Consider the following 57,671-nt stretch of genomic DNA (forward strand, 5'->3'; position numbering starts at 1 on the left):
TTGTGAGAGGGGCGAAAATAAGTTAACTTATTTTCCCTCTACTCGATTGAAGTAATGAATTATCGGAGTAGGGTTCTTGAAGAAAAGGGGGAGTTTCTGATAGCAGCTACAACCAATAAAAATTATATTTGGCTATATTTCATAGCATTTTTCTTCTTTTGGAGTATCAGGGAATTATGGTTGGTTCAGTTTTTAGATTTGATGGAACCCGTTCCAAGAGCTATTATATCAGCCGTTATTAAAATAGGTATTTGGGTAATTCCTGTGGTTTTATTAGTTAAATTTGTAGATAAAGTTGAACCGTTTTCTTATTTAGGTTTGCGTCATAACTTTAGAAACGGCTTGAAATGGACGGGTTGGGTATCGTTAGTTTTGCTATTCTATGTGGTGCTAAAAATTACTGTATTAGGGGATACGATTGATTTTCAATTAGAGGTTAACGAATGGCTAAATGTTGTTCTATTAGTTGGAATCACTGAGGAGATTGTCTTTAGAGGTTTTCTATTAAGAAAACTTATGGAATCTTTTAAATTTGGGATTGCAAATACTATCACTTCTTTGCTCTTTGTATCAATCCACTTTCCAATTTGGATTTATAAAGGTGAGTTTGAGTTTTCTAATCTTCTAGTTACTATGACTACGATACTCTCAATTTTGGTTTTAAGTATATTATTTGGAATTATATATAAAAAGAGTAATTCTCTTTGGACAGTGATTATCATTCATTCTCTATATAATTTGATTGTGTTGATCTTCAACTGACAGAGGCGGTTTCGTGACAACTCGAAGTAATTTCGTCCGACTACTGTCACGAAAAGCGTTCTTTCGTGACAACTCGGAGTGATTTCATGCCTCTACTGTCACGAAAACAGATCTTTCGTGACAACTCGGAGTGATTTCATGCCTCTACTGTCACGAAAAGCGTTCTTTCGTGACAACACAAAGCGATTTCGCACCTCTACTGTCACGAAACCCAATCTTTCGTGACAACTCCTTGTGGTTTCGTCCCTCAACTGTCCTCCAAGCAGTTTACTCCCAAAATAAAATAACTTTAGAGTATTTGAAACAAAATGAATTGCAGCACGACTTGTTAGTGAGGGGGGATGTTAGTGAGTAGCGGGTTAGATATAGAACGTTTATATACAGAATTTCATTTAGATATTTATCATTTTTCTTTATATTTTTCCAGTAACAAACAAGATGCAGAAGATATTACACAAGAAACCTTTTTAAAAGCAATACGAAATATTCATATGCTGAAAGATCGTAATCGTGCAAAGTATTGGTTACTATCGATAGCAAGGAATACAGCAATCGATCATTTCCGAAAGAGGAAGCAAAAGTCATCATTACCTGAAATAATTGAAAAAACTACAAACGAAGATATGAAGAATTCCTTGGATGACTTTCTTTTAATAAAGGAACAGTGGGAGGAAATTCAACATGCTTTACTTAGAATTAAGCCTCATTATCGGAGTTTACTCATATTAAGGGGAATCCAAGAAATGACAATTAAAGAAACAGCCGAAATATTGGGTTGTTCTGAATTGAAGATACGAGTGGACTTTTATCGTGCAGTAAAGGTTTTGAAAAAGGAACTACATGTATTGGAGGGAGTGAATAAAAATGGAAAATTCCAAAAATCTAACTCAAGAAGCTAAACAGCTACTTCGTCCAATTAAAGATAGGCCAGACTTACAACCATCGCCAGACTTTGTAAAAGAGTTATATCGTCAAATTATGCTAGAAAATACAAAAAAGAAACAAAAGGTGAAGAAATTATTTCCTTTGATTGTTGCAGTAGCGATTATTTTTATATTGCCAATAATAATTTTTTCCTATCAAATTGACGTAGAAACAACAAAAGGATTTTTAATTGAAGAATCCTCACGTATCCAATTGGTGGACACTATCAATTATGGAAGTGAAGAAGGAGAAATTGGTTTAAGTGCTCATGGTATTAATCCAGTGAGTAGTTTTGATATTGAGCACGGAACATTATATCTTTTAGATGAGGTTAATTCTCAGGTAGTTATTAGGAGTGTTGATGGTAATACAAGGTCATTTCCAATTCATAAAGACCAAACTATTATTGGTGGACTTGAAGATATATTGGTTACAGAAGATGAAAATATATTTATTTTAAACTCTGTGGAGAAAATCGTTTATCAATATCATCCGGACGGAAAACTAGCAAAGACATACGATTTAACGAAATTGGATTTATTTTTTCCAGACGCATTATATGAAGTAGCAAAAAATGAAATTATCGTTGGTCAAAATCAAAACAAGTTTGCTAACCTCCAAACTATGAGTTTCATAGATGATAAAAATCTTCCTTTTCAAATTAGGAATATTAACCGTAAGGAAAGCTTATTAGTAATTAATGATAAAGAGAAACAGATTGAAATTCCTATGATATCAGACTTAGGAATTGGGAATTTAGCGATCCTAGAGGAAATGGATGAACAAATAATTTATATGCAGACCGTTACACCTCCCGTAAATACTCCCATTTCAGAGACGCATATATATGGACTTAACAAACAAGGTTCTAAGCTGGGAGGTGTGCGTATTCCAGAGGAGAATTTTATAGAAAAACCTCAGCGGCTAGAAAATTATATTAAAATAGATCAAAATAAAATCTATCTCGTAATTCCTGAAAACGAACATGTAGCCTTATATGAAATAACGTTAGGAAAACAGTATGAAAGCTTTATTGAGGAACAAGTGGAAAGAGTTAATGTTGGTTTTGATTATAAAACATTTGGAGAACCTTTTCCGGAATTGGAGATTGAAATTAGAAATCTTCTAAAAGATGATAAAATCCAATATGGGAATGAAAACTCATTGAATGGAGCATCAATCAATAAAGATGGGACGGTAATTATTGATTTTAAGGATTTCTTAGCTGGAAGTCCAGCAAGCGCTGAAGCCCAATACTTTTTTAATGAACTTTATTCAGCAACCTTCGAGAAATTTCCAGAAATACAACAAATCTATTTCCAGTTCGACGGTAGCTTCAGTGCGTGGGTTCATTGGTTAGAAAGTATTGAAGAACCTTGGAAAAGGCTAGACTCACAATAATATTAAGTGAGAATTGAAACAGTGGGGGTTCATTCCCTACTAATTGTTAGTCTACAAAGTTCAAATTGAAAGTGGGTTGCTGCGGCAATCCATTTTTCTTTTAAGCTAAAGAATGAGATTGATACAAATAAAGGAAATGAATTTGAAAGAAAGAATATGTAGGGGGAGGGGGATTAGAGATGAGTAAACAGTCTTTTATTGAATTTGAAAAGAAACTTAAAAGTATAAGAATTGAAGCATTCGTAATTTATAAGGGGGATACGCGGATCTTCGAATACTTAAAGAATAAGAAAGTCGTAGAAAAGCCTGCGAAGGTGTACTCCATAACAAAGAGCATTGTTTCATTGTTAATTGGAATTATTGTAGATAAAGGGTTAATCCAAACAATCCACGAACCCATCCAAAACTACTTTCCAGAAATTGTAGAGTCAAAAGATTCAAAGAAGAAGGAAATCACCATCTTTCATTTGCTGACCATGACTTCAGGATTACAAGTAGTGAATTTTCAAGGCTCAAAAAACTGGGTTAAATCCATACTCGAACAGCCTATGATCTATAAAGCCGGTTCAACCTTTCAGTACAATTCCGGAGACTATCATTTACTAAGTGCAATCATACATAAAATAACTGGTGTACCTACAGCTTCATTTGCTGATAAATATCTATTCCAACCATTAGGGATCAATAAATACACATGGCTAACGGACCCGCAAGGAATTCATGGGGGTGGTTTTAGTATTTCGCTAACTTTAGAGGATATGGTGAAGATTGGACAGCTCTATTTAAATGAAGGTCGATACAATTCCAGGCAGTTGATTTCATCCAACTGGATTCTTCAATCCAAAAAACAAAATAAAGAAGTTGATACAACAGAAGAAGGAACCTATGGATATGGTTATCAGCTATGGACTTATGAAAGTACGAACAAGAGCATGGAGTACTACTATGCAAATGGTCTATTTGGACAATATATATTTATAGTTCCTGAGTTAAATATAATGGCTGTGGCGAAAAGCCAACTACAAGAAGACCTGCAGTCTGCACCGAGAGTCTTTTTCGAAGAACTTTTAGGTAGTTGGCAGGGTGTGTGAGACATAAGTTGGTAAATAAGGCGAATTAGTTTAATAAAGTTTTTTTAAAGGAGCGAAGAAATGGTCCTTACAAAACTGTTACTATTTTTAGCAATGTTCTTTTGTTTAAAGTTTTTATTAAAAAGGGCTCTTATTAAGATATTCAAGGTAGAAAAGGAGTCTTATCATAAGGAGTTCGTTCACAAGAAACATAAAATCATTAATGTCATTTTAGGAACATTCTTAATTCCTATTTTTATTCTCCTGTTATACTTTTTGCAAATAGGAGTTATTTCACAAATGTCAGTATTAGGTATCTTTCTTTTATCAGCAGCTGTACCTTGGGTGATAGAATCGTTCTTTTGGTGGAAGCAAGATCCTGACTCAAGATATTACGTAGTATGTATTGGAGAAGCAATATTCTTTGTTATTTTTGCAGTAATTGTATGGCAGTTTGGGATCTTTGGACTTACAACAATTTAATTTGAAATGGCGTAAGTCCGCTTATTAAGACAGTAGAGCCACAAACGGAGCGGCTAATGTCCCAATAGACTGCTTATTAAGACAGTAGAGCCACAAACAGAGAGGCTATTGTCCCAATAGATTGCTTATTAAGACAGTAGAGCCATAAATAGAGCTTCTAGTGTCCAAAAACTCAGCTTATTAAGACAGTAGAGCGACAAACAAAGCGGCTAATGTCCCAATAGACTGCTTATTAAGACAGTAGAGCGACAAACAGAGCAGCTATTGTCCAAAAACTCAGCTTATTAAGACAGTAGAGCCTCAAACAGAGCGGCTAGTGTCCAAAAACTCGGCTTATTAAGACGGTAGAGTACAAACTAAACGCCTAGTGTTCTGCAGATTCACTTTTCATCATAACAGCTCCGATCAAATCCTATATTTGAGTAGAATCATTTTGTATAGTAGGTATGATTATAGAGATATATTTTCATAAAAATTGACGTATATAATTATGGGAAGGAGTAGTTGCATGCATTTTAAAATGAATGAAGCTATTGAGTTGCTAGAACGTACACCCCAAACGCTGGAGTATTTTTTATCTGGTTTATCGGAAGGATGGCTCCACTGTAATGAAGGCGAAGGAACTTGGAACGCCATTGAAGTAGTGGAACACCTTATTGAGGGAGAGAAAAATAATTGGATTCCAAGGTTAGAATTTATTCTTCAGGAAATTTCTAATAATCCATTCCCTCCCTTTGACCGGTTTTCACATTTGAAAAATATGTCTCAAACTTCAATTGATCAGAAGCTCCAGGAATTTAAAGCAATCCGAATGCAAAACATTAGTAAGCTTAAATCTTTGATTGAACCTGATCTACATCTCGAGTTAGAGGGTTCACACCCTGCATTTGGTACAGTTAAGGTAAGAGAGTTGCTTTCAACCTGGGTTGTCCATGATTTAACTCATATTTCTCAAATTGTACGAGTAATGGCTGAGCGATACAGGGCAGATGTGGGTCCTTGGGAAGAATATTTAGGTATTTTGAAAGAGACTAAGCATTAAGAAAGAATTTGATTTTGATAATCAGCAAGATGAAGATTTAGATAAAGAGAGATTCTAATAATACCTTCACTTTTTCTAATAACGCCCTCAGATTTTCTAATAAGTAGCCCATTTTTTCTAATAACAGCAACTTGAGGACTGGAATTAAGGTGAACTTCTAATAACTACATCATTTTTTCTAATAACGCCCTCAGATTTTCTAATAAGTAGCCCAATTTTTCTAATAACAGCAACTTGAGGACTGAAATTAAGGTGAACTTCTAATAACTACATCATTTTTTCTAATAACACCCTCAGATTTTCTAATAAGTAGCCCAATTTTTCTAATAACAGCAACTTGAGGACTGAAATTAAGGTGAACTTCTAATAACTACATCATTTTTTCTAATAACACCCTCAGATTTTCTAATAAGTAGCCCAATTTTTCTAATAACAGCAACTTGAGGACTGAAATTAAGGTGAACTTCTAATAACTACATCATTTTTTCTAATAACACCCTCAGATTTTCTAATAAGTAGCCCAATTTTTCTAATAACAGCAACTTGAGGACTAGAATTAACATGAACTTCTAATAAGAGAACCTGACGAAGTGTGAATTTCGTCAGGTTCTTTTTCATTTTCTCACAAATGAAATTAAAGTAATACGTACGAAAATAAAAACTTTTTTATATTTTGTATAAGTTTACTTTACTTTTGTAAAAACTAAATTTATAATTTGATTCAAGAGGTGAGGATCATGAAGAAAGATTTTGGTGATTCGATATCAAATAAGGTTTATGAATATCGTGTACTTGCCAGAATGTCTCAGCAAGAATTAGCAGAGAAAGTTGGGGTTTCTAAACAAACCATCTTTGTAATGGAAAAAGGAAACTATGTTCCGACTCTGTTGTTAGCTTTTCGTATTGCAGAATTTTTTAATGTTGATGTAAACGAAATTTTTACTTATGTAAAAGGAGATGATGAAAATGGTAAATAAATTTTTCACAGATATCCAAAACGCTATTTTTCTTCCTTTAAAGTCGTGGGCTGAACAATCGCCTGGAAATTGGAATATTCTCATCGTTGCTGGTTTTTTACTACTTATGGGGAGTGCGATTTTAGCCTATGTAATGCATAAAATGATGGGGCAAAAAGACGAACGTACAAATATAATCTCTTTGAAAAGCGCTTACTGTGTGCTGGCGGTAGTAATCCTATGTGACATCATTTTTCCTAAAGAATATATGTGGAACATCTTTTTCTTGTTCAAATATGGTATCGCATTTTTAGCTGGAGGAATTTACTTGGCCGTACAATATAAAAAGGATTTTTCATAAGTAATGCCGAGGGGCATGGCTGAGAGAAGGATGGTGGTTAGACGGCTAATCTCCAGTGGATAATCAATAACAAGTTTTGATTGAGGATTTGTTCAGGAAGTACTAACCAAATATAGTCATGCCAAATCCGCACTCTCCTCAACAATATTCTGGAAGCAGCCCTACGTCTTAAGGATTATTAAATTAAAAGGAGTAGCGTGATAGTGTGAATGAAAACTCCATAAACCTAATATTAAAGGCAATTTTTCACTTATTAATATCATTCCTTGGATTCTTCAGCATTGTATTACATATCATTTACTCTCCTGATCCCTGGGTCACTATAACAAAATTCACAATCCAGTCGAATCTAATTGTTTCTATAACCTTCTTATTTAGCTGTTTAGCAATTTTAACGAGAAAATATTCGACTCCTTTCTTGGATTATTTGAAAAATTGTTGCGTTATCTTCATGTTCATAGTTATTGTTACCTACCATTTCCTTCTCTCAAGTGGTGGAGAATACGTTGGAATTCGGAATATCACTAACTTTACACTACATTATTTAATACCCATATTTGTATTTATGAATTGGTTTGTTTTTGAAATCATGAAAAAATACAGCTATAAGTTCATCTTTTACTGGATGATATATCCTTTTCTATATACCTTTGTTTCAATGGTTAGAGGCTTATTTGATGGTTTTTATCCATATTTCTTTTTGAATCCTAATGGTGAAATTCCTGTAGGTGTTGGTAGTTATACAAATGTTGTATTGTTTATATTAGCTTATTTATCTGTCTATATAATTTTGGGCTTTTTATTGATTACATTTAATAGGGTATTTGTAAAATTAAAAACAACATTGCCACAAATTCAAACACGATATACTAGAAAAAATCTTTGACCGTGTGAGCTCTAAATTGCACTTATAGCTAAATAGGCATTTCTTCAAGAAGGAGATATGCCTCTTTTTATTGAATAAAGGAAGTGGTATTAATCAATAAAATAATAACTGTGTTACTCAACAACTGGGCGCAATTCATTAACGAGAATTGTGCCCTTGTTTATAAAGTGACTTTACAAAAGCGAGGAAACGAACTAAATGTCCAAAGAGATGTATGTACAAATAAATGTTTGTAAACTATACGCTAAATTGGTTGGAGAAAATAAAGGAAAACCGACTATTGTAATGGATGCTGGGTATGGAGATACTTCAAAGGTTTGGGATTCATTGATTAGTGATCTATCAAAGCTGTCTGATGTTCTCGTTTATGATCGAGCGGGACTTGGGAAAAGTGAAACAAGTTCTAAACCCAGAACTAGTAGTGAGATGGTAAGAGAATTGCATGAACTTCTGGATAAAGTAAATATAAAACCCCCATACATATTAGTTGGACATTCATTTGGTGGAGTTAATACACGTCTGTATGCAACTGAATATGAAAATGAGGTATTTGGGCTTGTCTTGGTCGATTCTACACCAGAAGAATATAGGGAGAGATTCCTTCCTACGATGCCACAAGAGTTTCAACAAGCATACAACAAGCAATTCATTTACGAAGGTAATTACGATGAGTTTATGAAAAGCTTAAAACAGTTGAAGAATACAAGAAGAATGTTAAATGTCCCGTTGATTGTTCTTTCAGCGGGAAAGAAAGCTCATTATTCAAAAGAATCACAAGCATTGTGGCATGAGATGCAAAGAGAGATTCTTGAAATATCCTCAAACGGGGAATTTATCATTGCTGAAAATAGTGCCCATTATATACAGAATGATGAACCAGAAGTAATCGTTAGCGCAATAAAGAGGCTTATTGAAAACTATTAATATATATTACTGCAAATGAACCGAGGCATTCCTTAAAGAAGGAGAAATGCCATTTCTTATTGAAGATTTCTACATATGGAGTTTAATTAATCTTAATAATAGTTTAGGAGCTTGCATGTGAAAAGGAAAAGAAAGGTCATTATTTTTCTTATTACAATAACTTTGTTCATATTAACTATTCTTTTATTTCCTACCTGGACACCTAAAATCGAAGGAGTAAACAGTGTTGCAGAATTAAAACAAATCGAAATAAATGGTACAAAACTTGAAGTGATGATTAGAGGTGTTGATAAGAGTAATCCGATTATCATCTTCGTGCATGGTGGTCCTGGCTGTTCAGAGATTCCTTATGTCAGAAAGTATCAAGATCTTCTGGAGGAACATTTTACAATTGTTCATTACGACCAGAGGGGGAGTGGAAAGTCATTTCACTTTTTTGAAGACTACTCAAATATATCGATAGATCAACATGTGGAAGATTTATTGGCTCTGACTGAGTATGTTAAAAATGAATTACACCAAGAAAAAGTAATATTAATAGGCCATTCTTTTGGAACAAACATAGGATTGCAGGCTGCAAGTCAAAACCCAAATAGCTACGCAGCTTATGTTGGTATTGGTCAAGTTTCCAACATTATAGATAGCGAGACAGATAGCTTAGAATATACAATAGACCAAGCGCACCAAGCGGGAAATCAAAAAGATTTAGAGCAATTAGAGCTGCTTAGAGATTCTATTAAAAGCGGCGAAGCACTTACACCAAGAAGCATGGTCCGTAAATACGGAGGAGCAGCAAGGTTAATCGATGATAATATGGACTATTTCACTGGGTTTCTAACGAGCCCAGAATATAACGTGCTTGATGTGATACGTTATTTTAGTGGAATTTCAGCAACACAAGCAATATTACTAAATGAACAAAACAAGAAGGATATCACAACAATAGTAGATAAAGTTGATATTCCTTTGTATTTCGTCATGGGAAAATATGATTATATGACATCAACAAAAGCAGCAAAAGAATATTTTGATCAATTGGAAGCCCCAGTGAAGGATTTCGTTGTATTTGAGAGTTCTGCACATTACCCGCAGTTTGAAGAAGAAGTACTTTTTGCTGAATGGTTGATCAAAACGTGGAGAAGTTTGGAGAAGTAGTTCACCTAAAATTTAAACATCTGATAGGGGGAAGGAATTTATGAAGAAAGTATTTAAGCAATTTGAAGATACACTGCATGAGATTCAAAAATTAAAAGAGGTAAAAGAATCCCAGCTAGTTGACCCGATTAGTGAAGGAAAGTGGTCTATTAGAGAAATTATAGGACACTTATATTATTGGGATAAGTATATTCTTGAAAATATGGTTCCTGCTATGTTTAATGGAGCAAACTTGCCACAGTTTCCAGACCATGACCAACATAATAAGGAAGCAATATCATATTTAATAGACTATTCAGTAGATGAAATTATAGATGCTTTCACTGAAACACGGAAGGAACTAATTGAAAGTACCTTAATAGTTGTTGAAGATGTTAGGTTTACTATTGGAAGTGGTAATCGACAGTTCTCAGTTGAAAGTTTTATAAAAATGTTTGTAGAACATGATATTCATCATTTGAAACAGATAAAAGAGAAGTTAAGTCATTAGAAGGGAGAAATCTATGATTATCCTAATTAGCGCTGTCAGCAGTACCGGGAAAACCTTGATGGCCCAAAAGTTGTTAGAAAAATATCATATTACTTATCTTTCAATCGATCATTTAAAAATGGGTTTGTACAGAGGAGATAAGAATTGTGGATTCACACCACTAGATAGTAACGAAGTGATTGGTGATAAGCTCTGGCCAATAGTAAAAGGAATCATAATGACAAATATAGAGAATGAACAACACCTTATTATTGAAGGATGCTATATATTGCCGCACTATCTGAAAGACTTTGACAATTTTTACTCAGAAAAAATCATTCCAGTATTCTTCGGGTTTTCAACGAATTATATTCAAGAAAACTTTGAAACAAAAATAGTAGAACATAGAAATGCAATCGAACACCGTGCTGGGTCAGAAGAAAGAACAGTAAACGAAGTAATAAACGAACATACAGAATTTAAAGAAGCCTGTATAAATGCAGATGTAAGGTATTTTGAAATTGAAAATGACTATGATACTGAAATAATGAAAATCTATGACTATATTGAGACTGAAAAACGGAGAATCAATTGTTTAAAATAGGGGGCTTGAGAAGTTCATTGTGGAGGATATTTCTTTTTGTAGAATTAACTATCCAACAAAAAAGCCCCCTTAATAAGCAATTAAGGGGAATCAAGATGCGCAACTAAAAAGGAAATCTCTTTTCATCTTCAATGGTCAGTTAATTAGTATATGTCCAATAATGATAAGAGCTTAGATTGATATGGTTTAACAAAACTGTAAATAGAATAACTATTCCCTACTCTAAAATCCATTCGGTTATTAAAGGTTTTTTATCATAAGAAATAGTGTATTGAAGTTTGGAGTACATCCATGTTTCAGGTTCGTATGTTTCTTCAATAATAATAGAATCTTTGTTGAAAATAATTAAGACTTTATTTTGTTCTTTGTTTGGAACAGTGAATATAAATCCACCATCTCCGTCTGGAATTTTCCAACCATTTTCTGATTTATCATAAAGCGAATCAACGATCTTAACACTTAACTCAGAACTAAAATACTTTTCATATAACATAACTATTGATTCTTTGTTGTTCGTTTCTTTGGGTATGTCAGAAATATAATTTTGAATCTCATTTAAATAATTATAAACTTTTTCGTCATTCCACTTTGAAAAATCATCCGACTTAGCTGCACTACATCCCACTAATAATGGTATACAAAGCATTACAAATAAAATAATTCGCATAGGCTAAAACCTCCTTCATATTTAGTTTCATAGACCTTATCTTACTAAATATATTTTATAGTTTTAGAAAGTTGACCATTTATTGATTTTCGGTGAGTAATATCCCGTGGCTTTAAAATATAAATCTATGTAGTATAGGATTTTTTCATTTATCATGTAGAATAAATAGAATGAACGAATCCGATTTTAGGTGGATTTGTACCGTTCTACAAAAAGATAAATTAGGTGAAGATTCAATGTTCGGAGAAATTTTAATTAAGGGACTTATTATTGGGTTCAGTATTGCGGCACCTGTTGGTCCCATTGGGGTTTTATGTATTCGCCGAACACTTGAGCATGGTAGGTTCGTTGGATTCGTTTCTGGTTTAGGAGCTGCAACAGCAGATGGAGTATATGGATTAATTGCTGGTCTTGGTTTGACACTAATCACAAATTTTTTAGTTGGACAGCAGTGGTGGCTTCAGCTTATTGGTGGAGCTTTCTTGTGTTACTTGGGTGTGAAAATATTCTTTTCAAGACCATCGAATACATCAGCCAAGGCAAAAGGAACCAACCCTTTTACAGCATACGCGTCAACCTTTTTCTTAACATTAACGAACCCAGTAACGATTTTATCATTCATTGCTATTTTTTCAGGTCTCGGAATAATGGATAAATACTCTACAACACTTGGCTTAGTTTTAGTGTTAGGAATATTTTTAGGTTCAGCAATATGGTGGCTTTTGCTAAGTAACATAGCTGGAATTGTTGCGAACCGGATAGAGAAGTCTTCTCTAAGTCTTGTTAACCGTATTTCAGGATTAATATTATTATTGTTTGGCTTATATGGTTTAATAATTGGGATTATTTAAAGAGGGCATTAATCTGAAAAGATTAATGCCTTTTTAACACGTTCATTTCCTCAAAAAATTATGTTTCTTCTATTATATATTCCAATCTTCCAGACGAAAAAACTCGATTTGCTAATTTCAACCCCCAAAAAAACATTCCTCGTAATCTACTTGTAACACGAAAGTAAAAGGTTTGTATTTTAATATAAAACTATAAAACTGTCAATAGGTTCTGAGTGGTAATATTCCTTTGCAGTGGTTATCACTGGAAAATCTATAGAATAAAATCCTCTGACATATTAGGATTTTAAAATTAACTGTCACTCCTACCAGTTTATGGACCCTTTATTACGAAAATCGTGCTGTAACATTGTTGTTGTAGACGAAAGGGAGGAATTCAAAAATGAAAAAATTATTAACAACATCTTTAGTGGCAGCAACATTATTCGGAGCATCTTTTACAGCAGCAGATGCAGCAAGCTTAGATAAAGAAGTTAAGAGTGAAGCAAATCCGCAAGTCTTCCAAATTCAAGGCGATAACTATAAAGGAATAGCTATTAAATTAATAGATAAAATCTCACTACAAAACGGAGATTTTGATTTTAATAAATTCAAATATTTAGTATTGAAAACGTTAAATGATTCAGAAGCTTATAAAGTAATTCAAGCTGGTAAAGTAGTAGAAAAACCTGCTTCAAATGAAGCTACTACTAATAAACCGGTAGAAAATGAGGTTAAAACACCTCAAGCACCAGCAACACCTGTAACAAACAACAATACAAAAGCTCCAACGAATTCAAATAACCAACAAGTTGAAGCACCTGTAAAACAAACACCTACTACAAATGCAAATCAATCAGTTTCTGAATTTGAGAAACAAGTAGTAGATTTAACAAATGCAGAACGTCAAAAAGCAGGACTTAAACCGCTTGCAATTCATTCACAATTAATGAATGTAGCTGAAGCAAAATCAGCTGATATGGCGAAAAACAATTACTTTAGCCATAATAGCCCAACTTACGGAAGCCCATTTGATCAAATTAAAGCAGCTGGAATTTCATACCGTGCAGCGGGTGAAAACATTGCGCAAGGTCAAAGAACGCCAGCTCAAGTAGTACAAGCTTGGATGGATTCACCAGGTCACCGTGCAAACATCTTAAATGCTAACTTCACTCATATTGGTGTAGGTTATGTAGCTGATGGTAACTACTGGACACAACAATTTATCCAACAATAATAGAATCATATTTTAGAGAAGATGGTCTTTAAGTCATAATGGCTTAAGGCCATCTTTTTTTGTTCATAATAAGGGGATGTAAATTTAGGATATAAATGGAAATGCGTGTTATCATAACATTAACAGAAGTGTTAATCTACTAGATTAATGCTTTTTATTTTGCGCTTCGTTACTAATAGATAATGAACGGAGGAATAGAAATGATATCAAAACGTACATTTACGATTACAGCTTTCTTAGTTCTAGCTTTTATCATTTTTATAAATATTTTTAAGAAGGACTTATGGGAAACAAACGAAGAATTATTAAAACAGGAAGTGTTAGCAATTGGAGATTCAGTATATGCAGTGAAACTAACAGATGTTACGCCATTTGAATGGGATGTCGTTTATACCTTTGACCCATACATACCAAAAGAAACAATCTACGAAACAGTTGGCTATAAGTGGGACAGTATTAGAGAAACAGTAAGTGAAGGTATGAACCAAATTGTGTTTTTAAAGGATGGAAAAGTGGTTTGCTATTTGTATGGGTACCCAGAAAATAACGGCTACGGAATAGACTTTCGAAGAGGAAAATATAATAAAGTAGAATTCGCTTCTGTACTTAGTGTTGACGATGACTTAACCTTCCAAGTAGTAAAAAGGGATGAAGTGATCTATTTAATGAGTCTTTAAGCAAATTAGTCTGGGGTGATTTGTCATAAAGTTGTTTGCTCTTTTTTCGATCGCATTAACTCTATTGCTAGTAGGTTGCCAGTCGGACAATATTCATACAATTCCACCTTCACATCCTCAATACTTCGATATGACCATTGATTTGCACGGTGAAAATAGTGAATATATCGTTGATACAAAAGTGACACTTCTAATGCAAACCTCACAAATTACAACACTCCATTTCACTTTTGAAGAAATAAACACTTCGAATGTCGCAACAGTAGAAAATCAAGGCTCGCAACTACAAAAATACGAGAAAGAACTTTACCGTGGAAAGTTGGAGGTTGGGGAAGAAATGCACTTTGAAATTCCAATTAATACGTTGGATAAAGGGGAGTATTACCTACGAGTACAGGCTTTGACGGAGGAAAATGAAAACGGTGAACGATGGGGAGGTCTAGCAACAATTCATCTAAAAACTGATGAGGATGGAAATGTTGTAGAAAAAGTAATCAATATCATTGCGGATAATTAGTGATCAATAACTAGGGTGATGAATTCTCAGGAGCAATGGTCCAAGAAGGATTGTTGCTCTTTTATGTAGAAATAATTGAAAGAACAAGCAGCTTGGGTAGGGGGAGGAAGTTTGAGAAAAAGAAAACATAGCATATTTTTGATAGGTGCTTTTATTATTTGTAGTGTATTTTATTTTGTATTCATCAGAGATAAATATCCTATCGTTGAAGAACTTCCAGAGGCCATGCAAAAACAATTTAATATTGTCTATCATGAAGATATGAACAGAGTTTCCCTAGAACGAAATGGTGCAAACGAAAGAATTGGTATTACGATTGATGAAGATAAGACACTATATATTGCAAATCCTGTAGGGAATAACATTACCGATTTCAATATTGATAAAAATAAAAAGGAAATTTACTTATTTAAGAGTGAGTTCAGCTACCATGAAGGGGACAATGATAAATTTCAACTTATCACAGTACCATATACTAAGTACGAGGAAGTAATAATTAACAATACATTAACTGTATATATAGATTATGGACCAGGGAATGAATTAAGAAAATATAATGTTACTAACGGAGAGTACGAATTATTGGAATATAATTATCCAGTAAAATAGTGTGGATTGGGAGTTAATGAAAAAAACTACATCCACTGGATGCAGTTTTATTTTTTCTTAAGTAGAATATCCCCAAGTGGGAGTCCAACTACAATAAATAGAACTGTTACAACTGTTAAGGCTTGGATAATAAATACACCAGCTTGATCGAACATCGTGTTTTTCCTCCTTTACGGTCTTTCAATCTATCATACCTTATATACTATTTTATTTCCATCTACCTACTAAAAAGTACAGAAAAATTACAAAAGATACTTTTTCAAGAGGTAAATGTGGTTTTCAAAGCAGTTACCTGTTAAGGATTCTGTTAATCCTTAGGTTGCGAAGATTTGTGAATTACTATACTTAATATAAAAAGTAAAAAAAATGAATTTTCGGAGGGATAAAAATGACAAAAATATTATTAGTGCCTCAAAATATCGATTTTGCAAAAGCGATGTCTTCACTTTCATCAGCACCAGAAGTGAAAAATGCATTAGGTATGACTGATGAACAAACCTCACTTGAAGGGACTGTTGAATTTATCGAGTACATTCTTGAACAAGAAAAGCTTGGAAAGCAATATTCACGGGTGATACTGAATGAAAACGGAGATTTAATAGGGGTCATAACAATAAAAGATATAAATGAAGCCAATAAAACAGCGCATATCGGTACTTGGATTGGTCATCAATATTGGGGTAAAGGTTATAACGAACTAGCTAAACTAGAAATCCTACATACTGCATTTACAGAATTGGATTTAGATTTTGTATTTGCCGGGGCAAAACTAAGCAATATCCGCTCTCAAAAAGCTCAAGAAAAGCTACCCTATATTAGAATTGACGTCCAATCTGAATTCCCAGATGAACACAAAAAATTAGAGTTCCAAGTAAAAGCACCGTGTATTTTGAATGTAATAGAGAAGGAAATGTTTTTGAAGTGGTATTCGGAAAATAAGAAATAGTCGTGGATTAAAAACAAAGGAGAATTAAATGTATAAAGTTTTATATTTATATCCAGTCTTGAAACAGAAAAAAGATAGATTTATAGAAATTAATAAAAAGGCATCTCTTATTTACAAGGAATATGGTGCTATTGAAGATGATACTTTCCAAAGCACTCTCATTGATGCCATGTATGGGTGTAAAGGAATGGAGGCATCGGTTGAGCTCCATGATGATGAAACTTTGATGTGCTCAGTTTCTACATTTAGTAATAAACAGCATCACGATATAGTTATGGAGAAGGTTGACTCTGATCTTCGAATTGAAGAATTATATAATGAAATGATTAAGTTAATTGATATGAGCCGAGTCGTTCGGGGTGAATTTGAAAAGGTTTAATTAGATAGACCAATTTACTGATGCCAAGTAGTTTTGAAGGAGGATGTATCATTGGAATACTATAAATATTTAAGACAGTATGTAGGACATAAACCAATTATTTTGCCGGGTTCTGTTGTAATTATTATCAATGAAAACAATGAAGTATTATTGCAAAAAAGACACGATGGATCTTGGGGACTCCCAGGTGGTTTAATGGATTTAGGAGAAAGTTTTGAAGAAGTCGCAAAGAGAGAGGTTTTTGAAGAAACAGGATTAATCGTTGAAAACTTAAAATTACTTAATGTCTTCTCAGGATCAAAGTATTATTTGAAGGTTTCAAATGGAGACGAATTATATTCAGTCACAGCGGTTTATTATACTAAAGATGTAAGTGGAGAAATGAAGATCGATTATAGTGAATCAGAAAAAATGCAATATTTCTCAACAAATGATCTACCTGAACAAATAACAGATGAGTATAGAGAATTTATTGAAGAATATATTAATGTTTAAATGAAAGACTAGAATAACAGTGGCGATGAAGGAAATGGGGGAGGGCCAGATGTTTGAAAAGTTCAACTTTGACATAATTTATCGCGAACGAGATGGCTTAAATCCTCTGATAGTAATGATGTGTGGTGTGGCTGGTTCAGGGAAAACTACATTCTCACAACAATTAGAAAAAGAAGGTTTTGTACGTCTTTCAATTGATGAAGAAATTTGGGCTACTCATGGCCGATTTGGGATAGATTTTCCAATGGAAAAGATTGAAGAATACAAGAAAGATGCAGAAATAAAATTGCGTAATCACTTAATCAAGTTAATACAAGATAAGCAACAGGTGGTAATAGACTTCAGTTTTTGGAATTGTGCAAGAAGAAAGCAGTATAAACAACTGATTGAAAAGTATGGCGGTAAATGGAAACTGATTTATTTAAAGGTTCAACCTGATGTTTTGCTGGAAAGGCTAAACATACGAAACAAACGTTTTGGTGCTAATTCATTTCCTATAACAGAAGAAATGTTAACCTCCTATCTTAATGGTTTCCAAGCACCAAAAAACGAAGGAGAAATTGTAATTGAAAATTAGCTATGAAATTTTAAAACCTCAATTTCACTGGTAATGATGGCTTGAAGGTCAAAGCTTTGTTACAAAAAATACATAGTAGTTAGAGGCGGATCCATTGTTTAAGAGAATTAAGGCTTGGGCAAAAAATTTAAAGAAACAAATAATTATTCTCTATTTGGCTTATAAAGATAAAAGAGTACCTTTGTATGCAAAAATATTTACAGCTTGTGTAGTCGCCTATGCGTTCAGTCCAATTGATTTAATACCAGATTTCATCCCCATTCTTGGCTATTTAGATGACGTAATTCTACTGCCGATAGGGATTTTAATTGCATTGAAGATGATACCGAAAGATGTAATAGCTGACTGTGAAGTTAAGGCAAAAGAAATGATGAATAATAAGAAGCCGAAAAATTGGATAGTTGGTGCGCTTATTGTATTGGTTTGGTGTGTCGTTACAGTATGGGTTGTTATAAAAATGTATCAATTTTTTTCCTAACTGATAGGGGGTAAAAATGTTATCAATCGTTTACACAGTTATATTAATTGTTAGTTTCATATTTTTGGTGTTGAAAAAAGAAGATGCAGAATCATATTTTGCTTTAAAAATAGTTGGATATTTTATATTAGGTTCTTTTGCATTAAATATCAATGAAATATCGCTTCCTCTTGGGTTTATTGTATACCTTCTATTTTTTCGACCTTCTGCGAATATTGATGTAAAACGAATGGCATCGATCTTTGGTGTTCTTGCATTTATATTGGTCCATTGGATTTTGCCATATGCTATTGACGAATGGAATAAACGTCCAGTATTCATAGAACATGAACTTGGATCAGTCTATACGATGAACTTTCAAGATGAATATGAACAAATTAAACAAGAACTAAAGCTAGAGAACCAAAATAGTAGGCTTGAGAATTTTAAAATAGAATATGTTAAAGATGGTAGAATTACAGATTTGAGCTGGGATTTACTGGTGCAGAATAGCAGTACATATAATCTTTATCATATACGATATGATATTGGTAAGAGGAGTTATCAAATTACGATTAATGAGGTTGAAACATGGACTCAATATAATCGTTTAATTGAAGCTGACCATTTCTTTGAAAATCTTAATATGCTTGATATTAATAGTGTGACTGAGGCAAAAGGTGAATTTTCTTCCTTTGTGATACAAAGTACAGGAGAACGAACCAATTATGGTGTAGAAAACCGAACCCTTTATTTCGTATTAAATGGAGAAACAGAATTACTAGATGATATACAGTTACCAGTCGAATGTTATTATATTTCAACCTACGCAATGAAGAAAACTTCAGAAATCAAAGATGATCAAGGAGAAATCAGACAAGAAAGCTTCGAGGGTACCGAGTACTCTGATTATTTGTTTGATGTGAATCGCTAAATTTGAATGTAATCAATGAACCCTATACTAAATCAAGTTGGTACGAAATTTATTCCTTTAAGGAACATTGGAGAAGATCGTAAATGGCATATTAGGTTTGTCATAGGGTATGGAGAAATTAAAATAACTCTCAATAGAAGAAATCAGAGGGGGTAACCATCTAGTCTAGTTTCTCTATTCATTATTATCTCTTGGCATAGATAAAACCCAAATAAAATCATCTTCAAGCATAATTTGTATGTCAAACCCAAGGCTTATCAGCTGCTTAGCTTTTAAGTGTTTCGAACTTATTCCACAGACGTTTTTGCCAAGAATAACAAAATCTGTATCCTTTGTAACAGCCCCTTGCAACATTCCGCCACATGCTTGTACTTTTTTCGCAGCTTCTGAACGAGTCATCGTGGAAAGAGACCCTGTAAAGACGATTTGTTTATTGTAAAAGGGATGTACCAATTGTTGTGATGGATCCGAAAGTAGGATTATTTCTATGTTGTCTTTGCTTTGGTTCATAGTAGTTCTCCTTGATTGATAGAAGAATTTATTATACCAAAATTATTAATAAAGTTTAATATTTTTTCAATAGAAATGAAAACTGGAGTGTTGCTTTAACGCAATCACTCCAGTTATTTTTTAATATTGATCTACATTCTATAGATTTCTAATATTTGCTTCTTTTTTCTAATAAGTCCCTGATTATTTCTAATAACCCATCTATATTATCTAATAACGACTGTAGAGTAGCTAAATTTCCGAACAAATTCTAATAATCCCTTTGTTTTTTCTAATAAGTCAGTAATTTTTCTAATAACTCATAATAATATTCTAATATCTACTCCAAGTTAGCTGAAAGAATTCTTATCTAGATAAGCAACACACTCTTTCGCCAGGAAACCGTTTAATTCAACCACTCATAGATAGTTTTAGCATCCATTTCTCTGCCACCACCGCTTCCATTAGCAAAAGGAGCAATGCTCGGAATAATGTTATCAAATGGTTTTCCTTGATTCCCATCGAGACTATCAACAACGTGTCCATCACTTCCTGAGATATTCCCGTTTTCAATAAAAACCGTAGTGAAAAGGGGGATGACCTCGAATAATTTCTCGATATCTTTATTAAATAATCGGATACATCCATTTGAAAGACTCCTTCCGATACTTTCTTCAACATAGGTTCCATGAATGGCGACGTTTAGGCCAGACAATTCCATTCCTCTTGTACCAAAATAACGATTTTTCTCTTGTAGTTGATGATTAGGGAATGCGACGCGTTTACTAATATAAAAGCTACCTTCTGGGGTAGCGTCATATTTTCCGATTCCGACACTCATCTCGCCAAATGACACACCACCAATGAGGATACTTAGTTTATGTATGGATTGATCGATATGTATTTCGATTGGTTGAAATGTACAACCCTTTGTGCAAGTGTGATAAAAGTTTGGGTAAACACTTTCACTAATTACTTGTCTTAGTTCCGACATGGTTAACGTATTTAGATTCAAATCTTGTTGTGGTTCATACACCCAGCCGCCAGTGCCGTCATACTTCTGTTTTATTTCATTTTGGGAAAATTGCTGGTCTTTAGGGATGGAGGATAAATAATTGTTTGGAAATGGTTGTGTTAATTCTTCAAGGGAGTGGGGGAATTGTTTTGTATTTAATACGTAGTGATAGATGGCGCTTCGCAAAATTGTTAACGAAAATGCATCTTGATCAACAGGGAGCGTTGCGGCTTTTTTATATCTTTTCGCTATTAACGGTTCTATTTGACTTTTACTTACACTAACACTTCCAAGCTCGTAATCGAATCCATTTCTACGTTGAAGAATCACAACCTCCAACGACTCATCCAATGCGGATTCACGCATCAGCTCGATTCTTTCCTTGGCACGTTTGTAACCTTCAGATTCTTCAATTCCTTCGTCAATTCGAAGGTATGATACTCTGTGTTGGTTCGTGTCTATCAATGTTAGTTCTTTTTCGTCAATTGGAGGTACTGATGTCCTCATTTCCGGTAGTTCTCTAGCTACTGACTTCTTCTCATTTATATCGAAAAGAAACCATCCGACGCTGCTGCAAAATAAAATAAAGAGCCCTAAAGCGATGAGTAAGAATGCTTTTAGAAAAGGGTTCTTGGCGTTCACCTTTTGCATTGTGATTATTTGTTGTGATTTTAGTTTTTGCCATAGCTGAAAGTGTTCATTTGCTAAACCTTCGTATCCATATCTAGTTGCTAATTCTAAATACTGTATAGCTTTTATTAACTTTTTTTGATATTGAATGGGGTCTGTTTTTTCAAAGAACGATGCTAGTTGTGAATATTTGAAAGCCAACCATCTTAATAGATATGCATCATTTGGTTTTTGTTTCAACAATTGTTCGTAATTCCGAATCTCTTGTTCAACGACTAACCGTTCTTTTTCTACAACTCCTCCTCCTTTTAAAAACCGAATCAAACAGTTTAATAATATGAATTTTCTGTATTCTTTATGCGGATGGTTGAGAGACCGATATCCATCTTGCAATGATGAAAAGTAAGTATAGACACAGAATAATGAGTAAAAAAATACCTCTGTGCATATCGATTTACTATAGCCTATAATTATCTTTAAATCATTTAAGATTTTGAACGTAGAATAAAAGGGGTACAGGAATGAATTACACATTAGTTGGTCTACTAATCATCGTGTTCCTAATTGGAGGCATGATCTATACTGGACTACAGAAGTTAGCCCCAGCATTTTATCGGCAATTATTCTTTCTTCTAGTTATGATTGTTATAAATATATTCACTGGTTTTCTTGCATTTTTTATGGGAGCAATTGCGACTCAGACTGGAGGAGCCGCAGGATTTTGGTTGATTTTCTTAGCCGTAGAAGGACTCCCGTTTTTACTCTTAATTCTTAGTGTGATTTTGCTAATGCGAAAGGTAAGTAAATAATTAATAAATCGAACGGGGCATTAATCCTAGAAGGATTAATGCCTCTTTTCATTGAAATAATAATAACTTAACTATAAAGGTGGAATCGTTGTGTTTGAAAAATTCCCAATATATATGACTTTGTTTAAACAAGAAAGACAGATTAGAGTATATTTACCTAAAAACTATAATAACGAAAATCGGAACTACCCAGTGTTATATATGCATGATGGACAAAACGTATTTAATGATCAAGAAGCAATCGGTGGTAATTCTTTAAAGCTAGAAGATTATTTAGATGAGCATGAATCCAAAGTAATCGTTGTTGGAATTGACCAAAATAGTGAGGAAAGAGTCAATGAATACTGTCCTTGGGTACGGGGGGATTATAGCAAGAACATATTTGGTAGGGAATCTGTTCTAGGTGGAAAAGGAAAAGAGTTTGTAGATTTTATCGTAAATGAATTAAAGCCATTCATAGATAATAAGTATCGTACGATAAAAGATCAATCTGCAATGGCAGGGATATCGTTAGGAGGACTAATTTCCATTTACGCCATGTGTCGCTACCCTGAAGTGTTCAGAAGCATCGCTGTATTTTCATCAGCATTTTATTGGAACCAAGAGGAAATTGAAAAACTCATAGAGACTTCAGATTTATCGATGATTAATAGTGTCTACTTAGACTGCGGAACGAAGGAAGCTGGGGATGATGAACGGATTAACCGGGAGTTTTTATCTTCAAACAAAGTTGTTTATGAACTTTTAAAAGAAAAACTACCGAGTGCAAAATTTGTAGAGATTCAAGATGCGGAACATAATTATTTAACTTTTAGAGAGAGAGTCCCTAAGTTATTACCGTTTTTAACAACAAGTTTCCTCCCGCATCCTTAGGATTTTGTTATGCTACTATGGATATAGTAGTAGTTTTAAAGAGGAGATATTGAAATGACTGTGGGGAAAAATGAAAAATTAATCATACTAGCTGTGGCATTAGGGGTAATCCTGAATCCATTAAATACGACGATGATTACAGTCGCATTACCGGCGATTCAAAAGGATTATCAGTTGAGCTCAACCAATATATCATGGTTAATTGCTTCTTATTTTATCATTAGTGCTATCTTTACACCGCTAATAGGGAAATTGAGTGATATATATGGAAGAAAATTGATCTTTTTAACGGGTCTTGGGCTAGTAGTGGTATCTTCGATTTTAGCACCACTATCTCCGAACTTGCCTATGTTATTGGCGATGCGCGGCATTCAAGCAGTTGGTACATCGGCACTGTTCCCAGCTGGGGTAGGCATCATTCGTAATACGATTCAACACAACCAAAACCGGGTGATTGGAACATTAGCAGTTTTTGCAACAACGTCAGCTGCATTTGGACCCACGATAGGTGGAATGCTCGTTCAATTTGGTGGATGGCCGATAATTTTTTATGTGAACTTGCCGATTCTTGCCATTGGAATTGCATTAACGATTGCGTTTATCCCGAAAGATGTGAAAAATAAGGCTACATCTTATAAGTTGGATTTCTTAGGTATTTTATTATTTAGTTTAGTTATTCCGTGTTGGATGATTTTTTTACTTGGACTCGAGCAACGTGTTCAATACGGAACATTATTGCTTGCAATTGTATTGACAATCGTTTTCTACATGTATGAGAAACGAAGAAATGAACCTTTTATAGATGTGAATTTCTTTCGTAAAAACTTAAATATCACTGTTATTTATTGTCAATACATATTATCAACGGTCATATTCTTTGGAGTACTTTTAAGTTTTCCAACATTTATTCAAATAGTGTTAGGGAAAAGCTCACAGGTTGCGGGAATCGTGATGCTGTCACTTTCTGTTTTTGCAATGATTATGACACCTTTGTCTACGAGATGGATGGAGCGAGTAGGATTTAGAATTCCGTTATTAGCCAGTGTCCTAGTAGGATTATTAGGGGTCACTTTATTATTTACCGTTAGGGAAGATTCTCTATTAATTTGGGTTGGAGTCGTAATTGCAGTTACGGGGATTAGTAATGGGATACAGAATATTGGACTGCAAAACTTGTTGTACACTCATATCGCTCCTGCGGAAAGTGGTATTGCATCTGGCCTTCTTATGACATCAAGGTTTATTGGGAATATTTTAGCTTCAAGCATTTACGGGATTGCATTTGCTACAGGTATGAATGTAACTAATATGAGTACAATGGCAATTGGGTTATTAGTTGTAGCTGTTATATTGGTTCCGGGTATGGTCTATGTTACCGTAAAAAAGAAAAAGAATGGATAGATAAAAACAATTTAAATGTGGGCTTGGGATGAACTATTGTAAATGTGTCACTAGGAACAGTATTTATAATAGCTCATCTTTTAATTTATTTTCATAATATTCTCGAGATAAGAAAAAACACCTCTCCAAATTTTGAAGAGGTGTTAGATTTAAATTATACGTAGTATTTTCTCATCCAGTCTTGGAAGTTAGCGATAACTCCATCTAAGAATTGGATCGTTCCCTCATCAGTTAAATTACCTTCAGCATCAAACTTTTCGTGAACAGCCCCAACATATACTTCGTTTCCGCCAAGTACTGGAGAGCCTAATCCACCAGCAAATAAAATATCGCGTAAGTGCATTTGGGCTTTTACAGAACCTAAAATTCCCATAGAAGATCCCATAATAATCGATGGTTTTCCGATCATAACTTTGTCCACACGGCTTAACCAGTCAATTGCGTTTCCTAACACACCAGGGATTGTTGAGTTATATTCTGGAGTTACCCAAAGAACTGCGTCAGCTTCTTTTACTTTCGCTTTGAAATCAAGTACTTCTTGTGGTGCTTCTAACTCGATATCTTGGTTGTACATTGGAAGGGGAGCCAAGTCTAAAATTTCCACTTCAAATTGTTCTGCGAAACGTGTTTGTACCTGTTTTGCTAGTTGTAAATTATATGAATCTTTACGAATACTTCCTACGATTGCTACTACTTTCATGATATATACCTCCAAAATCCTCTTTTTAATGTCGAAACTTCATTTTGTGCCATTTCATCACCTCAGTTCTCGTTAGTATAAATGGTTTAATTTTTTCGTTCAAAATATGCAAGAAAAGTTTCATTAAATGAAACTCGGATGCAGTAAGCTTATTATAATTGTGTAAAATGAAAGCGATTATACGAAACGTACATGGAGAAGCTAAATATAAAGAGAATTTAGTTTTGCACAACTTGTTAAAAAAAGGTATTATTGATGGAAATATTATGGTTCATTAGAAACATCAATCTAAAAAATTTGTCTTGAGGGAGCAATATGCGAAATTTTATCGAACAATTTGAGCAGGCTTTTTACCATGCATCAATTGGAATGGCAATCTTATCGTTAGATGGAATAAGGATAAAAGTGAATCCGGCTTTATCGTATATTACTGGCTATGCAGAAGGTGAACTTTTATCCGTTTGTTATCGTGATATTATTCATCCAGATGATGTGGAAGAAGATTTTCATCATATTGAAGCATTGCTTACAGGTGAAAGAAATTCATATGAAATGGAAACAAGATATATTCACAAAAATGGAAGTGTTGCATGGGTTTTGCATTCGGTTTTCATTGTTCGAAATGATGATGATAGTCTATTTTTTATCTCCCAAGTTCAGGACATAACGAAAAGAAAGAAACTGGAACTTGCTGTATCAGAAAGTGAAGAAAGGCTCCGTAATCTAATCTCTCAATTACCAGATCCAGTCGTGGTACATGACGGAGAGACGATTTTGTTTGCCAACCCTTCAGCTGCCCAACTTGTGGACATGCCTTTGAAGGATCTCATAGGGGAGCCGACGATGGAATTCGTAGCTCCAGAACATTTGGACCTTGCAGAGAGAATTATTAAGGAAATTTTAGAGACAAATCAACCAAACCACGATTTTGACTTAAGGCTACGAACTAAAAAAGGGCAATTAAAGGACGCCATTCTTTCTGCCATTCCCATTATGTATCTAGGTAAAGAATCCATTATGGTAAGTTATCGGGAGATTACGGAAAGGAAAAAAGTTGAACAAGAGTTGAAAGAAAGTGAAGAACGTTACCGGCAATTGGTTGAATTTTCGCCACTAGGAATTGTTGTCCACCAAGATAAAATCATTAGCTATGTTAACTCGACTGCTTTACGATTATTAGGTGCAGAAAACATAAATGATGTCATTGGTTCTCATATTAGTAAATATATCCACCCAAATTATCAGGAAACTGTTTTTAATGAAATTTCAGCTCTCAATAATGGTGAAATCATACCAACAACTACTGAAAAATATATTCGACATGATGGAAAAGTCATTGATGTCGAAGTAAATGCAATGCCTATTCAATTAAATGGGAAATCTGCCGTCCAAGTAGTATTTTGGGATATAACCGAAAAAAAGAAAGAATCAGATTTAGTTCGCTACCGAGCTTATCATGATACATTAACGGATTTACCGAATAGGCTCAAATTCCAAATGGATCTGGAAGAAGAACTAAAAAAGAACAACGTATTTACGGTGATGTTTTTGGATTTGCATGGCTTAAAACCGGTGAATGATACGTATGGTCACCAAGCTGGCGATGTCCTGTTAGTAAAAGTGACATCACGCTTAAGCGGAGTGATTGAGACACAAGGATTTATTTATCGAATTGGCGGAGATGAGTTTGCAGTAGTTGTGCCTGGAGAAAATAATCAAACAGAAATTATTGATATTATTAACAATATCGATGAAGCTATGAAACAGCCTATTTATATTTCAAATTCATTTGTTGAGATTTCTGCAAGTATCGGTGTTGTCTTTTATCCAGAACACGGTGATGACATAGAATCCCTTCTAAGACATGCAGATATGGCGATGTATCACGCGAAGAAAACGAAAACACTTTATAAAATTTATAGCAATTAAAAATTAGAAAAAGCGCACCTCATCGAAGGGGTGCTTTTATTCATTAATTGACAAAAAGCTACCAACATTGACTTTGGTAGCTTTTCATCAGTTCATCATCTGATTGAATAGAAACATTTGATAGAACGCAGGCACCAATAATCCGAGTGCCAATGTTAATACTGCAAGAGATTTCGATTTGTTCATTTGTTCGTCTTCGTCATGTTTTAAATGTTCGAAATAAGTTAGAAAGAAATAGAGACAGAGAACAAACATAAGCGAAGAAAAGATTCCAATCCAAATTCCCATCGTCCCAAATGATGCAAATTGTTCCATCATATCAACCACCTTTCATTTTACTAACATTGAAAATTGTACCATTTACTGTTTAAATGGTTCTATCTTTTTTTATTTTTCGAATGGAATATAGAGAGAATTACATTAATTAAGTAGTCCTGCCACCAATAATATAAGTAATAATTTCCATTTTACCATAAATGCAAAAACTCCGAATGTTGATGGGGTGCTAATAAACCGTAACTGTTCGCTTTTCAACAAACCTAATTTCAGCTAATATGATATTAGATATGTATCTAATGAGTAACGAAGGTTGAGGGGAAGATTGCATATGGGAAGTGAGATGGATTTATTTGACCAGCCATTGGAGCAGGTCATGTATGTATCTTCACCGGTCGTTGAAAGCATAGGAATGTTATGTGCGATAACAACGAATAATAAAGAGTTTTTAGGAGAAGACCTTGCAAAAATGCAAGAGCTATTAGGAGAGCAACCTGTCATTGAACAGTTGAGAATGCTGCCTCAAAATGGGGTTTTTTTCATATATAATCTACTTATTCCGATTCCGAACTTTACATCCGTTGAGCAGTTTACAGAAAAGCTCAAGCAATTGAAAGATGAGTATTTTGTTTATTATTTTTGGAGTGAGGAAATTCCACTAGAAACGGTTCACCAGCTTATACATAACCCCGCTTCCATCTGGGGTGTTGAAGCGACTTATTATTGGCAGACGGATGAAAATCGTGCCTTTGTGGAAAAATGGCTGTCGGAGATAACAAACTTTAAGGAACAGTTTGCCAATCTAATATTGCAGATTAGCCAAAATAGTCTATTTCAGGATTTGTTGGAATCCAAACAATCCGTCGCGCAACAGTCGATTGCGACACTGAAGCAATTATCGCTAGAACCGTTATTACTTGCTCAATATGTAATGGGAAAGACTTTCAGACGTGTGAGCGATTATAAAATGTATTATTTCTTGCCGAGTTATTTTTTATCTCCTGTACGGATTCGAATTTTTAATGAATCGGTTTGTTTTATCGTTTACGGCTGTGCGAAGCCACTATCCGATGATCGGGAAAAGAGTGAGACTTTAGCGAAGCAGCTTAAAGCTATTGCGGATCCGAATCGACTGTTAATGCTTAGAATGCTTGCGACTCAAAAAGAGTACGGAGCGAAACTAGCGGAGTATTTAGGAATTACTACGGCAACTGTCTCCCACCATCTCGAAACATTGAAAAAAGTAGGCCTCGTACAAGAAGAAAAAATCGGGACAATCAAATATTTTACTGCAGACAAAGAACAAGTAAACGAAATGTTTCGTTCGATGCAGATTTTCCTAAAAGCTTAACCGTGATTGGTTGAGCTTTTTGTTTTTTTATTAAGGGGGCTGGCTTCTCAAGGACAGAAAAAGTGAATTTTCTCTAAAAGTTGTTCTTGAGACTGCTTCGCGAGGACAGAAAAAGTGATTTATTCGGAAAATTGTCTTCGAAACCGCTTCTCAAGGACAAAAAGAGTAATTTTTTCGGAAAATTGTCTTCGAAACCGCTTCTCAAGGACAAAAAATGTCTTCGAGAACGCTTCTCGAGGACAGAAAAAGTGATTTATTCGAAAAGTTGTCCTTGAGGCCGCCTCTCGAGGACAGAAAAAGTGATTTATTCGAAAAGTTGTCCTCGAGACCGCTTCTCGAGGACAAAAAGAGTGATTTTTTCGAAAAGTTGTCTTCGAGACCGCTTTTCGAGGACAGAAAGAGTGATTTATTCGGAAAATTGTCTTCGAAACCGCTTCTCAAGGACAAAAAGAGTAATTTTTTCGGAAAATTGTCTTCGAAACCGCTTCTCAAGGACAAAAAATGTCTTCGAGAACGCTTCTCGAGGACAGAAAAAGTGATTTATTCGGAAAATTGTCTTCGAAACCGCTTCTCGAGGACAAAAAGAGTGATTTTTTCGAAAAGTTGTCTTCGAGACCGCTTTTCGAGGACAGAAAGAGTGATTTATTCGGAAAATTGTCCTTGAGACCGCTTCTCGAAGACAGAAAAAGTGATTTATTCGGAAAATTGTCTTCGAAACTGCCTCTCGAGGACAAAAAGAGTAATTTTTTCGAAAAATTGTACTCGAGGCCACCTCTCGAAGACAGAAAGAGTGATTTATTCGGAAGATTGTCTTTGAAACATCTTCTCGTGGAAAAAAAGAGTAGTTTTATCGAAAAACTGTTCTAGAACTGGCCCGACAAACCCGATTCGATTATCCTCAACCTCATCCCAACCTATAATCCTCCTTAATTTTCAGAAAACTATTGAAATTCACACCCTAATATTAGATAATCACCTTATTAGATAAGTATCTAATATTAGAGGGGAGATCAATCAATGTCGGAATCAGTAATTCAAGTTCAACAAGTGAAACGAATTTATGAAGTGAAAACGGGGATTTGGAAGAAAGAGAAAAAGGAAGTTGAAGCAGTGAAGGGGATTTCTTTTGAAGTCAAAAAAGGTGAGATTTTTGGGTTGCTTGGTCCGAATGGTGCTGGGAAAACAACGATGATAAAAATGTTAACTACGATGTTGATCCCGACATCTGGTTCAATCCAGGTGCTTGGTTTCAATCCTATAAATCAGCACAAACAACTTAGGCCGCATATTAATTTCATTTTAGGTGGGGAGCGAAATTTATACTGGCGTCTGTCCGCTTATGATAATCTTGCTTATTTTGCTGATCTATATAAAATTCCACGTTCAGTTCAAAAAGAGCGAATTCCACAATTACTAAAGCTTGTCGAATTGGAGGAAGCAGCTGATCGTAGAGTGGAAACCTTTTCGAAAGGAATGAAGCAGCGGCTTCAAATCGCAAGAGGACTGCTGAACAATCCGAAAATCCTATTTTTAGATGAACCTTCTATTGGACTCGATCCAGTGAGTGCAAGAAAGCTTCGTGACATTTTAAGGGATTTAAATGAACAAGGAACGACGATTGTACTGACGACTCATTACATGTATGAAGCTGATGAGCTGTGTGACAGGATTGCTTTTATTAACCACGGAGAGCTTATAGCTATCGATACACCGCAAAATTTAAAACAACGTACGAATCATCTTTCGGTTATTGAATGCAAACTTGAAAACTGTACGAAACAAGAGATTACCAGATTTTTAGAGGAAGGCTCCAGCTCCATTTCAGAATATGAGATTCAAGAAGAACTAAACTTATTGAAAGTCCGACTTCATGCAGATGAACCACAAAAGGTTGTTTCATTGCTATATAACTTGCCAAATTTAAATGTGCAAGATCTATCCATTACAAAACCAACATTAGAGGATGCCTACATTACGATGGTAGGAGGGGTGTAAGATGAGCGGAAATCTACAAGCCTTTTTCAAAACGATAATTGTACAAATGAAGTTATCCATAGCAAGACCAATGTTTCAGTTTGTGATCTGGATATCGCCATTTTTTTACGCGACCATTACCTATTTCGTATACGGAGGGCAATCACCAGAGAAGATCTTTCAATATGTCGTTCTAGGTTCAGGATTTATGGGTTTATGGACGTCAATTGTTTATTCTTCCGCAAGTGATATAAACCGTGAACGCTATTATGGAACGTTGGAAAATATATTTGTTGCGCCAGTTTCATTCTCCTATATAATCATGGGGAAAATTGTGGGTAATACCATCTGGGGATTCGTCTCGATGCATTTGTCATTCATATATTTGCGGTTTGTCTTTAATCTAGAATATCCAATGTTAGAGCCATTACTAATCGTTTCGGCACACCTTGCAGTTGTCATTTCCATATCAGTATTTGCCTTTGTAATGGCGTTACTTTTTACATTATCAAAACAGGCAGAGGCATTAATGAACTTTATCGAATATCCGATATTTTTAATTTGCGGCTTTTTATTTCCTATTGTGATTTTACCGACGTGGCTTCAACCATTTTCCGCTATCTTACCACCGACTTGGGCAATCGAGCTGTTAAGAACCGTTACGAATAGTGCAAGCACATCAACTCAAATTATTCAGGCGTTCGTTATCTTAATTGCCATAACTACCATTTATGTTGGGATCGCATTTGTAGCGTATAAAGCGGTAGATAGGAAAGCTCGAATAGATGGAAAATTGGGGGTGTATTAACTTGGAAAGTATAAAACGATTTTTTAGACACGCACTACTATCATATAAGGCACTTTTTAGCATGTTAGATCCTAAAAACTATATCCTTGTCATGTTATTAAATCCATTAACTCAAATGATCTTTTTTGCGATGTTGGTGAATTATGTTTATGGAGGAAAATGGCTAGAGGGATATGTTGCTTCCAATGCACTATTACTTTGCGTGATGAGCTCAGTGTTTGGCATGATGTCAGTTGTGATGTCAGACCGTGGGATGGGGACGTTACCGATCGTCATGGCATCACCAGTCAATAAAGGGGTATTATTTTTCGCAAGATCTATTCCGCATATATTAAATGGGGCTTTTACTGCTATCCTCGGCTTAATTTTCGGTGTACTTATTTTTGGTATATCAATTCCAGTTGAAGCGATTTTGCCACTTCTGTGTATCTGGACCATTTCTATTTTTTCTGCATGTGGACTTGGCTTAATTCTAGGGTCATGTAGTTTTTGGACCCCATCGATGCATTTGCTATCAAACATACTAGCTAGTAGCTTATTACTTTTAAGTGGTGCGAATTATTCATTATCTGTTATGCCTAGTTGGTTGAGTGATTTAGCGAAGTTTTTCCCGTTAACACGCGGGGTTGAATTAACAAAAGCCATAGTAAATGAAGGTGACACTTCACATTTTTTACGATTAATGTCGGAGGAATTTTTATTAGGCTGTATATATTTTGCGATTAGTATCGTTGCAATCCGTTACGCAGAGTATCTTGCGCGAGTGAAAGGCACTATGGAGATGAGTTAATCCACATCCTCAAAAAAATGAAGGAAAAAGACCGTTTCAGTTGAATTAATAAACTAAGGATCCATCCATAGAATGGTTCATGGATTCATAGAATAATAGTTCAATGGGGGATAGGAATGGAACACATCACAACATATACGGTGAAAGAAAATGAAATTGACGAACTTGGTCATATGAATTATTTGAATTATATTATGAATTTTACAAGTGCTCGTATGGAATGGTTAAAGGAAATTGGACTTGGCTTTGAAGAATTAGTTGAACAGCAGCTTGGTCCGGTTTTACTAAAATTAGAAACAGATTATGTTAAAGAGGTCCGCTTGGGCGATCAGGTACAAATACGTACAAAGTTGAAAAGAGTGGGGACGAAAAGCTTTACACTAGAACAATATACGTATCATGAGGATCAACTTTCAGCTTCATCTACTGCTATTATGACGATTATGGATTTACAAGCACGAAAAGCAATTCCAGTGCCAGAAGAAATCGCGCGGCATAAATCTGAGTAATCCAGCAAGGGGTGAATGTTCTTGAAGATTTATCAATTCAGTCAAGAAGTTGGGAAGAAGATTTCACATTACAATTCTAATTTTATCATGTCTCGTATTACCCAAACCGAAAAGGTAACAAGGATAGGGTGTATGTACTTGGAGGGAAACGGGATTATTGGCTACCATCAAGCAACAGTTCCTCAACTTCTGCTAATTTTGAGCGGAGAGGGCACTGTAAGAGGGGAACAAGAGGAATACGTTAAGGTTAAACCTGGGGACGCAGTTTTTTGGGAGAAAGATGAATGGCACGAGACAAAAACAGAGCAAGGGTTAACGGCAATTGTAATTGAGAGTGAAGAACTGAATCCATCAATGTTTATGCCTATCTATGATTAAAATTAACCATTCAAACCTACAGTAAATGTCTTCCAAACAATTTAATATCTTCCGCTTTTAAGAGTATGACGAACCCCCCTAAGGGAAATTTGCCTTGAAGAATACCAACCTATGAGAATTTTTTTAATAAGTATAAAGCTAATTGATTTTGAGAAAGAGAGTAAGCGAGGGATGTATCCCTACGTTTACTCTCTTTTTTTGACTCTTTAGTTGGGAATAAGCAAAAAGTAGAATGTCTGTTTTGTTTTTGTTTACAACATAATTAGTTGGGAATAGGTTTGGTTATCATTCAATTTTCGATGTGACTAAAAGATTGTTATTTTAACAACTAAAAATCGATAAATTATAGCTATAATTTACAATTTTGGTGCCAACGTTTACAAATTATTAAAAATTCTCACATAGTCAGTTAATATTTTGTTTTTATATTTGAGAAGTAAAAACAAATCAAAACAAAACAAAATTTGTTGTTTTTATGTTTGTTTTAAAAGAAATAAATGTTTGATTGTTTCAAAATTAAAACCTGGAATATGAACATACCTATAAAAATTGCAAGAATGGTAACTGGAGGAGAGAGATTTGGCAAAAATCGAGTTAAAGCATATGTATAAAGATTATGTTGAGGGTGTCCATGCCGTAACCGATTTCGATTTAACAATTGAAAATGAAGAATTTATCGTTCTAGTTGGGCCATCTGGTTGTGGAAAATCAACTACATTACGTATGATTGCTGGACTTGAGGATATTTCTTCAGGAGAAATCTATATCGACGGCAAAAAACAAAATAATCTACACCCAAAAGACCGGGATATTGCCATGGTATTCCAAAACTATGCGTTATATCCTCACATGAATGTTTATGACAACATGGCTTTTGGTTTGAAAATGCGTAAAACTCCGAAGGAAGAAATTGATCGTCGAGTGAAAAATGCTGCAAGAATATTAGATATTGAACAATTACTAGAGCGTAAACCGAAGGAACTTTCTGGCGGGCAAAGGCAAAGGGTAGCACTAGGCCGGGCTATTGTCCGCGAAGCAAAAGTTTTCTTAATGGATGAGCCGCTATCGAATTTAGATGCTAAACTTCGCTTCCAAACACGTGCAGAAATTACGAAGCTCCATCGAAACTTAAAAGCAACAACAATCTATGTAACTCACGACCAAACAGAAGCGATGTCTATGGCAACTCGTATTGTTGTCATGAAAGATGGACTGATTCAGCAAATCGGTACACCGAAGGAAATCTATACAAAACCGGCTAATGTGTTCGTTGGAAAATTTATCGGATCCCCAGCGATGAACTTTATTAATACAACGGTAAAAGAAAATCGAATCAAGATCGGTGAACACTCATTTGAATTACCTAAAACGGTTCAAGAAAAACTCAAATCACAAGGCTATTCAAACAAAGACATGTTATTGGGTATTCGACCGGAAGACTTAGAATTGGTCCATGAAGAAAAGAAAGACCTTACTATCTCGGTTCAAGTAGAACTATCTGAATTAATGGGTGCGGAAACTTTAGTATACTTCAAGATTCAAAACGAAACGATCATTTCAAAGATTAATAGTATGGATCAATTCGAAGCGGGACAAAAAGTTCAATTTGGCATTAACTTTGACCAAATTCATTTCTTTGATCGAGACACAGAGCTTCGAGTACCGACTTTAGATGAGACTCTAACGAATCAGAAAACTAAGGATAAGGACCGCTTTACTGCATGAATGTAGAACTTTTTAAACAAGATTTTCAAATGACACAATCAGCACATCAAGCCCATCTCGTATATCGAGTCTATGTACCAAACAATCTATCAGAAATTCAAGTGCGATTTCAATACGGTCCTATCGTCGAAACAGATCAAGTAATGATTCGACAAGCTGTTGTCCGTGAAGGGTTAAGTGAATCCCTTGTCCAAGATGAAACAACGGTAAGAAATTTACTAACGGTCTCAATCAATGACCCAGGGAATATTCGTGGTGCTCATCATTTCTTCGCAGAAGACCAGTTGATCATCATCAATGAGGAGAAAGCAACAGAAGGATTTCTCGCAGGTAAGATTCAAGAAGGGTTTTGGGAATTTATCATCAGCGGTCATGGCGTTTTTTCAAACGTCATAACTGGTCAATTTGTAGTCACTGGTGTTTCGGAAAACAATCAAGATAAAAATGAAGAAACGGTACCATTTAAAAATCTTCAATTCGAGGCAGTAAAGAAAAACCGAAGTCGAAAACCGAAAGAAGAACCGATTCAAGTAAAGCGATTGGAACTTCATAGTCACACCGTTCACAGTGATGCCCCACAAACAACAGAAGAATTAATAACGCAGGCGGAAAATGAAAAAATCGATTGGCTCGCAATTACAGATCATAATACAATGACTGCTTTAATCGAGGCAGAACAGAATAACAACTTTAACCGTCAAGTGCGACTGTTAAATGGCATTGAATACACTACGTTTTATGGTCACTTTTTAGTACATGGGCCAAGAGAACAAATTCTATTTGATTGGACAAAACTTTCAAAGAACACGATTGAACAATATTTAAAAAAGCTAAAGGAACAAGATGTTTATATTACCATCGCACATCCTTTTGATAGTGGCAATCCGTTTTGTACAGGCTGTCGGTGGGAGTATCATTTAGATCATCTAAAATTTGTAGATGCAATCGAAGTTTGGAATAGTACAAACCCACATCAATCATTATCAAACGAAGATGCTTTCCATCAATGGAAACGATTATTAAAAAATGGGATTGAAATTGCTGCTTCAAGCGGCAGGGATTGGCACAGGTTATACCCGAATGAAGCAATTGCTTATACTTATGTCCTCGTTCCAAACAATGAAACAGAAGATGATATTTTACAAGCTCTTAAACTGGGAAGAACATATAGTTCTATTCGTCCGCAAATCGACTTCAAAGTAAATGAGATTCATATTTTAGGAGATCGTGTAGAGGATTACGCCGGTGAGATAGATCTGTCGGTTCACCTCAATCAACTTAAAGGTGGTGATACGTTCCAGATTTACTCCCAACATGGCCTCATCTATGAAAAAGTCTTTACGGGTGAAAAGCAATGGGAAGAAATCATCCGACTCCAAAACGATGGATTTTCGCTACTAAGAGTTGAAATGTTAAATGAAGCGAATGAACGGATCGCTTTTACAAACCCAATTTATATCCATCGATCATAGGAAAGGAGCGAATTTACTTGGAAAACGTTGTCGTCCATAATGGTGTATTAAAAACAAAGGAAGAGCTTGAAAAACACTATAACCCTGTCAAGGAAACACTATGGACAAAAATGAATAAACATAAAATCTTTTATATCATGCTTTTTCCATGTCTGGCCTTCTTCCTAATTTTCTCATATTGGCCAATGGCAGGTTTGATTTTAGCTTTTAAACAGTATGGCTTCAATACAGGAATTTTAGGTGGCGACTGGGTAGGTTTCAAGTACTTTGAACAGTTCTTTAACGATCCGAGAAGCTGGTTATATGTAAAAAACACAATTATTATCAGTATTTTAAAACTATTTGTCTATTTACCATTTCCAATTTTACTTGCTTTAATGCTAAACGACGTGAAAAACAACAAATTACGAGGTGCTTTACAAAGTATTACGTATCTCCCGTACTTCATTTCTTGGGTAGTTGTTGTTGGTTTAATGAACCGAATACTCGCTCCGAACACAGGAATGATCAATCAAGCAATTGAGTCATTTGGCGGAGATGGAAGTAAGTTCTTTATGATGGAAGAAGGCTTGTTCTTACCATTAGTCTTTATCAGTTATCTTTGGAAAAGTATTGGTTGGGATTCGATTATTTATTTCGCTGCCATTGTTGCAATTGTACCTACACTGTATGAAGCAGCAGCGATCGATGGGGCAGGGAAGTTACGTCAAATCTGGCACGTTACGTTACCTGGAATCTCTGCAACTATCATTATCCTTTTCATCTTATCTTTAGGAAGTATTTTATCTTCCGGATTCGATCAAGTTTATTTAATGCAAAACCCAGGAAATGCAAATGTTTCCGAAACAATCGATACGTATATCGTCCGAACTGGTCTACAAGGCGGTCAATTTGGCTACGCAACAGCGATTGGTTTGATGCAAGGGATTGCAGGCTTAATCATCACAATTATTGTCAATAAAATCACAAGTAAAAAATTCGGTACTTCACTATGGTAATTATAGGAGGAAACAACAAGATGAACGCTTCATTTAAAAGATTTTTAACAACAGTTTTACTCGTGTTAACAGCTATTGTTGCTGTTGGTTGTTCAAATAAGAATTCAGAGATTATTACAGAAAAACCAGAAGGCGCTCCGGATACTTGGATTGCGGACCGTACGATAACTGGTCTCGTTTTTCAATCAGCAAATGACGCTGGTATAGACATGAATGAAGAAGTTCTAGCTTACATCAAAGAAAGAACAGGGATTACGTTAGAATTACAAACAGTAACAAACGATAATTCCACTGAAGCTTTAGCAGCAGGATTAGCAGCAGGCGATTTAGCAGACTTTGTAGCTTTCTATTTAAATAATAGTGGTCGTCCAGAAATGTCCCTATTACTAAAAGCGGCAAATGAAGGAATGTTCCATGATTTAACGCCATTAATGCAAAACACAAAAGTGTACTCAAAGTATTTGGAAGAAGATTACTTACCAGCCGACACACGTGACAACATTATGTTCCGTGAAGAATGGAATGGCGCTTCTTACTTAGTTCATATGGCAATCAACCGTAACGGTGGGGATGTAGGACGTCCTACTGTTGGTGGGCTTTACATTAAGAAAGACATAGTAGATGCATTAGGAATTGATCCAAACGAAGTAAACACATCAGAAGAATTAGTAGAGTTAGCACAACAAATGAAATCAGGCAATTTCGTTGATGATAACGGAAGACCGATTACTGTAATTGGTCCTACAGCTTGGGGCGGTTCAGACCGTGATTGGTTATACAATGACCTTGTTTGGACAGGCGTTAGTGGTGAAAAATTCATGAAGGATGAAAATGGAAAAATTCTTCACGAAGCACAAACAAACTACGGGATTGAACGAGTGAAATTTGTTCAACAATTAATCAGTCAAGGGTTAATGACACCTGAGTATTACACAATGGAAGAAACACGTGCAAAAGAAGGTATCGTGAACGGTTCATTCGGAATTGTGTCAGATATGCATAACTATATGCCAGAAAATAATGATATGACGTATATCCCATTAGGTCCAATCTCACGTGTTGATGGCACAAATGACATGGTTGTCTCTTATAAATCTGGTTATGCTGGCTGGGCGATACCAAGTACAACAGAGTATCCAGAACATATCATGCAATTTGCTGATTGGTTAGCAAGTGAAGAAGGAAAAATGCTGTACTTCTATGGTCTTGAAGGAAGAGATTACGATTTAGATGAACATGGTAACCCAGTTGTAAAACAAGAAGTGCTTGATCTGAAAGAATCAAATCCAGAAGAAGCGAAAAAACTTGGTTTCCGTGGTGTTGGTGCTTACTGGGGTGAGCATTTAGCTTATACAGATATGGATAATCTAGGTGACTTTGGTGAACGTAGTTATGGGGAAAGTGTAACTGGCGAAAAAGCATCTGCTGCAACCGAAATTCTAGATTTATATCAATACGAAGAAAAGTTTGCAAATGCAAGAATCATTGATGGAATGACGGTTCAATCATTCCTTTACGAATTCGAAGGAAATGATGGCGGACTTTCAACTGCATTATCTCGCTACAACGATGATGTTCTTCGTGCATACTATGCAAAATCTATTGAAGAAGCACAAGTAATTTTAGACGAATCTCGTAAAAATCTTGAAAAGAATCGATTACAAGAATTCCTTGATTTTGTTGAACAAAAAGAATCAGATGGCGCAACAATTAAATTCTAACTAAAAGAATTATCAAAGGCTACTTTCCGGAATTCATGTATCTAAAAAATCCTCCAAATTTTATAGTTCGTTATGTACGGAAAAAAGATAGCTAAAAAGACAGATAGTAATAAGTAGAAATTCAAATGAAACCTCTCCTAATCCACTCGGAGCGAGGGAGGTTTTCATTTTAAATGTAGAAATCTATGAAAATAAAAAATGCTCACTTGATAAGGAGAATAATTGAATGAGTAATAGTATGGTAGGACCAAAAGCATTAAGATTCTTAAATATACTGTTGATTGTACTATTTTGCTTAGCGATCATTCTACCATTTTTGCATGTATTAGCGATTTCGTTTAATAGCGGTGTAGATGCACAAAAAGGTGGAATTGGTTTTTGGCCAAGAGAGTGGTCTTTCGAAAACTATACCGAAGTGTTCAAACAAGATAATTTACTAAATGGTTTATTTATTTCAATTTTTAGAACAGTAGTAGGGACAGTAATCGGTGTAGCGCTAATGTCTATGGCAGCATACGCCATGACGATTAAAACATTGCCAGGTCGAAAACAAATCACATTCTTTGTATTCTTCACGATGCTATTTAGCGGGGGAACTGTTCCTTATTACCTCGTTTTAACAGAATTAAATTTAACAAATACCATTTGGGTATTTATCATCCCAAGTCTGTATAGTGTAACGAATATTTTATTACTTCGAACATCATTCAATCAATTACCTTTCTCTGTCATTGAGGCAGCGCGAATTGATGGTTGCAGTGAGTTTAAGATTTTTAGAAGTATCGTGATTCCAATGAGTAAACCAGTACTTGCAACGATTAGTCTATTTACAGCTGTTGGCCATTGGAATGACTGGTATTACGGATCATTCTTTGTACGTGATGCGAGTTTAAAACCATTAGCAACACTTCTACAAGAAATGTTAACAAGACAAGCGGCACTATCGGATATTTTACTAAGAAATTCAGGATCGATGGCTTACTCTCAATTGGACAAAATCACAGTTACGAGTGAATCGCTACAAATGGCTACTATTATTGTAGTTATGATTCCAATGGTGTTAATTTACCCATTCATTCAAAAATACTTTGTTAAAGGGATTACAGTTGGGTCCATTAAAGAATAAACATTGAGGTGAAAATGATGAAATTAAAATTAAGAGAAGATGGCACATTTAAAATTGTTCAATTAACTGACTTGCATATCGGGTCATTACCACACCATGAGGATGACTATAAAACATTTGATTTAATCGATAAAGCCTTTGATAACTTAGATGCAGATTTAGTCATGATTACTGGAGATTTAATTTGGAGTGAAGGTGTTCCAAATGCAGATAAAGTATTCACTGAATTATTAGAGCGCATCAACAAACATGAAGTTCCAGTAGCAATCACTTACGGAAATCATGATTCTGAGGATGAATTTGTTCGCTCAGATATGCGAAAAATGGAAAGCATTTTAGAGCACTTAGTTGAAAAGAAAAACTCCTTTATCGTAGAAGACCGTGAAAGCTATACAGTAGAGATCTATGACGAAAAAGGTGAAGATATTAAACACGTTCTTTATGTCATTGATTCAGGTGCATCTGCGCCGTTACCAGTTGGAATTTACGAATGGGTACATCCTGAACAGGTGAACTGGTTCCGAAAGGTTTCACAAAACTACAAGCAGCCGCACGGACAAAAAACAGATTTAATCTTTATGCATATTCCACTCCCTGAATATTGGCAAGCTTCTCAAAATATTCTATCAGGCGAGTGTAATGAAACAAATGATACAATTTCTGCTCCTTATATTAACACAGGGTTATTTGCCGCAGCTTATATGAATGGTCAAGTTGAAGCAGTTTTTTGCGGTCACGATCATGATAATAACTTTGTCGGAGAGCATCATGGCATTAAGTTAGTTTATGGACAAGTCAGTGGTTATCAGTGCTATGGAGATTTTGAAAGAGGCGCAAGAATCATTAGACTAACTGCAAATGGTATGGAGACGAAAACCGTTGTTGAACGCAAATTCTAATCCCATCTCAGCTCAAGAAAATACGCAAGCGATCCCTCGCTTTACTGTGTTGTTTATCCCCATACTAATTGAACAACTATTTAGTATGTTACTAGGAAATATTGATGTACTAATGCTCAGTCAATATAGTGATGACGCCGTTGCGGCAGTGGGGATGTCCAATCAGTTAGTAATGGTAGGACTCATGGTACTTGGAATTGTTTCTATAGGAAGTTCCATTCAGCTGTTACAGCTTGTTAGTTCAAAGAGACAACAATACTTGAAATCGGTAATCAAACATTCTGTCTACTTAAATGTATTGATTTCAACCGTTTTGTCGCTTATTTTTTTCCTCTTTGGCAGAACATTTTTAAGCTGGATTCAAACACCCCAAGAGTTACTTGACGGTGCTTACACATACCTCATTATTGTTGGCTTTAGTCTGATTTTGCAATCTATTACAACCAGCATGAGTGCTGTATTTCGAAGTTTTGCAATCGTAAAGGTAATTATGGGTATATCCATTATTACAAATGTTATTAATGTTATTGGAAATTACATTGTTATTTTATCTCCATGGGAATTTCTAGGGACAGGTATTACAGGAGTAGCCAATTCCACAATCATTGCCCGCTTAATTGGTGCAGTCCTAGTCTTATTTGCTTTTGTAAAATTAATTCCGCAACATCGAGATGCTTTTAAAACGTTCAAGTTAGAGAAAGGAACGAGCCGGTCGATTTTTAAATTAGGGCTTCCTTCGGCATTAGAAAATGTCTCATACACAACATCACAAATGATGATTACAGGTATAATTGCAACCTTTGGGACCACAATGATTACATCAAAAATCTATACACAAAACATTACAGCTATAATATTTACATTGGCTGCGTCTATCTCTATAGCGAACCAGGTGATTGTAGGGAGATATATTGGCTTAGACTATAAACGGGAAGCTAAAAATTATACAAAAAAAGTGATGTTCCGATCGGTAGGGGTTGCCGTTGCAACGTCATTTATATTAGCACTTTCTGGTTCCATGATTATCCCATTCTTTACAAATGATCCAGTCATTCAACATACTGTGTTAACACTAATGTGGTTTAGTATATTACTAGAACCTGGTCGTATGGTAAATGAAATTGTAATTGGTGCGTTAAATACTGCTGGAGACGTAAAGTTTCCGACAATGCTTTCAATTATTTTTACATTTTTATTTACCATTCCTATGAGTTTTCTTATAGGAGTTTATCTCGGCTACGGGTTAGTCGGAGTTTGGATTGTGTTTATTTTAGATGAATGGGTTCGAGCAATCATCCTTTATATTCGATGGAACAAAGAATCTTGGCACGATATTCAGATTTTTGAACAATAAAGAACAAAATGAAAAGGTGAGTAATTTGAAGAAAGATGGTCATACACATACAGAGTTCTGCCCCCATGGTTCTGGGGAGGAAGTGGAGCTTTTTATACAAAAAGCAATTGAATTAGGTTTTACGGAATACAGTATTACTGAACATAATCCACTTCCGCAGAGTTTTATGGAACAAGTATCAGGAGAACCTGAAGCAATTAGTACAGGTGGAATGAATGCAGGTGATGTAGAGACCTACTTAAAAAAGATGCAAAACCTAAAAGAAAAATATAAAAGCGAATTAAAAATCAATGTTGGTTTTGAAATCGACTATTTACCAGGTTTCGAGAACTGGACGATGGATTTTTTACGTGAATATGGAAAACAAATAGATGACAGTATTCTTTCCTTGCATTTTCAAATGGGGAATGGTGGGTTTCGTTCCATCGATTTTAGCGCAGAAGACTATGAAGATGGACTTGTAAAACATTATGGTAGTTTCCAAAAAGTCCAAGAAAAGTACTTTTCGGACTATTTAAATATGGTTGAATCAGATCTCGGAAACTTTAAACCTAAGCGTATGGGGCATTTAACTTTATGCCAAAAGTTTCAAACCTATTTTAAAAATGAAAACACGGAATTGAGTACAGAATCATTAATGTTAGTAGATCAGATTTTAACGAGAATTGTAGAAAAAGGATACGAATTAGATTTTAATACAGCCGGTCTTTTTAAGGAATATTGTGGAGAAACGTATCCGCCTTCCAATGTAATGCAGTTAATTCGAAAAAAAGGGGTACCGTTCGTATACGGTTCAGACTCTCATGCGATTAAGGATTTAGGTAGAGGATACGATGCTTTTTTATATGAAGTAACAAGACGGTAAGGTCGGACAAGTTGACTTCTTGAATACAAGGAATAGAGACGAGAATTAAAGGGAGAGAAAAACATTGCAAGAATTCAACAATAGGTTAAATCGTTTTGGAGAATGGGTTATTCGACTAGTATCACTAAACTTTCTATGGATTGGTTTTACAGTTCTTGGTCTTGGAGTTTTCGGAATATTTCCAGCAACAAGTGCCATGTTTTCAATGATTCGAAAATGGTTAGTAGGCAATGAAGATATAAAAATCGCTTCAGGATTTATAGAATTCTATAAAAAAGATTTTATGAAAAGTAACTTACTAGGCTATATCTTTGTCATCTTTGCCATAATCATTTGGATAGATTATCGTTGGATCAGCTCGAATGTGAGTCTTGGGATGTTTGCGTTAGGTTATTTCATGCTCATTGTGTTGGTTTTTGCTCTATTGTCTTTCATTGTTTTATTTCCAATTTATTCTCATTATCAATTATCGATTATCCAATATATGAAAAATGCAATATTCTTCCCATTAGCGAATGTGTTAACGATGGTTGTCCTTGGTGCGGCTTTATTTATGATTCAATTGTTATTCAGTCAAATCCCTGGAATCCTATTATTTGTAGGAGTGAGTTTTCCAGCCTATGTGACGATGAAAATCATTTTACCAGTATTTCAAGGCAAACCGCTTTCGATTAATGGGTTCTTTAAGATCTTCCGAAAATCGAACGAGGAAAGAATGTATTACTAAGGGGGAAATCCTAACCCAACTTAGGGATTATCAATTTAGACTATATTAGTGTTAGGTGAGTTATTAGAATGACTACTTACAGAGATTAATGTCCTATAAAATTTCCAATTATTTTGGTATAGTTAATTATGGAAATTTAGTTTTACGGATTAGGATGGAATATGAACAATGGATTCTATGGAGGGAACGCTTAAATGAATAAGGATGAAAGGCATACCTTAATTTTAGATAAACTACAAGTGAATCAAAAGGTTCTTGTCATAGATTTAGCAAAGGTTCTAGATGTAACACCCGAAACCATAAGGCGAGATCTAGCTGAACTTGAAATGAATGAACAGCTATCTCGTATTCATGGAGGAGCGGTTCCTTTCATTCCCAATCATAAAGAGATGGTCTTTGAAAAGAAGATGTCTTTACATATTGATGAAAAAAAGAAAATCGCAAAATGTGCAGCTACGCTGATTCAAGATGGTGACACAATCGCCGTGGATGTTGGCTCAACAACTGTTCACATTGCGGATATGATTGACAATGTACAAGGTTTAACAGTGGTAACCAATTCCCTTAGTGCAGCAAGTCGGTTTAATTTGGCAATTGAAGAAAAAAGAATTACCGGCCAAGTGATCATGTTGCCTGGAGTGACTAATCCCTATCAGGCTTCTGTGAAAGGAACCTATACCGTCGAGTTTTTACGTCGTTTTAATTTTAACAGTGCTTTTATATCTTGCGGTGGGGTAACCAAAAATGCTGTATATGATTTTGACATGGATGAATCGCTTGTATCAGAAGCGATGATACAATACAGCCAAGAAGCGATTTTACTGACAGATTCTTGGAAATTAAATAAGAAGTCGTTATTTGAGATTTGTCCTATATCTAATATCGCGAAAATTATCTGCGACAAAGAAAAACCACAAGACTGGTATGAAAATAGATATGAGTGGTTAACTGTAGATCCTCTTTACCACATCAACCGATAGTGACATCTTTTTGGAAGATTTATGAATCTGATAGTTCCATTGAATGTTTTAAAGGATTTTCAGTAAGCTTAATTTGTTTCCTTTGAATCTATCTTTGACTAAGTCCTTAACCATTGCATTGTCATGGAAGGATTAAAATTTGGGAGGAACTGTTTTTTACTGTTATCTCTCATTCTTTTTTCTATTTAAGAACTAGACCAACACTTAAAATATTTATATAAAAGTAATCCCCTGAGTTTATTAAACCGGTGGATTACTTATTTTTCGTATATCGGAATGCTAATTTAAAAAATAGCTTTCATTTAAATACTAATACTGCTTGAAACAGCAAACTTCTGCAAATTCTCAGAACTAAGACAATAAGAAGCAACTTTTTTCTTCCATTGCTTCACGACGTCTACTTGGGTCTTGGAGCAATAAAGGAAAAATTTCATTTCTTTGTTGTTCCTTTTTACGCTTACAACGAAAGGAGCAACCTCTGTATCTGGATTTAAAAATGAATTTTCAGTCCCAGGGAAGATATGGTTTCTCTCTAAAAATAACGCTTCATTGAAATAATCGGTGATTTTATTTTTCTCATCTTCTTCTAGCTGTACTCCGTTGTAAGTGACAATCACATTCGTTGCATCTAGCTTTGGATGAAGGGCAAATTTACTAACAACCCATCCAACTACCGCACTTGGGGGACTCATAGCAAATTTAATAAGTATGCCAAAGATGATAAATAATACAGCCCACCATGTCATTTTGAACAACTCCTTAACTTCTCCCTAATGTAAAAAATACAATAAATAAAGATTATCATAAAACAATCATTTTTAATTTGACTATTTTCCAACAAATAAAAAAGGTAAATTACCAAAATATGTGGAACTATTAATCAGTAAAAAAGATTGTGAGGGTTATATAATGGTTGATTTAAATAGTCTGTTAGATGAATTTACCCATATGCATAATGAATTTATCGCAGATTGGAACAAAGCGATGAAAACAGGCGACACTACATCATTAGACCGAATGGCAGAATATTACTATGTTGCGTTTTTTAAAAGTGGTACAGAAAAGCCAATGTTCTTCAACAAAGACGAATCTCTTAGTGGGATGAGGCAGTCGGTGCAACATTTTATAGGATCGAAAAAGAGATTCGAAAATCGAGTCATTCGCCTGAGAACTACTGAAAATGTTGTGGTTTTTTATGAACTTCTTATTGAAAAAAACGATAAAATCCTTGCAAGACTGTTTACTATCGAAAACTGGATACTAATTGATGGAAACTGGATGATTACCAGAGAAACGGAAGAATCAATAAGTTAGTGCTTAATTTGCAAATAAGATTTGAAAAGAGGAATGTATTTGTTAGCTTACTATAGTAATCTTTCTTCAGAAGTATACGATTTAGACAAATATATTGGGCTTTCGTTCGGCGATGTGGAATATTATAGCGAACGTTTAGCTACATGTAATGGCCCGATTCTCGAGCCGGGTGTCGGAACGGGTCGAATGCTGATTCCACTATTAGAACAGGGTTTAAAAGTAGATGGCTTCGATGTTTCAGAAGAAATGTTAACCATTTGCCGTACGAATTGCGAAAGCAGGGGGCTGCAGCCACACCTATTTATAGGAAATATGGAATCTGTTTCACTCGATACAAAGTATGAGGTAATTATTGTACCAACTGGAACTTTTCTATTGCTACATAATCGTGAAGACTCAATAAAGGCATTAAAGAATTTCTACCACCATCTTGCTAATGGTGGCAAGCTATACATTGATCTATTTTTACAAACGGAATTCCCAATAGACAAAGTATCCACAAGAACGTGGGAAACGAAAGACGGTGACCTTATTACTTTAGAAAGTAAAATGGTTGAAGTGGATTTTATGAATCAGTACACTATCTCTCATCATCGATACGAAAAATGGCGTAACGGACAACTAATTCAATCTGAATTAGAACGTTTTCCACTCCGTTGGTATGGGGTAGAGGAATTTAAACTGATTCTAGAACAAGTGGGATTCCAAGATATCATCATCTCTGCAGATTACCAACACGGCCAGTATCCTACAAAATCTACGAAAATGATTACGTTTGAAGCGGTTGTTAAAAAATAAAACCATAAATAGAGCATTAACTGACAGCCCCTGCATATAAAAGCATTGGCTGTTTTTTCATTACAAAATTCTACTGCTCCTTTTAGTCATCCCAAAAGGATTCAGAGAAAAATTGTTGAAGTTATATAGAAACATATCACAGTGAATTTAAATTGGAGGAATAGAATGTTAAAGCGGAAATACGGAGATCGACCTGGTTGGCAGCGAGTAGATGAAAAACAATATGCGCAAACCTACTTAGAAACTACTGAATTTAAAGGGTACGTCACACTCGTAAAAACCATAAAAGTTTCAAAACCGCTTTTCGTGAACTATGGCGGTACGGAGAATGTTTGTATTGTGGGGGATGGGTATTCCTGGCTTCAGCATTTTCCTTTGAACGAAAACTATTCTGTGACAACAATGTTTGACCCTGAAGGGAGAATTATTCAATGGTATATTGATATCTGTAAGGAAATAGGAGTTGAAGACCAAATACCTTGGATGGATGATTTATATTTAGACCTGATCGTATTGCCAACTGGTGAAATCTACGAAAAAGATGCGGACGAACTTGAAGATGCATATATAAAAGGATGGATCGACAAACCCCTATATGACCTGGCATGGATGGAATTGAAAAAGCTAAAAAGGTTAATTGAAGAAAATCAATTCCAGTTAATAAAATTATCAAAAGAGCATAAAGAAATAGTAGAAAGCCAATATTGATTCATTAATTTGGCTTGATTTTTGGAGGAATTGACGTGGCAAAAGTTACACTGACAAACATGTGCATGATCTACGATAAAGAAAATAATAAAGTACTCGTTCAAGATCGCATTAAATCTTGGAAAGGGATTTCATTTCCTGGTGGACATGTGGAGGATGGGGAAAGTCTTATCGACTCTACAATTAGAGAAGTGAAGGAAGAAACGGGTTTGACGGTTTCAAATTTAGAATCATGTGGCGTAATCTATTGGTTTAATAACGAAACAGGTGAAAAGTATTTTGTGTTTCAATACCGTACAGAAGAATTTAGTGGCGAATTATTACATAAAACTGATGAAGGTAGTAATTTCTGGGTGGATCTTGAAGAATTATCGAACCTCCACTTTGCAGAAGGTATGGATGAAAGATTGTCGATGTTCCTTGAGAAAGAGTATTCAGAAGGATTCGGTAGTTGGAATCAACATCAACCTGGGAAGTTACAATTTCAATAGTTCAATTTATCAAAGCAGAATAGTAGCTTAGGGATCATATTAAGTCTCTAAGCTTTTTAAGTATAAAGATATTTCGTGCAATGGATGGTTACTCAACGACCAATGAATCTGAATGAATTGAAACTTATTATAGGAGTGAATCGTATATTAACAAAGAATGGTAACCACTCTTTTTAGGAGGTATACCAATGGAATATTTCGCTGAAATCACGATTTTTGTAATATTGATGATCCCCGTTTACGGTTTATTAATCTGGTCGTACTTAGAGCCTGAAGAAAGTATGCTTTTCGGAAATCGCTGGAAGTATAAAGAAGATCCAGAACCATCCCAAAAAGCAATACGCCATACGAAGTTTACATCGATGACAGCCATGATTGGAATTCCAGTGGTTGTAATAAGTGTGCTATCTAGCTCTCTTATTCTCAAATTAGTACCGGTAATCGTCATTTTGATATATATCTTTGGTGCACTAAAGATATTTGTATCTGAAGAAGATTCATAAACTATGCGCGTTTTAAGAAATAAGGAGGTTTCCAACTTGAGCAATGATAAGAAATGTCCAAATTGTAATGGGAGTGAGTTTAAAGAGGCTACAGATTTTATTCCTATCAGACTTAAAAAATCCTCTTTTACTGGATCAAATAAAATCTATACTTTTTGTTTAAATTGCGGGGAAGTCGTTTCGATTAGAATTGAAAATCCTGAAAAGTTCAGGTAATAAAGGTACGCTCTTAAACTACTTCTTATCATTTATGGAGAAAGGGTGGGTTTAATGGAGAATGATGTTTTGATGTTTATAATGGTCATATTAGTACAGTTGATATTTGCCAGTTTAATGTTGGGCATATTCACTTCCTACTTTGTGAACAGCAGAAAGAAAGGATTTGTGTTTTTAACGATTTATTTATTACTAACTATTAACTCACTATATTCTGGATATCAATATTCAGCGATAGTTGGGACTAGTATCGTGTTGATAAACATTGGATTAGGGATAGTTTCTTACTTTGTTATTAGAAAAAGACTTACAAATGTTAGTGATAGTTAGGAGGTAACCATTTGAAAGTGGATGGGGTTTGATTAAAATAACTCACCAAAAGGAAGGAGAAGTTATGTCTAGGCTTCACAAATTTATTTTATTAGTAGCAATTTTAATAATAATATTTGTCTTATCACCAATTATTTATGTGGAAGCGAACAAAAAGATTTTTGAGAATCGGGTAACTGAATATCTAGTAAACGAAAAAGGCTATCACCCGAATGATATTGAATTAGTAGAAGGTGTTTATGGATTTAAAATGCCTGAATTCTATACAAAGGTGATTTTTAAAGACGAACCTTATATTGTATACACATACTTTGCTCACGGTAGTGTAGCTCAGTTTGATTATGAAATTATAGACAATGTCTACAATAGAATTACTTTTAAGGAATTAAAAAATTATGATTCCAATGGATCAATTGATAAGTATAAATAAAGTATAGTCATGTCTCTTTTATAAGTAAGTAGTTTAAGATAATTTAAATCTCCTATAGAAAAACCTTACTGCGTAAAAAACAACGAAAAATATGCCGTTTAATATGGCAGTCAAAAAAGTCCCCCGAAATATTGTATAAATCAAGTATAGAGGTGTGAACATGTACATATCTCTATCAATCCCCTCGTATGCGTAGGAAGGGTAATAATACATAGCAGAATCTATAAAGGATACTAATGTTAATAACACTGCCATTACTAATGGGAAATTCGACTTGAAAAATCTTTTCAAAACAAACATCCCCTTATTATGTTATTTGAAATAAGCTTCCGAAAAGTACGGTTTAGAAGATTATATTTTTCAAAAAAATGTATATGGATTTTTTTGTATATATTGTATAATCTAGCAGAAAACCGTTTAAAGGGGAAGTTTATGAACAATATTAGCAGGAATTTAAGACAACATGATTTAGATTGGATCAAGGTATTAGCTACATTTATCGTTTTTCTATATCATTGTTCCATGTTTTTTAATACCTTTGCTTGGCACATTAAAAACAATGAAATCAATCAATCTACTATTCAATTTTTTTCTCTCTTAGTCGGCAATTGGATTATGCCGATATTTTTGTGATTTCAGGAATTGGTACATATTTTGCCTTATCGAAAAGAACTACACAAAGTTTTGTTAAGGAAAGGTTTCACCGCCTGGGTATCCCATTGCTTCTAGGAATCTTTCTATTGTCACCACCACAAGTATATATTGAAAGAGTAACAGCGAATGAATATGAGGGGTCATTCTTTTCATTTTTCCCTCATTATTTCGATGGCTTCTATTTAGAGATCGGTGGTTCTGGAAACTTTGCATTTTTCGGTCATCATCTATGGTATTTACTAGGATTATTGTTATTTTCAATGATTACATTGCCACTTTTCCTAAAAGGAAGGAAAAAGGGGAAGAAATCGGAGGAATTTGGATTCTTCCATTACTTTGTATTACCCATTCCACTGATTGCTCTAGCTTTGACTACTAATAATATTTTGAATTTAGGTAGTTGGGGAATTTTATTTTATCTAACTTTATATATATATGGTTACTATTTCTTTTCAAATGCCTCGTTAAAGGTATTCGTTCGAAAAGTAGAAGTACTTACCGGGGTTTTAAGTGTTCTTAGTACTGCTGGATATCTTATCTGGGTGATATATTTTGGATTTCCAGAAACAGTTTCAATTACTTGGGCACTTTTTATGGCGCTGCGAGTCATCTTAGTTTGGAATGTTCTATTCTTTATCTTCTATCTAGCAGATAAATACTTAAACTTCTCAAATAGTACCTTAAAATATGCAAGCGATGCATCTATGCCGTTTTATGTGCTCCATCAACCTATTATTATTTTGCTCGGCTTTTTTATTTATAACCTAGATTGGGAGATTCCTATTAAGGCCGTATTTTTGGTAGTAATCGCATTTAGCAGCATAATGATTGTCTATCACGTAATCATTCGCCGAAATAATTGGCTGCGTGTTTTGTTTGGATTAAAGATGATTAAGGATAGGAGATGAAAAAATGTTTACAATTGACTGTGGGGACATCTTACTACGTGAATTTCAAGTCGAGGATGTAGATGCGATTTATGAAATTACGAACCAACCAGAAGTTTACGAATTTCTACCTGATTGGAAATCCACAAGAGAGCAAAGATTCAACTGGGTAACTAATTATGAAATCCCTTCAAATAAGAGTTTCTTAGAAGCAGTGCCGAATATTGAGGAGCAGAGGTATTTGAGGTTGGGGATCGTCTTAAAAGAAACGGGTGAATTTATTGGATTTTGTACTACAGGAATTAAAGAGGAACTTCCAGCACCAAATCGAGAAATTGCTTTTGGGATTTCAAAGTACCACACAAACAAAGGATATACATCACTAGCAGTAAAGGGTTTGATTCAATTTTTGTTTGCGAATACAAATGTGGAATGTTTAAATGCAGTGGCATTGGAACGGAATGTCGGATCGAATCGTGTCATTCAAAAAAATGGTTTCGAATTTGTGGGGCAAATTGAAATTGATAAGGAACTTCATAATCATTATGTGCTACAAAAGAGTGAATGGCAGGGTAGATGATTTTCGGAAGGGGCGATTACTTAAGATGAGTAATCGTTTTTTTTATGGAGTGGAGAAAGTTCTAATAAGTCTCCTTAGAATAATAGACAATCCAGCCGGGATAATAGACAAAAGAGGGCAGATAATAGACACACTTAGAAAGCAGAGCGGATATTAGACACTCAAGTCAGCATAATAGACCAAAGAGGGCAAATAATAGACAAACGGAGCTGGATAATAGACACACGTAGAAAGCAGAGCAGATAATAGACATACGCAGAAAGCTCAGGAGATAATAGAATTTTTCATTTGTAACTATATTATCCTCGGGGGATAATATAGTACATTCCTATTTTATTTCCTACAGCTTCTATAGTTAATGGCTACCTGCAGTAGAGGCCCGCAACTAAATTCTAATAACACCCTGATTTTTTCTAATATGTACCTGAGATTTTCTAATAACTCACTGAAACTTTCTAATAACTCCTCTGCAGAACCCAGGCGCTCGACTAAATTCTAATAACACCCTGATTTTTTCTAATAAGTGCCTCAGATTTTCTAATAACTCACTGAAACTTTCTAATAACTCTTCTGCAGAACTCAAGCGCACGACTAAATTCTAATAATACCCTGATTTTTTCTAATATGTACCTGAGATTTTCTAATAACTCACTGAAACTTTCTAATAACTCCTCTGAAGAACGCAAGCGGTCGACTAAATTCTAATAACACCCAGAATTTTTCTAATAAGTACCTCAGATTTTCTAATAACTCATAGGAAATTTCTAATATCCACACAACAAACCCAAAAGCACTAATTCTCTAAGAAGGAATTTAACGCTCCAATATGGAATTTATTAAAGTTATACGTCTGTTAAGGCATACGCAGTTAGTTAGAAACAAGAGGTGAGAAGTATTGAAAATATATCAAGCAACAATCGAAGATTTAGATGGAGTATCAAACTTATTTAACTTTTATCGGATGTTTTATAATCAGGAATCTGATTTAGAAGGGGCTAAAACTTACATAAAGCAAAGGATTGAAAAAGAGGAATCCGTTATATTTGTCGTTAAAGTAGAACAAAATTATCTTGGATTTACTCAACTTTATCCAACATTTTCATCAATTTCTATGAAACGAGCATGGATTTTAAATGACTTATATGTTGATGTAGAAGCTAGAAAACAAGGCGTAGGTGAGATGCTACTACATAAAGCAAAAGAATTTGCTATTGAAACAGGAGCGAAAAGCTTAAGTTTAAGTACAGCGCCAGATAATTATTCTGCTCAAAAATTATACGAAAAAAATGGATACGAAAAAGATTCAACATTTTATCATTATGAATTAGATTTAGCTAAATAGTTTTTGCATTGGAAAATAAAAAACCCGGAAATAAATTTCCGGGTCGATGTCACTTACGATCTGCCTCCATGACAAACTGCCTCCGCTTCCGCTAGGATTTACCTTGCATTAGCTTTCCTCAGTTGACGGTCCTTCTGAGTTAACGATCATTCGCACTCATCGGGTTAACCCTCCTTAGTCACATAGACTTGAAGTGAAATCTTTAATAGTATAGATCGTTCTCACATTTTCATACGCACTTTTTTAAAAATAATGAACTAGCTCTAAAACGTCCATACTAATAAGCACTAACGGATCACAAACACTTTCCTAAACACAGGAAAAATAATATACCCAAGAAAAACCCCTAAAACATTTAAAATTAAATCATCAATATCCAAACTTCCTCGTCTTGTCAAAAACTGTACGAATTCAATCAAACTAATTGATCCTATAGAAATCAAAATCAGCTGCATCATAGAAGGTGCATTTTTAACATATCGATAATACAACCCAAAAGGAATAAATAAACCGATATTTGCCCCCAAATTATAAAGTGCAATCAAAAAACTAACACTGTCAGTTAAATAATAAGAAATCGTCTCTAACGGAATTAAATTCACAGATCCATTATTAGCACCACCTGGCCTAAAATATAATAAAATAAGCAAAACTAGCGCATATAAAAAAATTAATCTATTGAGACTCCGCTTTGATATTCGAACTTCCTCTTTACGAATCCAACTAACCCCAAACAAAAATACAAAAAGGATCAGAACCCAAACGACTACAATAACAATTGAATGTAGATATTTAGTCAACTCAATCCAAACAGGGAAAAAGATGAAAAAGACAATTTGAGAAAATAAAATACTTAATTTCATGCTTTTGTTCATTCACATAATCCGCCATTTCTAATTGTTCATGAGCAAATTATAACAGTTAAAGGGATTATTAGTCTCATAGAGAATTACTTAGTGAGTATAAAGGATTGGGGGGCTAAGATGAACAGAAGATATTTGTTTCTACTCATAGCATTACTATCAACAGTCATTCTCGTAAGCTGCTCAAATGAGCCCGAAAGAGAAGAAGTGATCGAAGCTCGAGATGATCAGTATGGAGAAATTCGATCCGTAGCATGGGATTTTATTCAACAAAATGATTGGCATACTAGGGCAGATGAAAATTGGGAAAGTGCAAAAGTAGAGAAAATACTAGCTGATGATCGCTATGAAATATTAGATCCTACGGTTGAAGGCAAAGAGGTATTCAGTGTTTCTTTTAAAGATATAGAAAATGTTGTAGTCGGTACACCTCAAATCCTTGTTGATCCAAAAACAAAAAAAGTAGTTGGTTATATGTTAGGTGAATAAAAAATCGTCAAAGGGCAGGTGGGGTATAGTAAATAAAAAGGGAAATCCTCCTTCACGGAAGATTCCCCTAATTGAAAATTGGTGAAGTTAATAAAATCATTACTAACGATAGTAAAACTAAATAGATTAATGAATAGCGTAGATTCGCCTGTGCCCATTTTTTCACATCTATAGCTCGTGAACCTTTTGCAGCAAGGATAATCCAGCCAATTGTTAAGACAATAGCAACAAAAAAGAATATCCAACCTAAAGAAGTAATCAATAAAAACGGAAATGGCAGCAAAGTGATTATATAAATTAAGTTTTGACGAATCGTAACATCCACACCGTAAACGACTGGCAACATTGGAACACCAGCTCTTGTGTAATCTTCCAATCTTTTAATTGCCACGGCAAATGTGTGTGGGACTTGCCAAATGAATAAGATACAAAACATCACGATGGGCACGATATGATTTGCAGGTGCAATCACTGCCCAGCCAATTAAAGGTGTAAATGCCCCCGAAACACTACCTACAACTGTGTTCAATGTATACCTACGCTTTGACCAAAATGTATAAAGAACAACATAGATAAACCAACCTAAAAAGGAATAAAGGGTAGCTTCAATTGTTGTAAATAACATCATGACAAGTCCAATTATTGTTGTAATAATCCCTGACCATAAAACAGCTTTCAAGGCGAAATGCCCGTTCACTGTTGGTCTATTTTGAGTGCGGACCATTTTTTTATCTAAATCGACTTCATACCAATTATTGAGCATTAACGCCCCAGAAATAACGAGCGTACTCCCAAGCATAGTTAATAGAAACGTACCCCAATAATCGACAAATCGTTCCCCATGAAAATAAAGCGCTAACCAATAAGCTGTGAAAACAGGCAGTACATTGGCAACTAACACTTTTCCTTTTAATAAGAATTTAATATCTATTAAAAAGCGAAGAAGTTTAGAAGAACTCTGAGCTGTTGTGTCTAAAGCCGAATCAGCTAGCAATTGTCCATTTTCCATAAATATCTCCTACTTTTATCGTATTTGAAGTGAGATTGCAATAACATTATTATATCATGAGAGGTTTGTCCTATCTGTGTATATTATTCGAAATGATCTTCCGATAAACGTTCAATTAAATAAAAATAGAGTAGCTTTCAAATACTAAAGCTCATTTTGCTTTTATATAGAAGGATTAACCAATTCTCATATTGAAGTAATTACAGTAGAACCTTGTGAAAGGGGGATACATAGTGGGGATTTCAGCACCATTATTAGTGTTTGTTGTCGGTATTGCCAATCTCATCGTTGGTCATTTTCTAATTGAGGGTAAAAGAAAGAAAATTTCTGAAACGAAAGGGAAATATATACATAAGTGGGGATACTCAATAATTGCGACAATGGGAATAGGTAGTCTTTTTATTTTAGACATTTTTGATCCGAATGTGATGAAGTGGTTTTGGTTAGGTTTATTAATTCTAATTATAGGTTTTCAAACACTTTTGGATTGGAAATATCTTAAAGGAACTAAGGAATATCTTGTTTCATTAATCGTACTAGTCATTGGAATAATCTATATTTTAGTAGTTATGTTTTAAATGGTGGGGATAAAGGAGGGGCAAGTTGAGAAGCAGAGGTGAAGATGAAAAATTTGATTTATTAACAATCATACAAATTTGCATCATGATCTGTATTCTAATTGTCAGTTCATATTTATTAATGACAAGGAACTTTGAATTAGAGAGATTGATAAGGTCGATATTGCTTATTGTGTTAAGTGTAACTTTAGCTTTCCAAAAATATAAAGCTAAAAGGATAGGGTGGTGTATCTTCTTTAGTTTTCTTTCTATCTGCTTCTTATTCTCAATACTTTTAAGATTATGAAAAGCCTAAGCTAAAATATTAGGCTTTTTATTGATTCGCTATTACTTATTGACTAATGGTCTAGACGGTTGTTTTTTAATAACAATGACAAACAGACTCGCTAGCACACAGAATACTCCTGCCATGAAAAACGCCCAAGTATACGTATTAAAATATTGATAAACCAACCCTCCACCATAAGCCGCTACAGCAGCACCAGCCTGGTGAGATGCATAAATCCATCCATAAATAATGGCACTTTTATGAAGACCAAAGATTTGTCTTGAAATATTGATGGTTGGGGGAACAGTAGCCACCCAATCTAACCCATAAAACACGGAAAACACTATGATCCAAGTAATATTTCCTTCCATTAGTGCAAAAGGTAGTAGTACGAGGGAACCGCCTCTAAACAAGTAATACCAAAATAAAAGCCAACGATTATCAATACGGTCCGAAAGCCATCCTGATAATGTTGTACCAACCATGTTAAAGACGCCCATAAATGAAAGCAGGGATGCCGCAGTAACAAGTGGAATTCCAAAGCTAATACAAAAAGAAATAAAATGAGTCCCAATTAGTCCACTCGTTGAAAATCCACAAATAAAGAAACTCCCTGCAAGTAGCCAAAACTCTTTTGACTTTAGAGCATCAGCCAACCCCTTGAATGCAACGATGATGGGATTTCCTTTTTGAGATTGAGAGATTTCCTCACTTTCCTCCATTTGACCGTATGGAAGAATTCCAATCTCTTTTGGTGAGTTTTTGATAAATAATAAGATAATGAAGAACATAATAATGCTAAGACCTATAATTAACCCCATTGCCCAACGCCAAGAATAACCTTCAATCACCATCGCTAAGACAGGCAGTAAGATTAGCTGGCCCATCGCCGTGCTCGCCGTTAAGATTCCTGTTGCGAGTCCTCGTTTTTCTTTAAACCAATGATTCGCAACGTATGGACTTAATACTGTTAAGAAAAGACTAGATCCAAGTCCAATAATAATTCCCCAAATGATAATGAGGTGCCAAGATTGGTGCATCAAGTATGTT

At 34.9% G+C, this 57,671-nt stretch carries 65 protein-coding genes (1 of these 65 running past the window's edge); 56 read left to right on the forward strand and 9 right to left on the reverse strand.

Translation table 11 applies throughout. The features are described from left to right. The first annotated feature begins 54 nt into the window (after positions 1 to 54). The 13 genes from CD29_RS12005 to CD29_RS12065 all read left to right on the forward strand — a co-directional run bounded on the left by CD29_RS12005 (position 55) and on the right by CD29_RS12065 (position 11,037). A complete protein-coding gene (locus CD29_RS12005; RefSeq protein ID WP_081976234.1) occupies positions 55 to 762 on the forward strand; it encodes a CPBP family intramembrane glutamic endopeptidase in 708 nt (235 codons plus the stop codon). A gap of 347 nt (positions 763 to 1,109) precedes the next feature. Further along, positions 1,110 to 1,661, forward strand: coding sequence for an RNA polymerase sigma factor (locus CD29_RS12010; protein WP_052124136.1), 552 nt, complete (start codon positions 1,110 to 1,112; stop codon positions 1,659 to 1,661). Then, entirely contained in the window at positions 1,627 to 3,087 is a 1,461-nt protein-coding gene (locus CD29_RS12015; protein WP_036187084.1) for a GerMN domain-containing protein, read from the forward strand. The genes CD29_RS12010 and CD29_RS12015 overlap by 35 nt, the downstream gene beginning before the upstream one ends. Before the next feature lie 179 nt (positions 3,088 to 3,266). Then, on the forward strand, positions 3,267 to 4,178 hold the full coding sequence (locus tag CD29_RS12020) for a serine hydrolase domain-containing protein (RefSeq protein WP_052124137.1): 912 nt from the start codon (positions 3,267 to 3,269) through the stop codon (positions 4,176 to 4,178). A 93-nt stretch (positions 4,179 to 4,271) separates the two neighbouring features. Then, complete coding sequence (locus CD29_RS12025) at positions 4,272 to 4,640, forward strand: DUF4181 domain-containing protein (protein ID WP_235801832.1); 369 nt, start codon at positions 4,272 to 4,274, stop codon at positions 4,638 to 4,640. Positions 4,641 to 5,148: 508 nt separating this feature from the next. Next, on the forward strand, positions 5,149 to 5,682 hold the full coding sequence (locus CD29_RS12030; RefSeq protein ID WP_036187090.1) for a DinB family protein: 534 nt from the start codon (positions 5,149 to 5,151) through the stop codon (positions 5,680 to 5,682). A 737-nt stretch (positions 5,683 to 6,419) separates the two neighbouring features. Further along, positions 6,420 to 6,659, forward strand: coding sequence for a helix-turn-helix transcriptional regulator (locus tag CD29_RS12035; protein WP_036187093.1), 240 nt, complete (start codon positions 6,420 to 6,422; stop codon positions 6,657 to 6,659). Continuing rightward, a complete protein-coding gene (locus CD29_RS12040) occupies positions 6,649 to 6,999 on the forward strand; it encodes a hypothetical protein (protein ID WP_036187096.1) in 351 nt (116 codons plus the stop codon). The genes CD29_RS12035 and CD29_RS12040 overlap by 11 nt, the downstream gene beginning before the upstream one ends. 205 nt (positions 7,000 to 7,204) lie before the next feature. After that, on the forward strand, positions 7,205 to 7,885 hold the full coding sequence (locus CD29_RS20480) for a Pr6Pr family membrane protein (protein WP_169716181.1): 681 nt from the start codon (positions 7,205 to 7,207) through the stop codon (positions 7,883 to 7,885). Between the two features lie 198 nt (positions 7,886 to 8,083). Next, a complete protein-coding gene (locus CD29_RS12050) occupies positions 8,084 to 8,809 on the forward strand; it encodes an alpha/beta fold hydrolase (RefSeq protein WP_036187102.1) in 726 nt (241 codons plus the stop codon). 117 nt (positions 8,810 to 8,926) lie between these two features. After that, a complete protein-coding gene (locus CD29_RS12055) occupies positions 8,927 to 9,964 on the forward strand; it encodes an alpha/beta fold hydrolase (protein ID WP_036187105.1) in 1,038 nt (345 codons plus the stop codon). Between the two features lie 40 nt (positions 9,965 to 10,004). Beyond that, a complete protein-coding gene (locus tag CD29_RS12060; RefSeq protein ID WP_036187108.1) occupies positions 10,005 to 10,454 on the forward strand; it encodes a DinB family protein in 450 nt (149 codons plus the stop codon). A gap of 13 nt (positions 10,455 to 10,467) precedes the next feature. Continuing rightward, the gene (locus tag CD29_RS12065; protein ID WP_036187111.1) at positions 10,468 to 11,037 is read left to right on the forward strand and encodes a 2-phosphoglycerate kinase; all 570 of its coding nucleotides are present in this window, start codon (positions 10,468 to 10,470) and stop codon (positions 11,035 to 11,037) included. Positions 11,038 to 11,254: 217 nt separating this feature from the next. On the opposite strand, the gene CD29_RS12070 is transcribed toward CD29_RS12065, so the two are convergent. Further along, complete coding sequence (locus CD29_RS12070; protein ID WP_036187114.1) at positions 11,255 to 11,704, reverse strand: hypothetical protein; 450 nt, start codon at positions 11,702 to 11,704, stop codon at positions 11,255 to 11,257. A 236-nt stretch (positions 11,705 to 11,940) separates the two neighbouring features. Here CD29_RS12070 and CD29_RS12075 point away from each other — a divergent pair, with 236 nt between their 5' ends. The 11 genes from CD29_RS12075 to CD29_RS12125 all read left to right on the forward strand — a co-directional run bounded on the left by CD29_RS12075 (position 11,941) and on the right by CD29_RS12125 (position 19,362). Next, positions 11,941 to 12,555: a LysE family translocator gene (locus tag CD29_RS12075; protein ID WP_036187117.1), complete on the forward strand. Its 615-nt coding sequence runs from the start codon at positions 11,941 to 11,943 to the stop codon at positions 12,553 to 12,555. 382 nt (positions 12,556 to 12,937) lie between these two features. Then, entirely contained in the window at positions 12,938 to 13,771 is an 834-nt protein-coding gene (locus CD29_RS12080; RefSeq protein ID WP_036187120.1) for a CAP domain-containing protein, read from the forward strand. A gap of 200 nt (positions 13,772 to 13,971) precedes the next feature. Beyond that, complete coding sequence (locus tag CD29_RS12085; protein ID WP_036187123.1) at positions 13,972 to 14,448, forward strand: hypothetical protein; 477 nt, start codon at positions 13,972 to 13,974, stop codon at positions 14,446 to 14,448. A 31-nt stretch (positions 14,449 to 14,479) separates the two neighbouring features. Beyond that, complete coding sequence (locus CD29_RS12090; protein ID WP_036187125.1) at positions 14,480 to 14,965, forward strand: hypothetical protein; 486 nt, start codon at positions 14,480 to 14,482, stop codon at positions 14,963 to 14,965. A gap of 111 nt (positions 14,966 to 15,076) precedes the next feature. Next, on the forward strand, positions 15,077 to 15,574 hold the full coding sequence (locus CD29_RS12095; protein WP_036187128.1) for a hypothetical protein: 498 nt from the start codon (positions 15,077 to 15,079) through the stop codon (positions 15,572 to 15,574). Positions 15,575 to 15,962: 388 nt separating this feature from the next. After that, entirely contained in the window at positions 15,963 to 16,520 is a 558-nt protein-coding gene (locus CD29_RS12100; RefSeq protein WP_036187131.1) for a GNAT family N-acetyltransferase, read from the forward strand. Positions 16,521 to 16,548: 28 nt separating this feature from the next. After that, positions 16,549 to 16,899, forward strand: coding sequence for a DUF1428 family protein (locus CD29_RS12105; RefSeq protein WP_036187134.1), 351 nt, complete (start codon positions 16,549 to 16,551; stop codon positions 16,897 to 16,899). 51 nt (positions 16,900 to 16,950) lie between these two features. Next, on the forward strand, positions 16,951 to 17,394 hold the full coding sequence (locus CD29_RS12110) for an NUDIX hydrolase (RefSeq protein WP_036187137.1): 444 nt from the start codon (positions 16,951 to 16,953) through the stop codon (positions 17,392 to 17,394). A gap of 49 nt (positions 17,395 to 17,443) precedes the next feature. After that, on the forward strand, positions 17,444 to 17,971 hold the full coding sequence (locus CD29_RS12115; RefSeq protein WP_036187140.1) for an AAA family ATPase: 528 nt from the start codon (positions 17,444 to 17,446) through the stop codon (positions 17,969 to 17,971). Positions 17,972 to 18,065: 94 nt separating this feature from the next. Continuing rightward, positions 18,066 to 18,449, forward strand: coding sequence for a YkvA family protein (locus tag CD29_RS12120; protein ID WP_036187143.1), 384 nt, complete (start codon positions 18,066 to 18,068; stop codon positions 18,447 to 18,449). A 16-nt stretch (positions 18,450 to 18,465) separates the two neighbouring features. Beyond that, entirely contained in the window at positions 18,466 to 19,362 is an 897-nt protein-coding gene (locus CD29_RS12125; RefSeq protein WP_036187146.1) for a hypothetical protein, read from the forward strand. A gap of 174 nt (positions 19,363 to 19,536) precedes the next feature. Here the strand turns inward: CD29_RS12125 and CD29_RS12130 are convergent, their stop codons facing one another. Together CD29_RS12130 and CD29_RS12135 are read right to left on the reverse strand one after the other, a co-directional pair. Then, positions 19,537 to 19,872, reverse strand: a complete 336-nt coding sequence (locus tag CD29_RS12130) for a BRCT domain-containing protein (protein WP_036187149.1) — start codon at positions 19,870 to 19,872, stop codon at positions 19,537 to 19,539. Between the two features lie 385 nt (positions 19,873 to 20,257). Next, on the reverse strand, positions 20,258 to 21,820 hold the full coding sequence (locus CD29_RS12135; RefSeq protein WP_036187152.1) for a L,D-transpeptidase: 1,563 nt from the start codon (positions 21,818 to 21,820) through the stop codon (positions 20,258 to 20,260). A gap of 197 nt (positions 21,821 to 22,017) precedes the next feature. On the opposite strand from CD29_RS12135, the gene CD29_RS12140 reads away from it, so the two are divergent. From CD29_RS12140 to CD29_RS12150, 3 genes are all read left to right on the forward strand, one after another. After that, on the forward strand, positions 22,018 to 22,305 hold the full coding sequence (locus tag CD29_RS12140; protein ID WP_036187155.1) for a hypothetical protein: 288 nt from the start codon (positions 22,018 to 22,020) through the stop codon (positions 22,303 to 22,305). A gap of 90 nt (positions 22,306 to 22,395) precedes the next feature. After that, on the forward strand, positions 22,396 to 23,178 hold the full coding sequence (locus tag CD29_RS12145) for an alpha/beta hydrolase (protein ID WP_036187159.1): 783 nt from the start codon (positions 22,396 to 22,398) through the stop codon (positions 23,176 to 23,178). Between the two features lie 54 nt (positions 23,179 to 23,232). Beyond that, a complete protein-coding gene (locus CD29_RS12150; RefSeq protein ID WP_036187162.1) occupies positions 23,233 to 24,579 on the forward strand; it encodes an MFS transporter in 1,347 nt (448 codons plus the stop codon). A 154-nt stretch (positions 24,580 to 24,733) separates the two neighbouring features. Here the strand turns inward: CD29_RS12150 and CD29_RS12155 are convergent, their stop codons facing one another. Next, positions 24,734 to 25,279 carry an NADPH-dependent FMN reductase gene (locus CD29_RS12155; protein WP_036187165.1) on the reverse strand — a complete coding sequence of 182 codons (546 nt, stop codon included), beginning with the start codon at positions 25,277 to 25,279 and terminating at the stop codon, positions 24,734 to 24,736. Between the two features lie 315 nt (positions 25,280 to 25,594). Here CD29_RS12155 and CD29_RS12160 point away from each other — a divergent pair, with 315 nt between their 5' ends. Next, positions 25,595 to 27,208 carry a PAS domain S-box protein gene (locus CD29_RS12160; protein ID WP_036187168.1) on the forward strand — a complete coding sequence of 538 codons (1,614 nt, stop codon included), beginning with the start codon at positions 25,595 to 25,597 and terminating at the stop codon, positions 27,206 to 27,208. An 87-nt stretch (positions 27,209 to 27,295) separates the two neighbouring features. Here CD29_RS12160 and CD29_RS12165 read toward each other — a convergent pair whose 3' ends face one another. Then, positions 27,296 to 27,523: a hypothetical protein gene (locus CD29_RS12165; RefSeq protein WP_036187171.1), complete on the reverse strand. Its 228-nt coding sequence runs from the start codon at positions 27,521 to 27,523 to the stop codon at positions 27,296 to 27,298. 292 nt (positions 27,524 to 27,815) lie between these two features. Here CD29_RS12165 and CD29_RS19695 point away from each other — a divergent pair, with 292 nt between their 5' ends. From CD29_RS19695 to CD29_RS12250, 16 genes are all read left to right on the forward strand, one after another. Further along, complete coding sequence (locus tag CD29_RS19695) at positions 27,816 to 28,835, forward strand: ArsR/SmtB family transcription factor (RefSeq protein ID WP_052124138.1); 1,020 nt, start codon at positions 27,816 to 27,818, stop codon at positions 28,833 to 28,835. Between the two features lie 1,017 nt (positions 28,836 to 29,852). Further along, positions 29,853 to 30,830, forward strand: a complete 978-nt coding sequence (locus CD29_RS12180) for an ABC transporter ATP-binding protein (protein WP_036187177.1) — start codon at positions 29,853 to 29,855, stop codon at positions 30,828 to 30,830. Position 30,831: 1 nt separating this feature from the next. After that, complete coding sequence (locus tag CD29_RS12185; RefSeq protein WP_036187180.1) at positions 30,832 to 31,617, forward strand: ABC transporter permease; 786 nt, start codon at positions 30,832 to 30,834, stop codon at positions 31,615 to 31,617. Position 31,618: 1 nt separating this feature from the next. Then, entirely contained in the window at positions 31,619 to 32,407 is a 789-nt protein-coding gene (locus tag CD29_RS12190; protein WP_036187184.1) for an ABC transporter permease, read from the forward strand. 116 nt (positions 32,408 to 32,523) lie between these two features. Next, positions 32,524 to 32,916, forward strand: a complete 393-nt coding sequence (locus CD29_RS12195; RefSeq protein ID WP_036187185.1) for an acyl-CoA thioesterase — start codon at positions 32,524 to 32,526, stop codon at positions 32,914 to 32,916. Between the two features lie 21 nt (positions 32,917 to 32,937). Continuing rightward, complete coding sequence (locus CD29_RS12200; protein WP_036187187.1) at positions 32,938 to 33,294, forward strand: cupin domain-containing protein; 357 nt, start codon at positions 32,938 to 32,940, stop codon at positions 33,292 to 33,294. A gap of 579 nt (positions 33,295 to 33,873) precedes the next feature. Beyond that, entirely contained in the window at positions 33,874 to 35,019 is a 1,146-nt protein-coding gene (locus CD29_RS12205) for an ABC transporter ATP-binding protein (RefSeq protein ID WP_052124139.1), read from the forward strand. After that, positions 35,016 to 36,491, forward strand: coding sequence for a CehA/McbA family metallohydrolase (locus CD29_RS12210; protein ID WP_036187189.1), 1,476 nt, complete (start codon positions 35,016 to 35,018; stop codon positions 36,489 to 36,491). Before CD29_RS12205 ends, CD29_RS12210 begins: the two co-directional genes overlap by 4 nt. A gap of 110 nt (positions 36,492 to 36,601) precedes the next feature. After that, complete coding sequence (locus tag CD29_RS12215; protein WP_081976242.1) at positions 36,602 to 37,489, forward strand: ABC transporter permease; 888 nt, start codon at positions 36,602 to 36,604, stop codon at positions 37,487 to 37,489. Positions 37,490 to 37,509: 20 nt separating this feature from the next. Continuing rightward, the gene (locus CD29_RS12220) at positions 37,510 to 39,210 is read left to right on the forward strand and encodes an extracellular solute-binding protein (protein ID WP_036187193.1); all 1,701 of its coding nucleotides are present in this window, start codon (positions 37,510 to 37,512) and stop codon (positions 39,208 to 39,210) included. 226 nt (positions 39,211 to 39,436) lie between these two features. Continuing rightward, positions 39,437 to 40,336 carry a carbohydrate ABC transporter permease gene (locus tag CD29_RS12225; RefSeq protein WP_036187194.1) on the forward strand — a complete coding sequence of 300 codons (900 nt, stop codon included), beginning with the start codon at positions 39,437 to 39,439 and terminating at the stop codon, positions 40,334 to 40,336. Positions 40,337 to 40,353: 17 nt separating this feature from the next. Next, positions 40,354 to 41,235, forward strand: coding sequence for a metallophosphoesterase family protein (locus CD29_RS12230; protein WP_036187196.1), 882 nt, complete (start codon positions 40,354 to 40,356; stop codon positions 41,233 to 41,235). Beyond that, complete coding sequence (locus CD29_RS12235; RefSeq protein ID WP_081976238.1) at positions 41,195 to 42,589, forward strand: MATE family efflux transporter; 1,395 nt, start codon at positions 41,195 to 41,197, stop codon at positions 42,587 to 42,589. The genes CD29_RS12230 and CD29_RS12235 overlap by 41 nt, the downstream gene beginning before the upstream one ends. Before the next feature lie 25 nt (positions 42,590 to 42,614). Further along, a complete protein-coding gene (gene hisJ, locus CD29_RS12240) occupies positions 42,615 to 43,454 on the forward strand; it encodes a histidinol-phosphatase HisJ (RefSeq protein WP_036187199.1) in 840 nt (279 codons plus the stop codon). A gap of 64 nt (positions 43,455 to 43,518) precedes the next feature. Next, on the forward strand, positions 43,519 to 44,181 hold the full coding sequence (locus CD29_RS12245) for a YesL family protein (protein ID WP_052124141.1): 663 nt from the start codon (positions 43,519 to 43,521) through the stop codon (positions 44,179 to 44,181). 194 nt (positions 44,182 to 44,375) lie between these two features. Further along, positions 44,376 to 45,161, forward strand: coding sequence for a DeoR/GlpR family DNA-binding transcription regulator (locus CD29_RS12250; protein WP_036187202.1), 786 nt, complete (start codon positions 44,376 to 44,378; stop codon positions 45,159 to 45,161). A gap of 302 nt (positions 45,162 to 45,463) precedes the next feature. Here CD29_RS12250 and CD29_RS12255 read toward each other — a convergent pair whose 3' ends face one another. Next, positions 45,464 to 45,907, reverse strand: coding sequence for a YfmQ family protein (locus CD29_RS12255; RefSeq protein WP_036187206.1), 444 nt, complete (start codon positions 45,905 to 45,907; stop codon positions 45,464 to 45,466). Positions 45,908 to 46,070: 163 nt separating this feature from the next. Here CD29_RS12255 and CD29_RS12260 point away from each other — a divergent pair, with 163 nt between their 5' ends. The 10 genes from CD29_RS12260 (at position 46,071) to CD29_RS12315 (ending at position 53,414) form a co-directional block, all read left to right on the forward strand. Then, complete coding sequence (locus CD29_RS12260; RefSeq protein WP_036187209.1) at positions 46,071 to 46,475, forward strand: hypothetical protein; 405 nt, start codon at positions 46,071 to 46,073, stop codon at positions 46,473 to 46,475. Between the two features lie 39 nt (positions 46,476 to 46,514). Beyond that, a complete protein-coding gene (locus CD29_RS12265; RefSeq protein ID WP_036187212.1) occupies positions 46,515 to 47,273 on the forward strand; it encodes a class I SAM-dependent methyltransferase in 759 nt (252 codons plus the stop codon). A 165-nt stretch (positions 47,274 to 47,438) separates the two neighbouring features. Continuing rightward, complete coding sequence (locus CD29_RS12270) at positions 47,439 to 47,981, forward strand: DUF402 domain-containing protein (protein WP_036187215.1); 543 nt, start codon at positions 47,439 to 47,441, stop codon at positions 47,979 to 47,981. Between the two features lie 35 nt (positions 47,982 to 48,016). Beyond that, complete coding sequence (locus tag CD29_RS12275; RefSeq protein ID WP_036187216.1) at positions 48,017 to 48,472, forward strand: 8-oxo-dGTP diphosphatase; 456 nt, start codon at positions 48,017 to 48,019, stop codon at positions 48,470 to 48,472. Between the two features lie 188 nt (positions 48,473 to 48,660). Further along, positions 48,661 to 48,975 (forward strand): hypothetical protein, encoded by a 315-nt coding sequence (locus tag CD29_RS20485; RefSeq protein ID WP_197061763.1) that lies wholly within the window; start codon positions 48,661 to 48,663, stop codon positions 48,973 to 48,975. A gap of 36 nt (positions 48,976 to 49,011) precedes the next feature. Further along, positions 49,012 to 49,191 (forward strand): hypothetical protein, encoded by a 180-nt coding sequence (locus CD29_RS12285; protein WP_036187218.1) that lies wholly within the window; start codon positions 49,012 to 49,014, stop codon positions 49,189 to 49,191. Positions 49,192 to 49,585: 394 nt separating this feature from the next. Continuing rightward, entirely contained in the window at positions 49,586 to 49,951 is a 366-nt protein-coding gene (locus CD29_RS12295) for a DUF3139 domain-containing protein (RefSeq protein WP_140422907.1), read from the forward strand. A 629-nt stretch (positions 49,952 to 50,580) separates the two neighbouring features. Further along, positions 50,581 to 51,513, forward strand: a complete 933-nt coding sequence (locus tag CD29_RS12305) for an acyltransferase family protein (protein WP_235801828.1) — start codon at positions 50,581 to 50,583, stop codon at positions 51,511 to 51,513. Between the two features lie 4 nt (positions 51,514 to 51,517). Continuing rightward, positions 51,518 to 52,072, forward strand: coding sequence for a GNAT family N-acetyltransferase (locus CD29_RS12310; protein ID WP_088322159.1), 555 nt, complete (start codon positions 51,518 to 51,520; stop codon positions 52,070 to 52,072). An 895-nt stretch (positions 52,073 to 52,967) separates the two neighbouring features. Further along, positions 52,968 to 53,414, forward strand: a complete 447-nt coding sequence (locus CD29_RS12315; RefSeq protein WP_036187224.1) for a GNAT family N-acetyltransferase — start codon at positions 52,968 to 52,970, stop codon at positions 53,412 to 53,414. 287 nt (positions 53,415 to 53,701) lie between these two features. On the opposite strand, the gene CD29_RS12320 is transcribed toward CD29_RS12315, so the two are convergent. After that, positions 53,702 to 54,277, reverse strand: a complete 576-nt coding sequence (locus tag CD29_RS12320) for a VanZ family protein (protein ID WP_235801829.1) — start codon at positions 54,275 to 54,277, stop codon at positions 53,702 to 53,704. A 120-nt stretch (positions 54,278 to 54,397) separates the two neighbouring features. Between CD29_RS12320 and CD29_RS12325 the strand changes: the two genes are divergently transcribed. Further along, positions 54,398 to 54,766 carry a hypothetical protein gene (locus CD29_RS12325; protein ID WP_036187228.1) on the forward strand — a complete coding sequence of 123 codons (369 nt, stop codon included), beginning with the start codon at positions 54,398 to 54,400 and terminating at the stop codon, positions 54,764 to 54,766. Between the two features lie 67 nt (positions 54,767 to 54,833). Here CD29_RS12325 and cyoE read toward each other — a convergent pair whose 3' ends face one another. Continuing rightward, positions 54,834 to 55,775 (reverse strand): heme o synthase, encoded by a 942-nt coding sequence (gene cyoE, locus CD29_RS12330; RefSeq protein WP_036187230.1) that lies wholly within the window; start codon positions 55,773 to 55,775, stop codon positions 54,834 to 54,836. 233 nt (positions 55,776 to 56,008) lie between these two features. Between cyoE and CD29_RS12335 the strand changes: the two genes are divergently transcribed. Next, positions 56,009 to 56,353 carry a DUF4181 domain-containing protein gene (locus CD29_RS12335; RefSeq protein ID WP_036187232.1) on the forward strand — a complete coding sequence of 115 codons (345 nt, stop codon included), beginning with the start codon at positions 56,009 to 56,011 and terminating at the stop codon, positions 56,351 to 56,353. Between the two features lie 327 nt (positions 56,354 to 56,680). On the opposite strand, the gene CD29_RS12340 is transcribed toward CD29_RS12335, so the two are convergent. Continuing rightward, positions 56,681 to 57,671, reverse strand: partial view of an MFS transporter gene (locus CD29_RS12340; RefSeq protein ID WP_036187235.1) — the 3' portion only. The gene runs 269 nt beyond the window's last position; only the last 991 of its 1,260 coding nucleotides appear in the window; its start codon lies beyond the right edge, outside the window — the gene reads right to left on this strand; it ends in the stop codon at positions 56,681 to 56,683.

The organism is Ureibacillus manganicus DSM 26584 (genome assembly GCF_000772945.1).
GTDB lineage: Bacteria > Bacillota > Bacilli > Bacillales_A > Planococcaceae > Ureibacillus > Ureibacillus manganicus.

Excerpts from the sequence above, each read along its gene's own strand:
- CD29_RS12005 (WP_081976234.1), top strand. The coding sequence starts at position 55 with ATGAATTATCGGAGTAGGGTTCTTGAAGAAAAGGGGGAGTTTCTGATA.
- CD29_RS12015 (WP_036187084.1), top strand. The coding sequence starts at position 1,627 with ATGGAAAATTCCAAAAATCTAACTCAAGAAGCTAAACAGCTACTTCGT.
- CD29_RS12020 (WP_052124137.1), top strand. The coding sequence starts at position 3,267 with ATGAGTAAACAGTCTTTTATTGAATTTGAAAAGAAACTTAAAAGTATA.
- CD29_RS12025 (WP_235801832.1), top strand. The coding sequence starts at position 4,272 with ATGTTCTTTTGTTTAAAGTTTTTATTAAAAAGGGCTCTTATTAAGATA.
- CD29_RS12030 (WP_036187090.1), top strand. The coding sequence starts at position 5,149 with ATGCATTTTAAAATGAATGAAGCTATTGAGTTGCTAGAACGTACACCC.
- CD29_RS12035 (WP_036187093.1), top strand. The coding sequence starts at position 6,420 with ATGAAGAAAGATTTTGGTGATTCGATATCAAATAAGGTTTATGAATAT.
- CD29_RS12040 (WP_036187096.1), top strand. The coding sequence starts at position 6,649 with ATGGTAAATAAATTTTTCACAGATATCCAAAACGCTATTTTTCTTCCT.
- CD29_RS12050 (WP_036187102.1), top strand. The coding sequence starts at position 8,084 with ATGTCCAAAGAGATGTATGTACAAATAAATGTTTGTAAACTATACGCT.
- CD29_RS12060 (WP_036187108.1), top strand. The coding sequence starts at position 10,005 with ATGAAGAAAGTATTTAAGCAATTTGAAGATACACTGCATGAGATTCAA.
- CD29_RS12065 (WP_036187111.1), top strand. The coding sequence starts at position 10,468 with ATGATTATCCTAATTAGCGCTGTCAGCAGTACCGGGAAAACCTTGATG.
- CD29_RS12070 (WP_036187114.1), bottom strand. The coding sequence starts at position 11,704 with ATGCGAATTATTTTATTTGTAATGCTTTGTATACCATTATTAGTGGGA.
- CD29_RS12075 (WP_036187117.1), top strand. The coding sequence starts at position 11,941 with ATGTTCGGAGAAATTTTAATTAAGGGACTTATTATTGGGTTCAGTATT.
- CD29_RS12080 (WP_036187120.1), top strand. The coding sequence starts at position 12,938 with ATGAAAAAATTATTAACAACATCTTTAGTGGCAGCAACATTATTCGGA.
- CD29_RS12085 (WP_036187123.1), top strand. The coding sequence starts at position 13,972 with ATGATATCAAAACGTACATTTACGATTACAGCTTTCTTAGTTCTAGCT.
- CD29_RS12100 (WP_036187131.1), top strand. The coding sequence starts at position 15,963 with ATGACAAAAATATTATTAGTGCCTCAAAATATCGATTTTGCAAAAGCG.
- CD29_RS12105 (WP_036187134.1), top strand. The coding sequence starts at position 16,549 with ATGTATAAAGTTTTATATTTATATCCAGTCTTGAAACAGAAAAAAGAT.
- CD29_RS12115 (WP_036187140.1), top strand. The coding sequence starts at position 17,444 with ATGTTTGAAAAGTTCAACTTTGACATAATTTATCGCGAACGAGATGGC.
- CD29_RS12125 (WP_036187146.1), top strand. The coding sequence starts at position 18,466 with ATGTTATCAATCGTTTACACAGTTATATTAATTGTTAGTTTCATATTT.
- CD29_RS12130 (WP_036187149.1), bottom strand. The coding sequence starts at position 19,872 with ATGAACCAAAGCAAAGACAACATAGAAATAATCCTACTTTCGGATCCA.
- CD29_RS12140 (WP_036187155.1), top strand. The coding sequence starts at position 22,018 with ATGAATTACACATTAGTTGGTCTACTAATCATCGTGTTCCTAATTGGA.
- CD29_RS12150 (WP_036187162.1), top strand. The coding sequence starts at position 23,233 with ATGACTGTGGGGAAAAATGAAAAATTAATCATACTAGCTGTGGCATTA.
- CD29_RS12155 (WP_036187165.1), bottom strand. The coding sequence starts at position 25,279 with ATGAAAGTAGTAGCAATCGTAGGAAGTATTCGTAAAGATTCATATAAT.
- CD29_RS12160 (WP_036187168.1), top strand. The coding sequence starts at position 25,595 with ATGCGAAATTTTATCGAACAATTTGAGCAGGCTTTTTACCATGCATCA.
- CD29_RS12165 (WP_036187171.1), bottom strand. The coding sequence starts at position 27,523 with ATGGAACAATTTGCATCATTTGGGACGATGGGAATTTGGATTGGAATC.
- CD29_RS19695 (WP_052124138.1), top strand. The coding sequence starts at position 27,816 with ATGGGAAGTGAGATGGATTTATTTGACCAGCCATTGGAGCAGGTCATG.
- CD29_RS12180 (WP_036187177.1), top strand. The coding sequence starts at position 29,853 with ATGTCGGAATCAGTAATTCAAGTTCAACAAGTGAAACGAATTTATGAA.
- CD29_RS12185 (WP_036187180.1), top strand. The coding sequence starts at position 30,832 with ATGAGCGGAAATCTACAAGCCTTTTTCAAAACGATAATTGTACAAATG.
- CD29_RS12195 (WP_036187185.1), top strand. The coding sequence starts at position 32,524 with ATGGAACACATCACAACATATACGGTGAAAGAAAATGAAATTGACGAA.
- CD29_RS12210 (WP_036187189.1), top strand. The coding sequence starts at position 35,016 with ATGAATGTAGAACTTTTTAAACAAGATTTTCAAATGACACAATCAGCA.
- CD29_RS12215 (WP_081976242.1), top strand. The coding sequence starts at position 36,602 with ATGAATAAACATAAAATCTTTTATATCATGCTTTTTCCATGTCTGGCC.
- CD29_RS12220 (WP_036187193.1), top strand. The coding sequence starts at position 37,510 with ATGAACGCTTCATTTAAAAGATTTTTAACAACAGTTTTACTCGTGTTA.
- CD29_RS12225 (WP_036187194.1), top strand. The coding sequence starts at position 39,437 with ATGAGTAATAGTATGGTAGGACCAAAAGCATTAAGATTCTTAAATATA.
- CD29_RS12230 (WP_036187196.1), top strand. The coding sequence starts at position 40,354 with ATGAAATTAAAATTAAGAGAAGATGGCACATTTAAAATTGTTCAATTA.
- CD29_RS12235 (WP_081976238.1), top strand. The coding sequence starts at position 41,195 with ATGGTATGGAGACGAAAACCGTTGTTGAACGCAAATTCTAATCCCATC.
- CD29_RS12250 (WP_036187202.1), top strand. The coding sequence starts at position 44,376 with ATGAATAAGGATGAAAGGCATACCTTAATTTTAGATAAACTACAAGTG.
- CD29_RS12255 (WP_036187206.1), bottom strand. The coding sequence starts at position 45,907 with ATGACATGGTGGGCTGTATTATTTATCATCTTTGGCATACTTATTAAA.
- CD29_RS12260 (WP_036187209.1), top strand. The coding sequence starts at position 46,071 with ATGGTTGATTTAAATAGTCTGTTAGATGAATTTACCCATATGCATAAT.
- CD29_RS12270 (WP_036187215.1), top strand. The coding sequence starts at position 47,439 with ATGTTAAAGCGGAAATACGGAGATCGACCTGGTTGGCAGCGAGTAGAT.
- CD29_RS20485 (WP_197061763.1), top strand. The coding sequence starts at position 48,661 with ATGGAATATTTCGCTGAAATCACGATTTTTGTAATATTGATGATCCCC.
- CD29_RS12295 (WP_140422907.1), top strand. The coding sequence starts at position 49,586 with ATGTCTAGGCTTCACAAATTTATTTTATTAGTAGCAATTTTAATAATA.
- CD29_RS12310 (WP_088322159.1), top strand. The coding sequence starts at position 51,518 with ATGTTTACAATTGACTGTGGGGACATCTTACTACGTGAATTTCAAGTC.
- CD29_RS12320 (WP_235801829.1), bottom strand. The coding sequence starts at position 54,277 with ATGAAATTAAGTATTTTATTTTCTCAAATTGTCTTTTTCATCTTTTTC.
- CD29_RS12325 (WP_036187228.1), top strand. The coding sequence starts at position 54,398 with ATGAACAGAAGATATTTGTTTCTACTCATAGCATTACTATCAACAGTC.
- cyoE (WP_036187230.1), bottom strand. The coding sequence starts at position 55,775 with ATGGAAAATGGACAATTGCTAGCTGATTCGGCTTTAGACACAACAGCT.